This is a genomic window from Mycobacterium sp. NGS18 (assembly GCF_059813185.1).
Map to the genome: position 1 here is coordinate 1 of NZ_JCALEC010000018.1, position 47,450 is coordinate 47,450.

The window sequence follows — 47,450 nt, forward strand, 5'->3', positions numbered from 1 at the left end:
CTATGGCGCCGCGTCCCTCCCCGCAGACCGAACGGGTGGTGCAGCTGTTCGAGAACCTGACCGGTCTCGGGAATGAGGGCATGACGCTGGCCGAGATATCGCGCCAGCTGGGCGTGCACAAGGCCAGCTGCCACTCGATGCTGGCCGAACTGCTGCGGGCCGGCTGGCTGCTGCGCGACCCGGTTCGCAAGTCCTACCACCTCGGTCCGGCCCTGGTCCGGCTCGGCCGAGAAGCAGCGGGCCGCTATCCGGCCCTGGTGCTGGCCCGCTCGGCGATGGCCGAGCTGTCGGCGGCCACCGGCGCGCATTGCGTCGCCTTCTCGGTCAGCGGTGACCACTCCACCGTCGTCGATCAGGTCCGCAGCCCCCTGGGCGGCGGTCACCCGATGCCCATCGGCACTCAGTTCCCGCACCGCCCGCCCTACGGGGCGTCGATCGTCGCCTGGTCCGGGCCGGATGCCCGGGAGCAGTGGCTGGCCGCCCTTCCCGAGGACGCGCGCACCCACTACCGCCAGGCGCTGGCCGCCGCCGAACAACGCGGCTACGCGGTCGGGCTGCACATCCTGCCCGACCTACGCCTGCAGGAACTGGCGCTGATCGTGCGCAGCGCCGAGGTGCGCTCCACCCGCCTGAGCCAGCTGACGCAGCAATTGACCGAGGAACTGATCCGCACCGAGGAGTGGTTCCCGATCAGCCTGGCGCCCGAGCGCACCTACAAGGTCAGCCACATCGACTCCCCCATCCTGGCGCCGGGATCCCGGGTCGCCCTGATGCTGAGCCTGGTTCCCAGCGCCGACCCGCTGAGCGGCGCGGCGGTCACCCGATTGGGGACGCAGTTGCAGGCGGCGACCCGCCGGCTCAGCGCCGCCCTGGCCGACGAACCGCCGGGTTGATGCGGCGGTCCCAGCTTCGGCTCTCCTCCGTCGAGCCTCGCTGGACCGCCGGATTGATGCGGCGGTCCCAGCTTCGGCTCTCCTCCGTCGAGCCTCGCTGGACCGCCGGGTTTATAAGCCGGTACCAGTTAGGTCAGCCCGGAACGGCGGCCTGCATCGACGCCAGCGCGTCGGTGCTCAACCGGGCCAGCTCCTCGGCTTCTCCCGCGGTCAGCGCGCCCGCGAACAGCTCCGCCATGCGCCGGTTGGTCGCCTGTTCGATCTGGTCGTAGCGGTCCTTCTTGCCGGCACCGTCGGCGAACGGCTCGGGCCAGCCGAACATCGCGGCGTACTGCGGCCCCTTGTTGAGCATGTGCGCCTCGATCGGGGAGATACCGGAGATGACGAGCGCATTGAAATGCACGCCGGCCCGCAGCTCCCGCAGGATGAACATCACCTGCAGCGCCCGGCCTGGGGCATCGGCGGCCAGCGGCATCGCCCGCCAGCCGGCGAACAGCGGCAGCCCCGCGATAGGCGTCGCGGCGATGACCTTCTCCCCCAGTTCGGCGATCCGATCCAGACCCTGGGCGCCGGCGAAATACTTGCGCCCGAACTCGGCCGTCTGGGCCCAATACTGTTGGGCCGCACCGGCAGCGCCGCGCACCGCGACACCCTCGTCCCACATCGCGCTCAGTGCAGTCGGTTCGAACACTGCAAACACCGCACCGACGGTGGCGCCGGCGGCCTCGCCCAGCACGCCACCGCGTCCGGCGACATAACCGGCGAGTGGATTCTGATAGCCGGCGGCGATGCTGTCGGCGAAGGTCTCCGGATGCAGCATGAACACCGCGACGGCCTGCTCCATCGCCGCACCGGTGGCAGCGGCCGACGTCTCCATATCGCTCACCTGGCTAGGCTGACACAAAATGAGCACAGTTGTCTTGCATACCGAGCTACCGCTTTCAGCGGAGCATGCCGCTGCGTTGGCACGCAAACCCGAATTGATGCAATTCGTTCTCGCGCCGGTCCTGAAATTGCCCGCACTGGCCGCCCCTGACCTCCTCGAGGTGGGAACCCGCGCGTCGGCGCGGCTGTGGTGGTTCGGTGTGATCCCGGCGTGGACCCACCACCTCGAGATCAAAGAGCTCGACGATCTGATGATCTACACCAACGAGCACGGCGGTCCGGTGCATACCTGGAACCATCGCCTCACCTTCACCCCCGTCGATGAGCATCGCTGCCGCTACACCGATGAGATCGAAACCGATGCCGGCATCAAAGGATTGGCTACTCGCATGTTCATCCGGCTGATGTTCGCCCACCGACATCGCCGCTGGCGCAGCCTTGCTGCCATCCTCGCCTGACCTCCGCCGGCACCGGGTGGGCGCGCTAGGGTGCTCTGGTCGGGTCCAGCAAACAAGCCGACAGAACGGTTGAGCACATCCATGACCGCAGCAGACGCATCGCCGATGGAAGCCCGGGTTGGCCACTACTACCAGATGGACGGCACCTACCTGGTCGGCCGGGAGAAGGTACGCGAGTACGCCCGAGCGGTGCAGGACTACCACCCGTCGCACTGGGACGTCGCCGCGGCGGCGGAGCTGGGCTACTCGGACGTGGTGGCGCCGCTGACTTTCACCTCGACGCCGGGCATGAGCTGCAACCGCGAGATGTTCGAGTCGGTGGTCGTCGGCTACGACACCTACATGCAGACCGAGGAGGTCTTCGAGCAGCACCGGCCGATCGTCGCCGGCGACGAGCTGAAGATCGACGTCGAGCTGACCTCGGTGCGCCGGATCGCCGGCCGCGATCTGATCACCGTCACCAACACCTTCACCGACAGCGCCGGCGAGCGGGTTCACACGCTGCACACCACCGTGGTCGGGGTGACCGCTGAGGACATCGGCCCGGACGTCAAGTCGGCCGTGCACAACGCGATGATGCATGACGTCAACATCCTCGGCATCGGTGAATCCGACGCCGCCTACGAGAAGACGCTGCGGCCCGGGGACGGGGCCCCGCTGTCCGAGGGCGGCGTTTCCCGGACCCCGGCGACGCCGTCCTTCGACGAGGTGAAGGTCGGCGACGTGCTGCCGGTGCGGCACACCCGGCTGTCCCGGGGCGACCTGGTGAACTACGCCGGTGTGGCCGGTGACGCCAACCCGATCCACTGGGACGAGGAGATCGCCAAGCTGGCCGGTCTGCCCGACGTGATCGCCCACGGCATGCTCACCATGGGCCTGGGCGCGGGCTTCGCCTCCGCCTGGACCGGTGACCCGGGGGCGGTCACCCGGTATGCGGTGCGACTGTCGGCGCCGGCGGTGGTGTCGGCCAAAGAGGGCGCCGACATCGAGTTCAGCGGCAAGATCAAGTCGCTGGATCCGGAGACCCGCAGCGGGGTCATCCTGGTCGGCGCGAAAACGGCGGAGAAGAAGATCTTCGGCCTGGCGACGTTGAACGTCCGGTTCCGCTGAGCGCCTGAGCTATCCGATCGGCGTTAACCCGACAGCTGCTGGGACCGGCCGCCTCTCATCGCCGGCGAGCAGCCTGCGGGCGACATCGGCGGCCAACGCCGCGGTATCGGCATCGGGGCCGCCGGCCGCCAAACTGCGACGTACCAAGGCCAACGGCGCGTCGATGACGGCCAACAGCACCCGGTCGCGATCGCCCGCCGGGAACCGGGCCAGGAAGCCGTCGAGCGCTTCGGCCGCGCGCCGGTCCAGCGCGTCGGCGTCTGCCACGACCGCAGCCGAGCAGTCGGCGCTGACGAAATCGGAGCGGCTGTAGCGAGCCAGCAGGGCGGCGGCTTCCCGGTGGTCGGCGCTCCAGCGCAGCACGTGGCGCGCGGCGGCGATGCCGATCCCCACCGGGTCGCCGTCGGCGGCGAGCACCGGCAGGAAGTCGTCCTGGAAGCGGCGCACCGGCGTCAGCCAGGCCTCGGCCAGCAGGTCACGCCGCGTCGGGAACCGGTGATACACCGACCCGCTGGGCGCGCCGACCGCGTGGGCGACCGCGGTCGCAGTGGCCGCCCCCGGCCCGCCCGCCAGGATCAGCCGGATGGCCGCGTCGACGAAGTCGTCCGCGGCGAACTTCTCTGGCATCGGCATGAAGTAGAGAGTACTCTCTAATCAATTAGCGACTCTTCTCTAGATTGGAGTGTGGGATGCGAGTCGACAATGTGCACAGTCGGGTGTTCACCGTCGATAGCCTCGACCGGGTGGGCGCTTTGATAGACAGCCTCGCTGGCGACGACGATCGCCTGTGGCCCCGGGAGAACTGGCCGGCGATACGACTGGACCGGCCCTTGGCGGTCGGTGCGACGGGCGGGCACGGACCGATCCGCTATGACGTCAGCGCATACCAGCCGGCCCAGCGGATTCGGTTCGCCTTCCGCCGGCCCGCCGGGCTGGACGGCTATCACGAGTGGGAAGCCCGGGCGGTGGCCGCCGGCTACGAGCTGCGCCACCGCCTCGTCGCGAACACCGTGGGCTGGACCCGGCTGAGCTGGCCCTTGGTCTGGCGCTGGCTGCATGACGCGCTCGTCGAGGACGCCCTGGACAAGGCGGCGGCGAACCTGGGCTGTCGCGGGCCGCGCCGCTCGTGGTCGGTGTACGTGCGGATGTTGCGACGCACCGCGAGTCTGCGGGGCCGCCCGTGATCTTCGACAACTACACCGACCTCACCGTCGCCGGCGGCCCGGTGCGGTGCTACCGCGGCGGCGATACCGGGTTGCCGCTGCTGCTGCTGCACGGGGCGATGCTCGACACCGCGCAGGGGGTATGGCGCCGGGTCGCGCCGGCGCTGGCGGCCGATTTCCGGGTGCACGTGATCGATCTGCCCCGCCATGGGGCCAGCAGGCCGTGGCACGGTGTGCTCGACGACGCCTTCTTTCGCCGCTTCCTCGCCGAACTGCTCGACACGCTGGAACTGCCGCGGGCGGCGTTCATCGGGCTGTCACTGGGCGCCGGTATCGCCACCGGCTTCGCCCTGGCGCACCCCGAGCGGGTGAGCGCCCTGGTCGCGGTCGGGCCCGGCGGACTCGATGCCAAACGCCCGGCGCAGTTCTTGACCTGGCTGGTCATGCGCACACCCGGCCTACTGCGCGCGGGCTCCTGGTACCTGGCCCGCTCTCCCGCCGCCATCCGCCGGTCCATGATCGCCAATCTGTCTGCGGCAGAGCGCACTCCGGACTTCAACGTCATCGTCGCCGCCGCGGTGGATGAGGCCCGTGCCAAGCACCGGCACGGCGAGAAGGCGCTGGACGACTGGCAGATCCAGGCCTACGGCCCGACCTCGATGCGGCTCAATCTCCTACCCGAGCTGCCGCGTCTGTCGATACCGACGCTGTGGGTCCGCGGCGCCGACGATCCGCTGGTGGGTGCCGCTGAGCTGGCGAAAGCCCATGCTGCCAGCGCTAATTCACAGTTGGCCACCATCGCCGGAGCCGGGCACATCGTCACCTACGATCGGCCCGAAGAGTTCACTCGCCTGGCGCGGGAGTTTCTCGGATCCGTCCTCTGACTCCGTCCACCAACAGGGCGCGGCTCTCGGCGCTGCCATCCAGGCGGCGGGTGATCCGTGTGACGATCTGCCACTGTCCGGTTTCGGCGTCCCGCCGGAAGTGGAAGTAGTTGGCGCCCCCGCGCGCCACCTGGTAGCCGGTGTCGCGTTTGACCAACAGCGTCGAGGCGCACACCGCGACCGCGTCGTCGCCGTGGACGATGACCACGGCCGGGCCCAGGAAATGCACGCAGCCGCGGTTGATCAGATCCTGATGTCCCGACGAGCGCACCATCGCCGCGATGTCGTCGCGGCCCTGCATGAGCCAGTCCTCGACGTCGTACACCCCGTCATCAGCCCACAGGGCGGCGGCGCATTCGGCATCGCCGGTATCGACCAGCGGACCGTAGGAGGCGATCAACCGCTCGATCGCGCGTTCGTCCTCGATCCGCTGTAGCCGGCGCTCCAGGTCGGCCAGCCGTTGCTCATTCATGGGCGCTCCGTTCACGCGAGGTTGGTGAGCTGCGCAAGAGCCGCCAGCTGCTCACGAAAGTGCGCGGGGGATCGTGCGGAGATCACACAGCTGACATCGGTGGCCCCGGCTTCGGCAAGGCGGCCGATCTGCTCGGTGGCCTGCTGCGGGGCGCCGATCGGGTCCAGCAATGGTGTCGCCAGCACGACGGTGAAATCGTCGGGGAGTGCCACGGAGCCAAGCAGTTTCGTGATCTCAGCCGGTGCGAGGCCGAACGGCGTCCAGCCGTCACCCAATTCCACGGCGCGCCGAAGGGACCGGCGCGTGCGTCCCCCCACCCAGATCGGTACTCGTGGTTGCAGCGCGCAGGGTTCCACGATCATCGCGTCATACCGGTAGTAGCGCCCGTCATAGGAGGGCCGAGTGTTCGACAAGGATGCCCGCAGGGCTCGCATCGCGTCGTCGGCGCGGGGGCCCGCGATCCTCCCACTCGCAGCCGAGCAGGTCGAAGTCCTCGCGCAGCGAACCGACCCCCACGCCGAGGGTGAGCCGGCCGCCGCTGATCCGACCCAGGGTCCCGTAGCGCTTGGCGATCTCCAGGGGATGGTGGTAGCCCAGCACCACCACCGACGTCACCAGCCGAATCCGCGATGTTCGCGCGGCCAGAAAAGCCAAGGTGGCCAACGGGTCCCAATAGGTCGCGCCGCGGACGGCGGCCACTTCGACCGGTACGGCGACGTGCTCGGAGCAGGTGAGATGGGCGAACCCCAGTTCATCAGCGGCAGCGGCTATCTCGGCGACGTCCTCGATGCTGCCGCCGGCTTCCCAGTCGGACGCCGTGCCGGGGACCTGGATGACGACCGGTGTGAAGAGGCCGACGCGCATCAACGGGCCCGCGGGGCGTCGTACCGCACTGGTTTCATGCACTTTCCTTGCGCCGCGTGGCTGGGGTAACCTCGGGATAAACTAAAGTGAATTTTAGTTATGGAGGCAGCTGTTGTCCAGCGGTGACCACCCGGACTGGGGGCCGCAGTACGGGCCCTGGGCAGTGATCGCAGGAGGCTCCGAAGGCGTCGGTGCGGAGTTCGCCCTGTTGCTGGCCCGTGCGGGGATCAACCTGGTCCTGATCGCGCGCAAGCCGGCACCGCTGCGCGACACCGCTGATCGCTGCCGGGAGCTCGGCGTGGACGTCCGCGAACTGGCCCTGGATCTGTCGCGGGCCGACAGCGTCGCGCAGATCATTGCGGTCACAGTGGATCTCGAGGTCGGGCTGCTGATCTACAACGCGGGCGCCAACACCCACAGCGCGGAGTTCCTCGACGGCGACCTGGCAGCCTTCCACCAGGTGATCGATCTGAACGTGACGACGCCGCTGGCGCTGATCTATCACTTCGCCGGCTCGATGCGCGCTCGGCGCCGCGGCGGCGTACTGCTGATCGGCTCGCTCACCGGTTATCTGGGCTCGGCGCGGCACACCGTGTACGGCGGCGTGAAAGCGTTCACCCGGATCTATGCCGAGGGCCTGTGGCTGGAACTGCGTCAGTACAACGTGCACGTTCTCGAACTCGTGCTCGGCGTCACCAAGACCCCGGCCATGCAGCGGGTCGGGCTGAACTTCGACATTCCCGGGATGCGGGTGTCCGATCCCGCGGACGTGGCCCGTGAAGGTCTCATGCAGCTCCCCCACGGCCCGGTGCACGTCGTCGCTGCCCACGCCGACAACCCGGCACTACACGCCGGATCGGATCGGGCCGAAGCCGTCCTCACTTCCCACCGGATGATGCAGAAGCTGCTGCGCGGCACGCCGTCTGCGGCGCGAGGCCCCGATGCCCCGGCCCCCGAGTGACCGCGAGCCGGCAACTCCCCGGACAGCCGCGCAGCGGCAGCGCTGCGACCGGATCCTTGCCACCGCTGCCCGGCTCGGTGCCCGCGACGGGCTGGAAGGCGTCCGGATGCAGGACGTGGCGGACCAATCGGCGGTATCGATCACCACGGTCTACCGCTACTACCCGACGAAGCATCATCTGTTCTCGGCACTGCTGCTGCACTACACCCGCGCCGTCAAACCACCCGGGCCGCCCACGAGGTGTCCGGCCGCCGATGTCACCGAACTCATGGCCGGCGTCTGCCGCGGCATGCTGGCCCGGCCGCTGCTGGCCCGGGCGATGATCACCTCGGTCAACGCCCGGCGGGCGGAGTCCGCCGCCAGCGGCGACTTCAACCTGCGCGGCACCATCGTGTCCGTTGCCGGGATCACTGAGCCGACGGCGGAGGACACCCAGCTCGCGCTGCTGGTCGAGCAGTGCGCCTACGGCATCCTGTCGTGGGCGGTGATGGGCGAGACCACACCCGCGCAGGCCGAGGCCGACATGCGCCGCGCCTGCGAGCTGCTGTTGGCGCCCTGGCGGGACGCCCGGCTGCCCGTTACCGGCGCATAGCGCACTGCCACGCCGCGCACAGCGAGTTCTACGCTGACTCAACGGCGCGCCTCTCACAGACAACCCTGCCGTGATGAATGCAGCTGACAGCCAGCGTATTTCGACTGTCACTGCATCGGACCGGCGTCCGCGTCGGCCTCGCGTGACGTTTCTCTGCGAAATGCGCTGACTTCCAGCCGATTTCCGCGTCGCGATCGCGCCGGTGCGACAGGAGCGGCACGCCGGTCGAGTTGACTCCGCCCACCGTTGCTGCCACCATGGCGGCGAACGCACCTCGTTAGGCGAGGCGTCTGTACGGATACAGGCCACTGACCTCCAACGTCGAGAGACGCCCAGGGTCAGGACAGCTCCTCCCGGCTTAAGGGTTGAGCCCAAGTGGCTTCCGGATTCTGGCCGGATACGCCGTGCAGTGCTGAAACTCTGACGAGAGGGGTGCCGCCCGGCTGTTCTGTCGGCCCGGCTCTCCCTGATGTGCACGCCGTGCCGGCATCCCCGTGTGCCCTGGCCGTGAGGAGGTGAGAGCGACATTGAGTCCGAGCGATAGTCCTTATCCGAGTTCGGCGATCACTTCGTTCGAACCCGTTCGCGGCGCCGCTTTCGCTTTCTGAATCGGTTGGCCCCTCCCCCTCCCGCGCTGTCCGCCCACTGGCCTGAGCGCGTCTTCCGCGCGCGAATCTCGCCACGCGGCATTGCAATTCGCGATTCTTAAAGGAGTTTTGATGTCTTTCGTGTCCGCACTTCCCGACGAGCTGACCGCTACAGCGGCCGATCTGCGCGGCATCGGCGACGCCGTGGCCGCGCAGAGCGTGGCTGCCGCCGGCCCGACGACCGGGGTGGTCCCGGCGGCCGCCGACGAGGTCTCTGCCCTGACCGCCGCACAATTCGCCCGACATGCACAGACGTACCAGGCGATCAGCAAGCGTGCCGCAGTGGTGCACGAGATGTTCGTGACCACGCTGCAGCGCAGCGCGCAGTCCTATGCAGCGACCGACGCTGCCAACGTCATCTCGATCTGGTGAAAGGTGTTCTGATGATGGATTACGGAGCAGTTCCCCCGGAAATCAATTCCGCCCGCATGTACGCCGGTCCCGGTGCCGGGCCGCTGCTGTCCGCCGCAGGGGCCTGGAACCTACTGGCTGCGGAATTGCGTTCTGCGGCGATATCTTTCGAATGGGCGGTAGCGAGTCTGGTCAGCCAAGGCTGGTGGGGTCCGTCGGCGTCGGCGATGACTGCGGCCGCCGAGCCCTACATCAGCTGGATGAGCGTCACCGCCGAACAAGCAGAGCAGACCGCGGCACAGGCCTACGCCGCCGCCGACGCCTACGCGTCGGCCTACGCCATGACGGTGCCGCCGCCGGCGATCGCGGACAATCGGGTGATGTTGGCGGCATTGGTCAAGACCAACGCTTTGGGGCAGAACACGCCGGCGATCGCGGCGACCGAAGCCCGCTACGCGCAGATGTGGGCGCAGGACGCCGTCGCGATGTACAGCTACGCCGCCGCTTCAGCCACTGCCACCCAATTGATCCCGTTCGCGGTAGCGCCGGAGACCACCAGTCCGGAAGAGCAGGGCAGTTCGGGCGCCCTGCCCGCCGACACCGGTGCGCACGACCAGGTGCCCGGCGCACTGCGCAGCATGGCGTCGCCGGCCGAGGGCACGAGGCCGACGGACCCGGATTGGCATTGGACGAAGTTCTTCGACGGCCTCTTCGACGGAACCTGGGGCCATGACGACGGCTCGGGCCTGAATATCAACGCGCAGCTGTGGAACACGATCGCCGCAACCGGGATCTTCGACCCGGGCGGGAACCTCGAGGGCTTCGCGGGTCTGGCCACGCTCGGGTTTTTGGCCCGCGGGATGGAGGGCGGCACAGCCGCCCTCACTGGGGGCGGGCTCAGCTCCGCGCCAGGTATGACATTGGCGTCGACCGAGGCCGCCGGCCGCGCTGCCGGAGCTGCGGTCGGCGGCACAGGCTCGACGGTGTCGGCCGGAGTGGGCCGAGCAACCCTGGTCGGATCCTTGTCCGCACCAGCGAACTGGGCGACCGCCGTCCCGGCAGCTGCGCCGACGGCCGGAACGGGCAGTGGCTGGACGGTCGCCCCGGAGAGCAGGGCAATGACCGCCATGCCGCCGCCGATGCCTGGTGGCGGACGTAGCGGCAGCTTCGGGCTCGGCACGCCGCGCTATGGCGTCAAACCCACCGTGATGCCGCGTCCGGTCGTGGTCGGGTAGCTACATCGGAGCGGCTCTGGCGTGCGCAGCGGAGGCGATATGGCCGCCTTGGTCACTATGGCCTGCGTGGCATCGCCAGCGCTGTGCCGAGAATCCAGGCGAACAACAAGCCCGGCATCCCGGTGATCGAAAAACCCTCCAGCGACAGCGGTCCGTCGTCGACGATGAACGCCAGCAGGAGCAGCGGATGCACCACGGCGGCGGCCAGCGCGAGGTGGGCGGTGTACCGCGGCAGCACCCGGTGGGTATACACCGCGACGGCGAATGCCCCCAGCGCCACCACGGTGGGCATTCCCGACATGGCCAGCAGCCCAAAGGCCAGGTCGTAGAGCAGTCCCGCTATCTCCGGGCTGTGGTTCTGCCGATAGAGCAGCAGATCGAACGCGGTGAAGCCGCTCAGCAGCAGCGTCACGCAGCCGACGAAACCGGCGGCGAAGCACAGTGGAAGCATCGAGCGCACCGGAAGGCGGTCACGCAGATACGTCCACACCGCCGCACCGAACACCAGCCAGATCGTCACGCCGACCGTATTGAGCAGCATCGTCACGACCAGTCGATCGTGGTGAACCACGGTCCACTGCGCCACGTCGGTGGCCAGCGTCTGGGTACCCGGGAACGACCAGATCGGATACACCACCAGCGTGAGCGCGGGAACGATGAATCCGACCGTGCCGGACCAGCGCGCCACCCGCGCTACGTCCCAGGGCTTGTCACTCATGATCAGCGAAACCGATCCCACTGGCCGAAGTCGGGTGCCAGGACGTCATCCACGTCGACGTGGATGTCGTCGATCATGAAGCCCGGGTCGGTTGCGGTGACGACTTCTCGCTGGAAGAGCACGGCCGCCGGTTCGCGATCACCGCCCGACCACGCCTTGGTCTGCCATGCCCACCGGTGGCCCGGGCTGGTCGAGTGCCCGATGACACCATCGGCGATCGCCCACCCGAGCTGGCGGGCGCCGCCGTAGATTCCCGTGCGCGCCGCGCCCAACACCGAGTTGATGCCGCGAAACCACTGCACCGCTTGGCCTTTCCATGCCTTGGCGTCGATGTCTTCGTCGACACTGAAGAAGATCGGCGCTGAGTCGGGGCCTCCGGCGGCGTTGTGCAGCCGGAGCGCGGTGCGGGCGTCGGCCACTCCCCCGTCGTAGCCGCCGGTGAAGTCCGACGGGGAGTTCGCCCATCCGGGTTTGCCGTACTGGTAGCAGCTGACGACCTGCAGGCCGGCGGCTCGGAGCCGGTCTGCATAGTCGCGGGTGACCGGCTTGAAATCGAAAGTGGCGCCCGGCCGCAGCTCCGAAACATAGACCAGGGCTCCGGCGAAGCCGGCCGCTTTGATCTGCTCTGGCTGAACCAGCCGGTCGGCGAAGTCGATGAGCTGCACACCTTCGGCCGCCGCTGTCGGGGTGCCGATCATTGCCCCGAGGGAGCCGGGGACGGCCAGTGCCGGCGCGAGCAGCGCGGTGTACCGCAGGACTTCGCGCCGGGAAACCGCTCGCCTCACAGGGGAAGGGTAACCGTCGTCAGCGATCTTGTCCGGCGTGGCCCGAGCGCACCAGGGCGTTGCCGGGACGCAAGAACCCGGGCTGCTGCAATCGGCGGGCCGCCCGCACCACGCCCGAGGGGATCACCCGCTTGAAGAAGACGCCGGCGTCGAAGGTGCCGCGCACCTCGCTGACGTAGGAGCGCGGCAGGCCGAACCTGATCAGGCCCTGGCTCACGTCGACGAGGTCGGCCCGGCGAATCGCCTCGACCAGCGGCGCGTACGGGCGGGAGGAACCGTATCCGGCCAGCCGATGATGCTGGGCGATGATGAGCGCCAACTCGTTCGACCACGCCTGGCGGCCGGTCTTCTGCAGCCAGGCGTCTTGTGCCTCGATTGAGGGCACCAGGTAGTCGATCGTGTCGAATGCGGCCAGGTCGTGAAATGCCGCGGCGATCGCGAGCTTCTCGTCGCGGTCGGGACTCTCCGGTGTCAGCGCGCGGGCGAAATTGAAGATCCGGTAGACGTGGGCTTTGTAGGCGTCCCAACCGATGTCGTCACCGTGGGCCCGGTGGCGGTGTGACTCGAGGATCTCCTCGGCCAGCGGCACATTGCGGATGATCTGCGGCACAGTCACGCTCCCACACTAATGCCGTTGGAACATTTCTTACCGGGCCTTCTTGATCACCGTTTCGCCGAATTGCTCGATCGCCTCGATTGCGCGGGTGAGGCTGTCGCCGGGAACGGCGACCTGTACCCAGGTGACCCCCACATCGGCGAGGCGCCCCAGACCGTCCAGATAGGCGCTCGCGTCGAAGTCGTCGTAGCCGAGGCGGCCCCCGACCAGATTGGAAAAGCAGATGTCGATCGCCGACCAATCCCGGTTCGCCTGATCGCAGCGCCGCCGCAAATCCTCGATCCCCGCGGCCAGGGCGTCGAGGGAATCCATGGCGGCAGTCCGGGCGGTGCCGGCCAGGGCCGCCGGCGCCGCGAACGGCGCCCATCCGTCACCGCGGGTGGCGGCCCGTTGCCGGGCCTTGCCGGTGTTGCCGCCGATCCAGATCGGCGGGCAACTGGTCGGCCGCGGGTGTGCGGTGATTCCTCGGGCAGAGAAGTGCCTGCCCTCAAATGACACGTCGTCCCCGGTCCAGATGGCTCGGATGACGTCCAGGCTCTCTTCGACCAGTGCGGTGCGCTCATCGAAATCCACACCTAACGCCGCGAATTCGCCCTTGAGGTATCCGACACCGACGGCCAGGGTGAACCTGCCGCCGGACAACAGATCCAGCGTGGCCCCGGATTTGGCCACCACGAACGGGTTGCGGTAGGGAAGCACGACGACGTTCGGGATGAATCGCAGCGTTCGGGTGTGTGCCGCCGCGAATCCCATGGCCACGAACGGGTCCAGGCTGTCGTGGCCGCCGGCGTCGAGCCAGCGCTGTGTCGGCGCCGGGTGGTCGGTGAAGCCCATGGCGTCGAAACCGGCGGCTTCAGCGGCCTGCGCCACCGCGGTCACCCCGTGCGGAGATACCAGTTCCGGGTCGCACGGATGAGTGATGATCGGGTAGGTGAAGGCGAACCGCATATCGGTTCCTTTCAGCTTTGGGGCTTCGGCGGCCCGAGGAGGTATTCGCCGGTGTCGGGGTGGTGGTACCAGCCGCCGGCGGCGTGTGTTCCGCCGTCGACGTGCAGCGTCTGGCCGGTCACATACGAACTCAGCTCACCGGCGAGAAACACTGCTGCCCCGGCCATCTCATCAACGTGGCCGGTCCGTCCCATCGGGATCATGTAGCCGGCGTGGGCCAGCATCTCGGGCGAGCCGACCCGCTCGATACCTTCGGTGAGCGTGAGGTCTGGGGCCAGGCAGTTGACTCGGATGCCGTGCGGCGCCAGCTCCAGCGCCGCCGTCTTGGTGAAGTTGACGACGCCCGCTTTCGCCGCCGCGTAAGCCGCGTAACCGGGTGCGGCGCGGGTGCCCTCGATGCTGGCGATGTTGATGATGCTGCCCGGCGCGCCGTGTTGCACCAGGGCCTGCGCGACGCGCTGTGTGCAGAGCAGGACCTGGGTCAGATTGGAGCGGATCAGGGTGTCCCACCCCTTCGGCGCGGTTTCCAGCAACGGCGAGGCGAACACCCCGCCGGCGTTGTTGACCAGAACCGTGGGCAGCCCCATCTCGGCGACGGTTCTGGCCAGCGCCGCATCGACCTGGTCGGCATCGCGGACATCGATCACACAAGCCAGGCCCCCGACCGCGGCGGCCGTGCTCTCGGCGGCCTGCGGGTCACGCTCCCAGATCACCACCCTCGCCCCGAATTCGGCGAAGGACTCGGCGATGCCGCGCCCGATCCCGGCACCGCCTCCGGTGACGACGGCTACCCGACCGTCAAGGGCCGAGGCATCTTTGCGCAGTACCACCAGCCACCTCCGGGCAGTGTCGAGGCGGTCACAGGCTGATGTAGACCGACTTGGTGTTGAAGTAGGCCTCCAGCCCCTTGCGGCCGCGCTCCCCGCCCCAACCGGATTGCTTGTGTCCGCAGATCGGCATGGAAGGGTCGGCGGCCAGCGCGGAGTTCACCCAGATCTGCCCGCCGCGAAGCTGATTCGCGACGCGGTGGGCGCGGCTGAGGTTCTCGGTCCAAATCGCGCCGGCCAGCCCGTACTCGGTGTCGTTGGCGGCGGCGATCGCCTCGTCCTCCTCGTCGAAGGGGATCACCGATCCCACCGGGCCGAAGATCTCCTCGCGGATCAGCCGCATGTCGGGCGTGGTGTTGGTGATGATCGTCGCCTCGTAGAAGTAGCCGCGCCGATCCATCGGCTTGCCGCCGGTGATCACCTGCGCGCCGGCGGCCACCCCGTCGTTGACGATGCCTGCCACGCGTTGGCGCTGCTTCTCACTGATCAGCGGGCCCAGCACCGAGTTGGGGTCGTCGCTGCCGCCCATCGGCAGCATCTGAGCGAAGTTGGCCAGGCCGTCGACGACCTGGTCGTAGATTCCGCGCTGGACGTAGATCCGCGAAGTGCAGGAACAGTTTTGGCCCGAGCCGGCCAGCAGCCCCATGCCGGCCATCATGATGGCCTTGTCGAGATTGGCATCGTCGAACATGATCAGCGGCGACTTGCCGCCGAGTTCCAGGGTGAGGCGCTTGAGGTTGCCGGCCGCCGCCTTGACGATCAGCCGCCCCACCTCGGTGGACCCGGTGAACGAGATCTTGTCGACGTCCGGGTGTGCGGTCAGTGCCGCACCGGTGGTCTCGCCGTATCCGGTCACCACGTTCAGCACGCCGTCGGGCAGGCCGGCCTCGCGGAAGATCTCTTCGAGCTTCAACGCGGTCAGCGGGGTCTCCTCGGCGGGCTTGAGCACACAGCTGCAGCCCGCCGCCAACGCCGGCGCCACCTTGAGCATCGCGACGAAGAACGGCCCGTTCCACGGGATGATCAGACCGACCACACCGACCGGCTCGAGCTGGGTGAAGGTGTGGTACTCCTCGAAGTGGCCGAGCAAGCCGTCAGAGACCAGGTTGGCCGACTCGCCGTGAATCTTGCCGACCCAACCGGCGTAGTAGGTCAGCATCTCCTGGGAGACCTTGATGATCTGGCTGGCCCCCATCGCGGTCATCCCGTTGTCGCGGGACTCGATCTCGGCGAGTTCGGCGGTGCGCTCTTTGATGATTTCGGCGGCGCGGAACATGATCTCGGCGCGGCGCGCGGCGGGCAGCTTGCGCCACACCCCCGATTCGAAGCTTTCCCGTGCCCGGGCCACCGCCGCGTCGACGGCGGCCTGGTCGGAATCAGGGACCTCGGCGATCTGCTCCTCGGTTGACGGGTTGAAGACCGGGATAATGGTGCCAGTCACTGCTTTTCGTCCTTTCGTGTGCCCCGTTCGTCGGGAACGCGGTAGCCGTCGCGGGTGAGGATTCGGATTGGGTCGGTGCCGTCCCAGGTTTCGCAGGTGCGAGCGATCTTGGCGACGTGGGTTCGGAAACTCGGCTTGTCTTCGACGATCTCGGTGAAGAATCCGAAATCGGCGAATGTATTGATGAAGGCCACGCGCTGCCCGACATTGGTCAGCTCACAGCTCAGTTCGTAGCCCTGGTCGAGGTAGTGGGCGAGCTTCGCGTCGTAGTCGCGGGTCAGGCTGGAGACCTGGTGGAAGCCGAACGGGTTGTCGCCGTGTAGCTTCGCCATCTCGGCGAATACCGAATTGCCCCGGGTGAAGTCCTGGATCAGCTCGATCTGTACGGGCCCGGCCTGTACGACGCCGATGTGGACGTCGATGCTGGCGTCGGCGCCACGGTAGCGGCAGGTGCTATGCACGCGCGGCATGATGTGAAACGGGCCGACGCCAAAGACCTGCACCCAGCGGGCCGCGGCACGCATCAGGTCGGGCACCACGAAGCCCAGTTGGAACAACCGGAATTCTCCTTCGGGCCAACGCTCTTCGAACAGCGGATGAGCGGCGGCGGTCACGTCGCGCGCCTGGTGATCGGCCGGACCAGGACTTCTTGAGCGGTGCTGGCCACGTGCCGGCCCGCGGCGTCGACGATGGTGCCGTGCACCAGGGCGCGATGCCCGCCGACGGCGACCGTCTGCTGGGTGTAGGAATGCCACTGGTCGAATTGCACCGGACGGTGCAGCCAAAGGGTGTGGTCGAGGGTCAGCCCCCGGTGGGTGGCGTAGCTGACCGAGTGCGGGTGCGAGCGCAAGGCCATATCCACCAGCAGATAGTCGCTGGCGTAGCCCAGCAACGCCGCATGCTCCTGGTGGCCGCCGGTGACCTTGCGCGGCAGGCGCATCCAGTGGACGCGCTGCCCGGGTGCCTGTGCGCCGCCGAGGAAGATCGGCGCTTCGCCGATGCGCATCTCCAGCGGAGGCGGCGTGTCGATCCAGGTACTTCCTGGGGCGGCCAGCCCTGCGGGGGCACGCTGCGCCCAATGTTGCAGCAACGGCAGCGATTCCGGTGTGGCCGTGGGCTCCACCGCGGTGAGGACATCGGCGCCCTCCGGATTGTCGAAGGACACCGTCGCCGTCACCAGGGCCTGGCCGTCTTGCTCGACAACGACGTGGCGCACCGACATCGAGCGTCCGTCGCGGGTGCGCTCGACGATGATGTCCAGCGGTGCGCTCGAGTCACCGGGCCGCAGGAACGACGCGTGAATCGAATGCGGGCTCAGGTCGGTGACGGTGGCCGCGGCCGCGCACATCGCCTGCGCGACGAGTTGTCCGCCGAAGATCCGGCCGAACCGGGCGGCCTCGCTGAGCGCGCGGAATCGGCCGTCGTCGAGCGCCTCCAGCGTGAGCACCTGTTGCAGCTCGTCGAGGGCGCGCAGGGTGCCCAGTTCCAGCGGGCTACCCGACCCGCGGAGGGGACCGCTGAATTCGGCTTGGGCGGTGGCCTCAGGCGGCGACGACATGGGCCTCCTCGACGGATCGCCGACCCGGGAACCGGCGGCGTCACCTGAGTTAAGTCAACCGCTTGACTTATGTCAAGGGCGGTTCGCCGTTGTCGCCGGAAACAGCCGCGCGACGCTGATCGCCACGACCAGGCCCATCGTGAACCACGCCGTCGCGGAACAGGTCGCATAGATGTCGGACAGCGGAACGACCCTGCCGCCCTGCAGCGTCGCGGTCCCATCACCCACGCGGAGCATCTCGAGGTTGACCTGCAATGCGAGTCCGAACCAGATGACGGCCGGCATCAACAGCGTCGATCGCGTGGAGAAGCGGGGGTCACGGCGCCAGCGTCCTTCCACCAACGAAAACACCTGGAACAGCACCCATCCGGTGAACAACCACCCGAAATAGTTGCTCAGCGGGACGCCGAGGGCACCGCTGGGCGACCCGTAGGAGTACAAGCCGCGAGCGTAGGCCGCGATCGGATCGATCACCAGGTCATATCCGCCGAGGATGAGGGTGGCCACGACGGGCGTCACGAGCACGAACACCCGGCGGTCGCGGTTGTCGCCGACGATCACCCGGGCCAGGACCCACGCCACCCAGGCCAGCACCACCCAGCCGAACACCACCGTGAAGGGCACCCCGAGCGCGCGGGGGCCTTCGAAGTGATGAACGTAGGAGCCGAACGGGAAACCGGTCGCCACACTGCAGGCCTCGAAGCCGAACGCCACGACCGCGGCAAGCGCGAGGTAGCCAAGTGCTCCGGCGGGCCGGTAGAGCATCAGGGTATGCAGCACCACGAACGCTGCCAGCGCGGCACCGTAAACGGCTTCGGCCACAGCCTGTCTCGGTGATCCGATGTTCAATGCCGCTGTTATGGTCGCCGCCAACCAGATCGCGACCAGAGACCAGCCGGCCAGCACCTGCCATCGAGTACGTATCGACACGGGCGCATGGTATCTGCGGAGGATGCCTCGGCGTGGGCAACACCGGTAACAGCAGCCACATTGTTAACATCGGGCGATGCAGAACTACCCGGTGACCCGTCGCGCGTCGCGCCCGGTCTCCCGGCGCGACGCACTGCGGTACGCCTCCGCTGCGGCGCTCGCCGGGGTAGGCGCGGCATCCGCGGTCTCCGGCACGCCGACCGCCTCGGCCGCCGCGCCCACGCTGATCGACTACGCGATGCGCCAGATTCCCGCGCAGGACATCCGCGCCGCCGGCCATGCCGGGGTGATCAACTACGTGTCGACGTCACGTCCTGGATCGAACTTCGGCGCCAAACCCATCACCCGCCCCTACGCCGAGTCCTTGACCGCCGCGGGACTGGTGATCGTCAGCAACTACCAGTACGGCAAGCCCGGTGGGACGGCGCCGTCGGACTTCACCCGCGGCTACGCCGGCGGCGTCGCCGACGCGCAGACCGCCTGGAATCTGCACACCGCGGCCGGCGGCGGGCGCAGCGCGCCGATCTTCTTCAGCGTCGACGACGACATCAATCGCGATACCTGGAACAACGTTGCGCTACAGTGGTTTCGCGGTATCAATTCGGTGATCGGGGTGCAGCGCACCGGCGTCTACGGCGGCGTCAACGTCTGCCAGTGGGCCGCCGCCGACGGGGTGATCGGCAACTCGCGCACCCCCGGACACCGCTGGGCCTGGCAGACCCGATCCTGGTCTCGCGGGCAGATATTTCCCGGCGCGGTTCTTTTCCAGCGCATCGTGAGCACCGCGTCGACGCCTGGCCCGATCGTCGGCGGGATCGAGGTCGACGTCAACGACGTGTTGGCCCAGGACTGCGGACAGTGGAACCTGCATCCGTGAGGTAGTGGCCGCACAGAGCTACGACGCGGCGCTGCGATCGCGACGGGTGGCGCCCCACAGCCCCACCCCGATGCCGACAACCGCTCCACCGAGGCCGATGATCTGCTGTCCGCGCTTGAGATCGCCATGCACGCTCATCCCGCCCAGCAGGTCGGCCGCATCGGCGCCACCGGATGCCAAAAACCAACCCCGGGTGTTTCGGCCCCGCAACGCCGCTGTCAGCAGCAGCCCTCCGATCAGGGCGTCGCGGTAACCCATGGAACGAAGCAACAGTCGCGCGGACGGGCCCGGGTCATCCGGCTCCCCCCACCACCGGTTCGCCCGAAGCGGGTCGGCGAGGAAGGACAGACCCGAGGCCAGCCGTATGGCGCCGGCAGCAAGCGCAGCGCGGTCTTTGATCATGCACCGCAGCCTAGGTCCGGTCGCCGGCGCCCGGACCTACTTCCAGGCGAACACCGGCTGTTCCAACTCGTCGACCCGGTCGGATCGGCCCTCCAGGCACAGCCACCGCAACTGCAGCAGCACGGCCCCGGTCGGCGCGTGGATCAGGTCATTGCCCAACGGAATCTGCACGACCGGGCGTGAGCTCTCCGGAATGTCGATGAACCGCGGCGAATCGTCGCGCTGCAGTTGGTGCAGTCCCACTCGGTAGGCCGCCACCACCTCGTCGGGCGCGGGCCGAGGCTCCAGGCGTCCACCGCCCCAGATCACCACCGGCGTGATGACGTATCCCGACCGTGTCGGGTAGTCGTCGAGCAGGCCCAGCACGGCCGAGTCGGGCAAACTGATGCCGAGCTCCTCGTCCAGCTCGCGCAGCGCGGCATCGACCGCGGTCTCGTCAGGATCGAGCCGGCCACCGGGCAGCGCCCACTGAGCGGCGTGCGAATTGAGGCGAGACGCCCTGCGGCACAGGAAGAAAGCCGCACCGCCGGAGACATCGATCATGCGGCCGTCGAGGCCGGCCTCCGGCAGAGGCCGACCGGCGATCCAGTCGTCCACCGGCGCGGGATCAACCCGGTCCTCGCCGATGTCGGAGTCCACGATCACCACCGCGACGGCCGCGTGCCGCTTGGTCGGGTCGGTCACGGTTCGGCGGTGGTGCCCACCCAGATGGGTCCGGATCTGCTCCTGCAGCGCCTGGTCGTAGCTGATTGTCACCGCTTGACCATAGGACTACGCACTTTCCAGGGCGCGCCCGATCACCTGGGCAGGCGATTCTCGACCCGGATCGCAACAGCTCACCGCGGCACCGATCAGGGCCGCATCGATCGAGGAGATGACCATGAGCCTGGACAACGCCTTACGCCCCGGGACGCGCACCCCGGAGTTGGTGCCGTCGCGCTACGCCGTACAGGTCGGCGAGATCGAGGTGCTGGTCATCAGTGACGGGGTACTGCCCATCACCGCGGCGACGATGGCCACCAACGTCGACGCCGCGGACCTGACGCGCTGGCTGGACGACATGTTCCTGCCGCCGGAGGTGATCAACTGGCCGCTCAACGTGGTCGTGGTGCGCACCGGCGACCGAACCATCCTCGTCGACGCCGGTCTGGGCGTGGAGTTTCCGGACTTCCCGCGGGCGGGGCAGACCGTCCAGCGGCTAGAGGCCGCCGGCATCGATCCCTCGGCGGTGACCGATGTGGTGCTGACCCACCTGCACATGGACCACGTGGGTGGATTGCTCACCGACGGGCTGAAGGCGCGCCTGCGCCCGGATCTGCGGATTCATCTAGCCGCCGCCGAGGCGGAGTTCTGGGAGGCGCCGGACTTCTCCGGTACCCAGATGCCGGCGCCGGTGCCCGTTGCGCTCCGGTCGATCGCCACGCGGTTCTTGGACGAATACCGCGACCGGCTGCGTCCGTTCGAGACGGAGTACGAGGTCGCGCCGGGAGTGCTGGTCTGCCGCACCGGCGGCCACACACCCGGGCACAGCGTGGTCCGCCTGGCCTCGGGAGGCGACCGCCTCACGTTTGCCGGGGACGCCATCTTCCAGGTCGGGTTCGAGAATCCCGGATGGCACAACGGGTTCGAACACGACCCCGAGGAAGCGGCTCGGGTCCGGGTTCGTCTTCTGCAGGAGCTGGCGTCGACCCGCGAGTCGCTGGTGGCCACCCACCTGCCGTTCCCATCGGTGTGCCGGGTGGCCGTCGCCGGCAACGCCTTCCGCTGCGTACCAGCCGTCTGGGATTACTGAGCGGTGGACGGCTCGATCAGGCGCCGATCGACAAGAAGAATGCAAGGGTGAGCAGCACGACGCACGCGATGCACACCGAGACTCCCAGGGTCGCTGACGCCATAGCTCGGTTCCAATCTGTGATGAGTTCCTGGTCGACGGCCGATCTGCGCAGTTCGCGCAGGTGACGGCCTGCCGGATCGTCACCAAGCTAGCCGTACGGCTTGGTGGACGTCAACAAAGGTCGTCGCCGGTGAACGCGCTCAGCCCGCTGTCGAATCGCGGATGTCGCTCGCCGGAGCTTCTCAGTCGACGAACCGGTATGGCACATCGAGTACGCGATAGGTGCGCTCTGCCCGACGGTCACGAGTAAGCAGCACGCGCTGGTTGGTCGATGCCGCCTGACCGACGAGCGCGTCGTACACGGATCCGCCGACGATCTCGAGGTCGGCGAGCCGCTCAAAGAGCTCGCTGGTGGCAGCTGCGTCGAGCCAGCACTTGGCCGGGAATGCCTGCGCCAGTACCGAGGCCGCTTGAGTTGCGTTCAGGCGTAGCGGGAGAGGGAGACGAGTAAGGACCGAATACGTCTCGAATCTCGCGTGGCCTGCGAGCGCGGCGCGACGTTGAACGAGGGCTCGGCGGCAGACCTTGTGGGCTTCGTGGGTCGAATCAAGCGCGGCGACGGCAACACTGGTGTCGCAGGCCCACAGGTCATCGCTGGATGTCATCGCGAAGTCGGCGCACATCGTCATCGGTCAGTACCGCACCCTCCACCGGGCCGAGCACTGGAAGACCGTCACGCGTTTCGATCGGGCGGGGACGCCGCTGGACGGGCTCAATCCGCAGACCAGATCCGTCCGGAATCAGTTCGAGCTCCGTGTCGGGGGTGATGCCGAGCGCCACCCGCAGCGCTTTGGGAATGACCAGCCGGCCCAGGCGGTCCACTGTCACGTTCATGGCACCAAATTACCAGTGGATTGGCAAAATGGTCGCGGCGATGCGTTTCCCGGCCGGTAAGCGGGTATAGGGCTACGGCACGGCACCTGCAGTGGGCCGGCGGACGGAGGAATCACTGCTGTGGTCAGAATGACGCCCTTGCGGCGCCGACGTTCCGGGCTTCGCCAGATCACCCAAGGCCTCGGCGAGCTCGATGCCGAGGTGTTCAGGGCGATCGCACACTCGCCCAGCCGACTGCTCGACACCACCATGCCGCCGCTGACCCGCGCCGCCGACCACTCCAAACTGTGGCTGGCCCTCGCGGCGGTGATGGCCGCGACCGGCCGCTCGTCCGCCCAGCGCGCCGCCGCCCGCGGGGTGGTCAGCCTGGCTCTCACCAGCCTGGTTACCAACCAGGTGGTCAAGCGGATACGGCCCCGGGCACGCCCGGACATCCTGCAGGTCCCCTTGCTGCGCCGCGCGCGCCGGCTGCCGCTGTCGAACTCGTTGCCGTCGGGGCACTCCGCCAGTGCCGCGGCGTTCGCCACCGGGGTGGGGTTGGAGAGCCCACTGCTGGGTCTTCCGATCGCCGGGCTGGCCGGCCTGGTGGGCTTGTCCCGGATCGCCACCGGTGCCCACTACCCCGGCGATGTGCTCGCCGGACTGGGCATCGGTGCATCCATGGCGGTGGCCGGGGCGAAACTGGTGCCGCCGATCCCGTCACTGCCCCCGCAACACGTCGATACCCTGCGGGTCGCCTGCCCGCCGCGCCCCGACGGCGCCGGCGTGACCCTGGTGGTCAACCCCCGCTCCGGCGGCGGGCGCGCCGGCGAGGTCGCCGAGGAGGTGCGCACAGCACTACCGGCCGTCTCCGTCGTCGAACTCGGTCCCGACGACGACGTGGCCGAAGCGTTACGCCTGGCGGCCGATTCCGCCGAGGTGCTGGCGATCGCCGGCGGCGACGGGTCGGTGGCCGCCGCCGCCGGCGTCGCGGTGGAGCGCGATCTGCCACTGGCGGTGTTTCCCGGCGGTACTTTGAACCACTTCGCCAAGGACATCGGCTGCGATACCACCGCGAAAACCGTCCGGGCCATCGCCGAGGGCAGCTTGTCGCGGGTGGACGTGGTCCAGTTCAACGACGAGACGACCGTGGTCAACACCGCCAGCGTCGGCGCCTACCCGGCCTTCGTGCGCCGTCGTGAACGACTGCAGCACAAGGTGGGCAAGCCGGTGGCCAGCGCCTACGCGATGCTGATGACGCTGCGGCGCGAACAACCGGTCCGCATCACCTACGACGACAAGACGCTGCAGACGTCGCTGTTCTTCCTCGGCAACTCCGCCTATCTGCCGGTCGGCTTCGCTCCGGCCGTCCGGAACCGGATGGACGACGGGTTGCTGGACGTGCGGATCCTGGAAACCGGGCGGCCGTGGTCCACGCTGCGAATGCTGGTCGCCCTGCTGACCGGACGGCTGCAGCGCAGTCGGCTCTACCACGAGCTGCAGGTTCCGCAGTTCCGGTTCACCGCACCCGACGGCCCGGTGCCCCTCGCCCGCGACGGAGAGGTCGACAGCCCTTGCGCGGAGGCCGAATTCACCGTGCGCTATCGCGCGTTGCAGGTCTTTCGACCGACGGCGCCGGGGCGGCGGTGACGACCGTCGACGTCGGCGTGGTCGGCGGCGGGATCGTCGGCCTGAGCACCGCGTACGCCCTGGCCGAGCTGGGTGCCACGGTGCGCGTGTATGAACGCGGCGTGCCGGGCGACGGCCAGTCCGGTGGCGAATCCCGGATCTTTCGGCACGCCCACGACGACGCGCGGCTGGTCGCACTGGCGCGGGCCAGTCGAGCGATCTGGGCGGAGTGGGCCGAATGCGCCGGCACCGAACTGGTCTCGTCCGACGGCGCGGTCGCGATCGGCCCCGCGGTGAGCAAGCGGCTGGCGACCCTTGACGAGGCGGGCGGGGTGCCGGTCCGCCGCATCGACGGCGCGGAGTTGCGCGCCCTGCTGCCACCGCTGGCCGACTACGACGGGCCGGCGATGCTCGATGAGGCCGGCGGGTCGATCCGCACCCGGGCGGCGATCGGCGCACTCACCGGGTGGCTGGGTGAGCGGCTGGTCGCCGACGAGGTGCTGGCGGTGCGCCCGACCCGCAGCGGCACGGCCGAGGTGCTGACCGGTGGCGCCCGCACCGAGCATTCCGCGGTGGTGGTGTGCGCCGGACGTGGCACCGCCGGGCTGGCGCGCGGCGTCGGGTTGGCGCTGCCGGTGCGGTTGTCCGCGCACGTCCGGCTGACCTTCGGCGTCACTGAGTCCGCCGAGTCTCTGGCCTGTCTGCAGGACAGCAGTGGCGCATTCGGCGAGACCGGCACCTATGCCGCCGCGCTGCCCGGCAACCGCCACTACGCCGTCGGGCTCAGTGAGAGCGTCGGTGTGGATCCCGACGGCGGCTTCCCCGACCCCGCGGAGCTGACCGCCTTGGCCGATCGGGCGGTGGCCTACGTGCGCCGCGCACTGCCGGGACTGGATCCGGCTCCGGTGGGGTACCGCCACTGCTGGGTCACCCGGGTGCCCTGGAGCGACGACGGTTTCGCGGCCTGGCAGCGCGACGGCTTGGTATTCGTCGCCGGCCACAATCTGTTCAAGCAGGCCCCAGCGATCGGGCGGGCGGTGGCGCGACTGGCACTGGGTGAGCAGCCCGAGGTGGATTTGCGACCCGAGTGCCGGCTGGGCGCGGGTTCGTGATTACCTTGGAGGCCGCAACAGCTTCATGGCGGCCCGCAGCACCGGTGCGGGGATGCGGTCCTGCATCGCCAGTGCGCCGGCGGCGGCGCGGGTGCGCAGTGGTGCGCCGCGCCCGAACATCCGGTTCAACGGTCCACCGGATGGCTCGATCTCGACGTGCAGCGGCGGAGTGCCGACCGCGGCACCGAGCGCTTGGGCGATCACCATCCGCTGAATCTCACTGGTGCCTTCGAAGATGGTGTACAGCTTGGCATCTCGGTACCACTTCTCCACCGGATGCTCGGTGATGTAGCCCCAGCCGCCCAGTGTCTGGATGGCGCGCTCGGTGACGCGCACGGCCGTTTCGCTGGCGGCCAGCTTAGCCATCGATCCCTCGCCGCGGCCGAAGCTGATCCCGTTGGCCGCCATCCAGGACGCCCGCCAGGTCAGCAGCCGCGCCGCATCGATCGCAGTGGCCAACTCGGCCAGCGGGAACGCGATGCCCTGGTTGTCGATAATGGGGCCGCCGAAGGCCTCGCGTCGAGTGGCGTAGTCGGTCGCGTATTCCAGTGCGGCGCGGGCGATGCCGATCGCCTGAGCGGCGACCATCGGCCGGGTCTGCTCGAAGGTGCCCAGGGTGGCCGATCCGGATGGCGGTGCGCCGGAGAGTATTTCGCGGGCTTTGGCCAGTTTGTGGTCGAGTTTGTCCTGGCCGCCGAGCAGGTTCTCCGCCGGGATGCGGACACCGTCGAAGCGCAGTTCGGCGGTGTGGGACGCTCGGCAGCCCAGCTTGTCGAGTTTGCGCACCATCTCTAGTCCGGGGGTGCCGCCGGGCACAATGAACAGCGCCTGGCCGCGGTGGCCCAGCTCCGGGTCGACGACGGCGTTGACCACGTGCACGTTGGCGATGCCGCCGTTGCCGATCCACATCTTGTGGCCGTCGATGATCCAATCGTCACCGTCGCGGCGGGCGGTAGTGCGAAGGTTACGGACGTCGCTGCCGCCTTCGGGCTCGGAGATCGCCAGGGCCGCGAGTTTGAGATCGCCTGGCGTGCCGAAGCATTCCGGCGCCCACTGCAGCATCTGTTCGCCGGTGGCGGCCTGTCCGATCGCCGAGAGCGCGAGTGCGGGCATCACGATCGCCAAACCGATTCCGGCACAGCCCCAGAACAACTCTTCCATGAACATCGGCAACGACAAGCCCGTCGAGTCGCCGATCAGGTCGCGGTAGAACAGCGGGCTGTAAAAACCCTGCGCGGCGGCCTCCTCGAGTACCGGCCACGGGAATTCCTGGCGCTGGTCGTAATCGAGTGCGACCGGCCGGATGACCGATTCGGCGAATTGGTGGGTGCGGCGGGCAAGGTCGTGCTGCGCCGCCGTCGGCGTGAGGTCGAAGCCCATGGACCGGTCCCCTGCCGTGATCGCGGCCGGCGTCGGGGTCGCCGGCCCGAACACCTGGGATTGCCGGTTCTCCGCCGGGTCAAACGCCTTGCAGGCGAGAGCTCGGCCCGGATCGCCTAGGCCTCCGGGAACCAGTAGTCGAGCGTCGCCTCGACCCCGCCCCAGTCGATGCCCATCCATTCGGTGAAGAAGCCCTCGATGTTGCCGAAGGCGTTGTAAACGAAGGCCACAATCGAATTGAACAGGGCGTCTATCCCGGCGCTGTCGAGCAACCCACTACCGAACGCGTTGAGCCAGGCGCTGAACTGGTCGATGTCACCGGAGATGTCGATGTTGGTGAGCATGCCGTCGGTGGTTGTGGTGTGGTCGGCTACCTGTTCGGGGGTGAGCCCCAGGTACATGACGTGCTCGTAGAAGAGGCCGAGTATCGAGTTGGAACTGGCGTCGGCGACGGGATCACCCGGGAAGGTGTAGATGGTCGCCGGGAAGGCTTCGTTGGGGGTCTGGTTGCCGTTGAGTATCGGCATGTCGAAGAGCCGGTCCCAGAGCGTGTCGCTGGTGTTGTGCGGCCAGGTGCCGTTCGCATCGGAGGGATCGCCGATGAACACGAAGTGCAGCAACCGCGGGTCGACACCGTCGTGGGCCAGCTGCGCCATCGCGATCGAGGCGGCCGTGGCGCCCTGCGAGTAGCCGAACACCCACAGCGGATTGTCGGCATCGAAGCCGCCTGGGTTGGCGTCGAGTTGGGCCTGCACCGCCCGCACGATCTCGGCCGCCCCGACGAAACTGCTGTGCCCCTGCAGGATCAGCTGCGGGGTGGTCAGCACCTGCAGCGGGGAATCGCAGATGCCGGCACCGATCACGCAGACCGTCGGATCGTCGCCGGCGTCGAAGCCCAGCGGGTTGAGGAACAGGTCGGCCGCGGTTTGGGCGAACGCCGCCGAGGGCGTCGGCAACATCGTCCCGCCGACGAAGATCGCGGTGTCCGCCAACAGGGCCACTTCGGCGAGCGTCGTCTGGATGACCGGAGTTCCAGCGACGCCGGCGGCGATGACGCCCGCGACGGCGACCGGAGCGAAAACTTTGGTTACGTTCATTGCGACACACCTTGAACTTATGTAAGAGCTCGGCCGACGGGACAGGAGACGCGCTGATAATGGCATTCTCGCGCGACGAGAGTCAATGGACGCGCGGACTATGCCTGGCCAGCCGCGATCCATGACCCTGGGCGTCGTTGACTTCGGCCAAGCGGCCCTGCCATGATCGCCCTCAGGCAATCTTTAGCTTCTGCGGTGAAGGGACGTGCCCGTGATGCTCACCAAGGTCTTTGCGCCGATCGCGATTGCCGGCACCGTGGCAGGCGGTGTGCTTGCCGCCGCGCCGGTCCACGCCACCTACGCCGCCGTCAACCTGCTCGCTGACACCGCGTTCTTCGTCGGCCCGACGATCTTGTCCACTCCGTCGCCGACCTTCGCCCAGACCGCGGCCGACCTGTTCCTCCACCCGCTGGGTTTCGACGTCGGCGACGATCCGGCCGCGTGCGTGGTCGGTGTCGGCGACTGTGATGCGCCGCTGCGGATCCTGTCCACCCCGGCGCTGGTCCAGCAGGGCCACAGCAGTTTCGTCGGGGCGGCCGAGATCGTGCGGGCGGTGCACGCCGAACTCAACGCCAACCCCGACGCCTACGATGCCGACAACCCGCTGTGGGTGTTCGGCTGGTCGCAAGGCGCCACGGCCGGCTCCATCGCGATGGCCCAGCTGGCCCACGACGGCGTCGACCGGCAGTTGCTGCATTTCGTGTTCATCGGCAATCCGGTCGGCGCCGACACCGCGTCGGAGGGTTTGGGCGGGGGTTCCTCCTCCGACTTCTTCGACACTGCTCTGCTGTCGGGTGTCCAGACCCCGAACAACTGGTTCGCGGTAACCGATTACACGATCCCCGGGGACCCGGTCACCGACCCCGCGTCCACCTCCGAGTTGGGTTTGTTCTACGAGCACATGATGTATCTGGGGCTCACGCCAGATCAGGTCGCCAACCAGTTGGCCACCACCGACGGCGCGATCACCGACATCGACATCTCCGGCGACTTCGACCAGTTCGGCGCCTGGATCAACGCCTGGAGCCATGGGCTGGTCGACAGCGGCTGGTGGGAAGGCCTGTTCTACTCAGTTGTGGCGTTCTTCTACAGCGCCTTCGGCGACATCAAGGACTTCTTCGGCGACTGGATGGGCATCGACTGGAGCGGCGTCGAAGACACCCTGGACTTCTGGTTCCCGCCGGAGGCGTAGCGGCGGGGAACTCGTCGCCCACCGCGTTACCAGCTTCCCCGCCTTCCAGTAGCCGATCGCGCCCAGCCAGGTAACGGCGAACAGCGCGACGATCGCCAGCCCGGCGTTATTGAGGCTGATTTCGCTGATCCAGGTGCTCACCGGACCCTCCCAATGCAGGTCGTCGTGCAGGACGGTCACCAGCTCGATCGTGCCGATCAGCAGTGCCACCGCGACGGACAGGCCGGTGACGGTGAAGTTGTAATAGAGCTTGCGGGCGGGCTGCATGAAGGCCCAGTCGTAGGCGGCGGTCATCAGCAGCCCGTCGGCGGTGTCGGTCAGCGCCATCCCGGCCGCGAACAGCAAGGGCAGCACCAGGACCGCATACCACGGCAGACCGGCCGCCGCGCCGCTGCCGGCCAGCACCAGGATCGCGACCTCGGTGGCGGTGTCGAAGCCGATCCCGAACAACAGGCCGACCGGGAACATCTGCCATGGACGCCTGATCCGGTGCATGATCGGGCGCAGCAGCCGAGCCAGCAAGCCCCGGTCGCCCAACACCGCCTCGAGGTCGTCCTCGGAATACGAGCCGCGTCGCAATCGGGTGAACGCGCGGAATATGCCCACCATCGCGACGATGTTCATGATCGCGATCAGGTAGAGAAACAGCCCCGAAGCCGTGATGCCGGCGATGCCCAGCACGCGCTGGGTCGGTGAGGTGTCGTCGGCCAGCGTCCCCGCCACGCGAGCGCCCGCAATAACCAAGACGGCCATCAACAGCACCAGGCTGGAGTGGCCCATCGCGAACCAGAAACCGACGGACTTGGGCTTCTGCCCGTCACTGATCAGTTTGCGGGTGGTGTTGTCGATGGCCGCGATGTGGTCGGCATCGAATCCGTGCCGCAGGCCGAGCAGGTAGGCGGTCACGCCCAGCCCGATGCCGAACGCCTCGGTGCCCGCGTAGTAGCCGCGTGGTGCGATCAGGGCCAGGGTGCCGAATCCGACCAGGTGCATGGCCGCGATCACGCCCGCCAGCACGGCGATGTCGATACGGTCGCGGTGATCGAAGATCGGCACGATGGCCGGCTAATGCGCGTAGGCAGGGGTTTTCGTGTCGCTGACGCGATCGGAATCGCCGGCCAGGACGCTGGCAGATGGTTGCTCCACGCGCCAGCGCGGCAAAGCCGCGGGGTGCGTGCGCTGCAACCAGTCGACCATGCCCTCACGAACAACGCATCTGAGGTCGAACAACGCACCGGAATCGGCTGCGCTCACCGTGATCCGCACCCGAAGGTAGCCGTCGACGGCGTCGGTGACGACCAGCCCGCTGGATCGACCGTCCCACAAGTCGCTCGCTGAGAGCAGGCGGTCCAGCTCGGCGCGCATCGCATCAACCGGTGCAGCGAAGTCGACGTCGAGCTGCACGGTGCCGAGCAACTCGGTCGTTCGCCGGGTCCAGTTCTCGAAGGGAGTCTTCGTAAAGTAGGTGGTCGGAAGGATCATTCGTCGCTGATCCCAGATTTGGACTACGACATATGTCAGCGTGATCTCTTCGATGCGTCCCCACTCGCCTTCGAGCACGACGACGTCGCCGACCCGGACGGCGTCGGAAAACGAGATCTGCATGCCGGCGAACACCGAGCCCAGTGAGGTTTGCGCGGCCAGGCCAGCGACCACCGAAAGTATCCCGGCCGAGGCGAACATCGTGGTGCCGATCTGGGTGAAGGACGGAAAGGTCATCAGCGCCGCGGCCGTGCCGAGGACGACGACGACGGCGATCGCGAGCCGCCGCAGCGTGGTGATCTGCGTTTTGACCCGCCGCTGGAGCCGGTCAGCATCGCTTACCTGCAACTGGCCGCCCGCGAAGCGGGCGATGGCGCGTCGCTCTGCCAGCAGTGTCAACGCGGCAAACAACCACGTCACGGCGGCGATCATCAAGATGTGGAACAGTTGATCGACTCCGCCCCGGCCGGGCGTCGAGGCTGGGACGGTTGCACCGACCGCGATGCGCGCGGCAATCACCATCAGGATCACCCGGACCGGCATTCGGGTCAAAGCCGCGAAGTCGTTGACCAGTCCGCTACGCCGGCTGACGCGTTGCAGCAGCCAATACAGCGCCCAACCCAGCAGCCAGGCGCCGGCTACCGCGCCCGCCAGCCATGCCGTGGTGACGGCAAGGTGGATTGCGGACCCTCGATCGAGTTCTTCTGGCATAGCCATATCACCTCTTTCGGTCGGATTCGGATCGCCCGCGAGTGTAGGGGAGATCGCCGCCGCTCCGCCGATGCTGCGTGAGCGGTCGGGTTCTCCGGCGCCGCTGAGAAAATGCCCGCAGGGCAGTACCCTCGTAGCGGCTTTTTTAAACCGTTGCGGGACCGATGAATTCGACGCCCGCGCGAATCGCGGGGCGGTGCCGCAAGATTCGGAAATGCGCCAGCCGGCCGAGCCCTGCCGTCGTCATCAAGCGTGCGCCCGGCCATGCGGCGACGACCTTTTCGCTCGTCGCATACGGAGTGTCGGGGTCATCGGGGTCGTGGATGAGCAGCAGCGGCGGATAGTCGGTTCGTTCGGCAATCCGGACCATGTTGGTGTCCTCGAGCGGCATGGCGATCCGGCGTTCAAGGCGTCGATGCAGGCCGGCGCGTATCCGTCGGCCGAAGTTGTGGCGCGCGGCGAACAGATCCAGGTAGATCGGGAACTCGCCCATCGGCGCGAGGAACACCAACCGTCCGACCGTGGCGCCCCACGACGCCGCGAACGCGGTCGCATTGGCCCCCAGGGAGTGGGCGACCACCGCGCGGGCCGGCCCGTGTGTGCGGATCATGGCTGCCACCGCTTCGGCGCACTCGATGGCGGTGGTGCGACCCGGCGCGAGTACGCCCGGCTCGGACTCGTTATGGCTGGGCAGGTCGAACGCGATGACCCGATGCCCGGATTCGACCAGGGGTTTGATGAACATCCCCAGGTGTGGGCGACGCCCACCCCAGCCGTGCACCAGATAGACCGGCGGCCCTTCGCCCCAGGACTCGCCCACAATCCGATGTCCGTCCCCCCAGTGCGCTTCCAGCGGCTGGCCGGGCGGGACGCCGGGGGGCATCCGCAGGCTGGAATCCATGACCGGCGGGGTGCACCACAGTTCGATCGCCCACCGCGACCCGATGGCGGGCGCGATCCGCTCCAGTAGCCAGAACGCCCGACGCACCCGAGGGGTGACCGGCGGTTGGACACCGGAGCCCTCCACATCGAGAACGATGGGGCTTGCATCGCTCGAAGCACTGGGTTTCACTTCCGGTTCCCGGCGCAGACGTCGAGCGGGCGGCGGGTTCGTTAGGTCCGGCACATATCGAGGGTAGCGAGATGATGCGGTCTGGAGCCATCACCACGTTGCCCGCCCCAACCGGTGACGCGGGCTGGACGACTGGGGGCGATCCGTCGATGCTGTGACGGTGTCGAGATCGCGCATCACCCGGGCCTGCGCCGTGGGAAGCGTCGCGCTCGTGCTGGCGTTGGTTCCGTCATGCGGCGACCCGCAGCACCCGCCACCGCCGGCCAGCACCGCGTCCACCACAGTGCCCCTCATACCTCGTGAGGATGCGCCCTACCGACCTCGCGCGGAGCTGATCGCTCCGGTCGCTGCGCTGATGAACGACGCGATCGCGGTTCCCCGGCTGCCCGGAGCGGTGGTCCGGATCGGGCACGCCGGCGCGATCGTGTTCAGCCAGGCCTTCGGCGCGCGCAAGCTCGCGGACGAACCGTGGCTCGACGGCTCGCCTGCCCCCGCCGAGCCGATGACCGAGGACACGATCTTCGACATCGCGTCGTTGACGAAGTGCCTCGCGACGGCCGTCGCGGTCCTGCAACTGTACGAACAGGGCCGGGTCCAGATCGACGAACCCGTCCAGACCTACCTGCCGGAGTTCAACGAGGCAGGCGACCCCCGGCGCGCCCAGGTGACGTTGCGCATGCTGCTCACCCACACCTCGGGCATCGGTGGCGATTTGAGCCACCAGGGTCCGTGGGGCCTGACCGAGCCCGACAAGGCCGGTGGTGCTCATCGGGCACTGACTGCACCGCTGGAGTTCGGCCCCGGCGAGATCTTCCACTACTCGGACATCGGCTTCATCATCCTGGGCACATTGGTCGAGACGATGACCGGCCAACCGTTGGACACCTATGTGCAGGACAACGTCTTTGCGCCGCTGGGCATGACCGACACCCGTTACCTGCCTGCCGCCAGAGCGTGTGGCCCGCATCAGATCCGCGGTACCGCTATCGCATTGGACGCGAGCGCATCCCCGGACGGCCAGTGCCCGGCAGGTGGCTGGAGAACCGACCTGTTGGCCCGCATCGCGCCGACAGCGCATGACGAAGACACCCCCGGAATCAACCCCGACTACGACCAACTGCTGCGCGGCACGGTGAACGACCCGACGGCACGCCGCATGGGAGGGGTGGCCGGCAGCGCCGGGGTGTTCTCGACCGCCAGTGACATCGGCAGGTACGCCCAGGCCCTACTCGATCGGCTTGCCGGGCGCCCGAGCCCGTTTCCACTGCGGCGAGCGACCCTGGAATTGATGACGACACCCCAGCAGCCCGGGCATGACCCAGCGCAGCTGGTAGCCGCGAACGCCGCTGCGCAGCAGGCGAATGCAACGTCGCCCAATAGAGCCGATCCCCTGCTCGCTGCGCACTATCCGGCGATCAGCGGACAGGATCTCCGCGGTTTCGGCTGGGACATCGATACGCCGCACTCCCGGCCGCGCGGGATGATCTTTCCGATCGGTAGCTTCGGGCACACCGGGTTCACCGGAGTGACGCTGTGGGTCGACCCGGGGTCGGACACCTACGTGGTCGTGCTGGCGAACGTGATCCATCAGCGTGGCGGTCCGCCCATCGCGGGGCTCAGCGGCGACGTGGCCACCGTGACCGGGCGGGCGCTGCATCTGTACGGCAACTGAAGGGCCGGCTTCTACCCCGTGTGGGCGCTGTCGATAATGGCCGGGTGGCCGATCGCAACATGCCCGCTATCCCGGTCATCGCGCTGACGGGGTACCTCGGGGCGGGCAAGACCACGCTGCTCAACCATGTGCTGCGGGCTCCGGGAGCGCGAATCGGGGTCGTTATCAACGACTTCGGTGAACTGAACGTCGACGCCGGACTGGTCACCGGACAGGTCGACGAGCCGATGTCCATCGCCGGCGGATGCATCTGCCATCTGCCCGATGACGGCGCGCTTGACCAGGCGCTGGAGAAGCTTACCGACCCGAAGCTCGCCCTCGACGCGATCATCATCGAGGCCAGCGGGGTGGCGGAGCCGGCGGCGGTATCGCGAGTCATTCGGTTCAGCGGGGTGGAGCGGATACGCCACGGCGGTGTCGTCGACGTCATCGACGCAGCCGAGCACTTCGACACCGTCGACACCGGGTCCGCCCCGCCGCCGCGCTACGGCGTGGCCTCCCTGGTCGTGGTGAACAAGCTGGACCGGATCGCCGAGGACGCCCGCGAAGATACCCTTGGCCGGGTCGAAGCCCGTGTGCGCGAACTGAATCCCGACGCTCACGTGGTGGGTGCGGTGGCAGGACGGGTGGATCCCCGGTTGCTCTACGACGTCAGCGACGGCGGCGAGACCGGCCAGATGTCGCTTCGGGAGCTGCTTATCGACGAGGCCGCCGGCGCTCACGACGAGCACCACGGCCACGTGCACGCGACGTCGGTGACCGTCGTCGGCGGTGGCGCCGTTGACCCGGGACCGCTGATCGACCTGCTCGAGCAGCCGCCGCCGGGCGTCTACCGGATGAAGGGCACGGTCGCGATCGGCAAGCGCCACTACCTCTTTAATGTCGTCGGCACGTCGGTGCACGTGGTGACCGCGCCTGCGGGCGCTGGGGCCAGTCACCTCGTCGCGATTGGCACGCACCTCGACACCGCGGACGTTCAGGCGCGGCTCGAAGAGGCACTTCGGCCCACTGGCGAGAAGGTGGCCGCCGCCGGGATGCGGCGGCTGCAGCGGCTGAGGCGCTACAGCATTTAGTCGCGGCCTACTGATTGGCGGCGGTTCACGCCTTGAGGGTCGGTGTGATCGCCGCATCGATGATCTTGGTATCGCGGGTGGCGATGGTCAGATTGCGGCGTAGCGCCTGGGCGACGATGATGCGGTCGAACGGGTCGCGGTGTTCCCAGGGAAGTCGCCCGGCGAGGATCGCATCAGCGGAGTCGATGGCCAGTTCCGTGCTGCTCATGGCGGCAATAACGTCCGTCCAGGTCGACAACAAGGCTCCGCCGTCGAGGCGGCCTAGCCGAGTCTTGGTCGAGATTTCCCATGCCGAGGCAGCGGTGATCCAGACAGCGGTTCCCGGATCGGCCAGGATTGCGAGCGTATCGGCGTCGACATTCGAGGGGTTACTGACCAGCCACAGCAACGTATGGGTATCGAGCAGGACGTTCACGCCTCGGCGTCTTCCCAGGCCGCTAGTTCTGCTGCCGGCAGTGCGTCGTCGAAGTCGCTCGGTACGACAAGGCTTGGCAGCTGGCCGAACCTGCGCGGTACGGCACTGATCGGTACGAGCTGCGCGACGGGCTGACCGTGGCTCGTGATGGTGAACGACGCGCCGGCCTTGACGTCGTTCAAAAGCCGGTTGAGCTGGTTTTTGGCGTCCGTGCTGCTGATCGTATCCACGGTTGGATCGTATCCGCATTGCGCTGGTCGCGCTAGCGTCACTAGCGCGACTGGTGAGTTGCAGCGCTGGCTCAGGGCTTGCGGCGAACAGCGATACCGTTGAGCAGGCTTTCCAGGGCCGCCAGCGAATCTCTGCTCGCGCGTTTGGGGTCCGGTGAGCGGGCAACTGTCATCGCGGCTTCGCACATCGCGCCATGTACGAGGTGCGCCAGGGGCTCCACGCGCTGGCGTTCGAGGTGGCCGTCAGCGATCGCTTGAGAAAGACCCTGCCGCAGCAGCGACGTGACATGCTCGTCCTCGAGCTTGCGCATCATCTCCCAGCCGAGGACAGCGGGCGCGTCGATCAGCGTGATGCGCTGCACGCCCGGATCCAGCACAGCGTCGAAGAAAGCGCGGCAGCCGGCCAGGAAATTCTGCCAGCTGCTGTCGCCGCCTCGGGCAGCGCGCAGGACAGCCTGGCCGATCGCATGCTGCTCGGCTTCATAAACGGCGGCGAACAACGCGCGTTTGCCCGCGAAGTGGTGGTAGAGGGCGCCTTTGGTCATGCCGGCACGCTCGACGATGCCATCGACGGAGGTGGCGTCGAAGCCGTCGTCGGCGAATGCGCGGCGCGCCACCGAGACGATCTGCTCGATGGTGACGCGCGTGCGTTCTGCCTGGGTACGCGGGCCGGTCACGGTCGTCAGCATAACGTACTTGCGGTACATACTTGTGGTACATACCGACGGTATGTTTATACTGACGGTATGGAAGTTCGACGGCATGTCTGTTCGCTCTGTGAGGCCGGTTGCGGTTTGGAGAGCAGCGTGGATGTCGGTGAGGTCGTCTCCATTCGCGGCAATCGCGACCATGTTCTGAGTCGCGGACATGTGTGCCCGAAAGCCTTCGGACTCAAAGAGCTTCATGTCGATCCCGACCGTGTACGCACACCGCATCTCCGCGGCGCCGACGGGCGGCTCGAGCCCACGTCCTGGGAGGAGGCGTTCGCGGTCATCGATGAACGACTCACCGCGATCATCGACCGGCACGGCGCGGATGCCGTGGCCTTGTACCTCGGCAACCCCGTGGCACATGATTTCGCCACGACGCTGTACGCCAGTGCCGCGATGCGGGCCCTCGGCTCACGCAACATATACACCGCGAACACCGTCGACGCGATGCCGAAATTCGTTGCCTGCCAACTCATGTTCGGCGGGATGTACACCGTGCCGCTGCCCGACATCGACCGCTGCTCCTATCTGTTGATCTTGGGCGCCAACCCGATGGTGTCCAACGGGAGCCTGCTCACCGCTCCGGGTATGCGGGCACGGCTAGGCGCACTGCGGCGCCGCGGGGGACGGTTGATCGTGGTCGACCCCAACCGCACGCGAACCGCCCAAGGAGCCGACGAGCACTACCCGATCCGGCCGGGCACCGATGCGCTACTACTGGCGTCATTGGTGCAGGTGCTGTTCAGTGAGGGCCTGATCGATCTTGGCCGACTGGGTCCGCACGTTCGCGGCGTCGAGGATGTTGAAGAGGTCACGCGTGAGTTTTCGCCGGAAACTGTTGCGCCGCACTGCGAAATCCCGGCCGAGGGGATCCGCCGCATCGCGCGTGATCTCGCCACCGCGCCTGCTGCGGCCGTCTACGGCCGCACCGGCACCTGCACTCAGCGATTCGGCACCGTGTCGAGCTGGCTGATTGACGTCCTCAATGTGCTGACCGGCAACCTCGATCGGCCCGGCGGTGCCATGTTCGCCCGCCCGGCGGCCGATCTGCGACTGGTGACGGCGGGGCGGACGGGCGCCGCGATCGGGCGATGGCGCAGCCGCGTGCGTGGCGCCCCCGAAACCCTCGGCGAGCTGCCGCTGGCGTGCCTTGCCGAGGAGATCGACACACCGGGAGCCGGGCAGGTGAAGGCGCTGATCACCGTCGCCGGAAATCCGGCGCGCTCAGCTCCGAACAGCTCTCGCCTCGCGGCGGCATTCGAGCAGCTCGATCTCATGGTCAGCCTGGATCTGTACCGCAATGAAACGACACGGCACGCGCACGTGCTGTTGCCGGCGCTCTCGCCGCTGACCAAGCCCCACTACGACTTGTTCTTCGGCCACTTCGCGATCCGCAACACCGCCACCTACTCACCGCCAGTGCTCCCCGCGCAGCCCGGCGACCAGGCGGACTGGCAGATCTTACTGCGCTTGATCGGAATCCTGGCACGACAAGGCGCCGCGGCCGACCTGAAAGCCATCGACGATATGGTCGCCGAAACGCTGAACCGTACCGTCAACGGCGACAGGCACGCCGGCGGCACTTCGACTGCCGAGCCCGGCGGTCCCGAACGTCTGCTCGACTTGCTGTTGCGTGCCGGGCCCTACCGCGACGGCGGCCACCCGCTGACCCTCGCCCGGGTGCGTGAGTATCCCGACGGGATGGATTTCGGGCCACTGACCCCGCAACTGCCCGGGATACTCACCACACCGTCGGGGCAGATCGAGCTCGCTCCGGCCCCGCTGGTGGACGATGTTGCCCAGCTGCGCACCAGCTTGCTGCGGCCCCGCAAACACAGCATGGTGCTGGTCGGGCGGCGTCACCTGCGGTCGAACAACTCCTGGATGCACAACCTGCCCACGCTGGCCAAAGGACCAGACCGGTGCACGTTGCAGATTCACCCCGCCGACGTCGCACGTCTGCAGCTCGGCAAGCATGCCCGGGTGAGATCGCGCGCCGGCGTGATCGACGTTCCGGTGGAGGTGACCGACGCGGTGGGCCCCGGCGTGGTCTCACTGCCGCATGGGTGGGGACATGACGAGCCCGGAACCGCTGCCGCTGTCGCGGCACAACGGCCGGGAGTCAACAGCAACGTTTTGGCGGATGGCATAGAACTCGATCCGCTGTCGGGCACCGCGGTGCTGAATGGCATCCCGGTTGAGATCACGGCAACCCCCGCACCGGCGATCGGCGCCGTCCGGTGACCGCTGAGACTGTGCTGCGCGACGCACTGCGCAACTACGCCGAGGCGAAGAACCGACACGACGTCGACGCGATCGTGGCCGCCTACGCACCCGACGGCAGCTATCAAGACTCCGGTGTTCGTCACCCGGTCACCGGCCGCGCGCAGTTGCGTAAGTTCTACGCGGCCTTCTTCGAGTCGGTGCCCGATTACCGGGGCCACTTCGATGGGACGGCATTCGGCGACGAGACGGCCGTGGTGTGGGGGCGCATGACCGGGACGGTGGGCGCCAACCTCCTTGGCCTGGCTACTCATCCCGGCAGCCGCATCGATGTGCCGGTCGCGTTCGTGTGCACCTTCCGCGACGGGCAGCTCGCCAGCGACTGTGGCTACTTCGACACCAGGGTCCTTCATCGCCAGGTTGGTCTCGCCTGGACAGCCAAACCATAACTGAGGAGGCGGCTTTCGTGCGCGCAATTATCCAACATGAGTGGGGCGGCCCCGCCTCCGTACGGTTAGCGGAGGCCCCTGAACCGCAGCCCGCTCCGACCGAGGTGAAAGTCCGGGTTCACGCCGCAGGTGTTAACCCGGTGGACTCCTACACCAGTCACGGTCGGGCATACAACCGGGTACTCGATCTGCCGTTCATTCACGGTTGGGACGTGGCAGGAGTCATCGAGGAGATCGGCTACGGCGTCACCCGGTTCCAAGTCGGCGATCGGGTTTTCGGAATGCCGTGGTTCCCGCGGCAAGCCGGCGGATACGCCGAGTTCGTCACCGGGCCGTCACGGCACTTCGCGGCCATGCCCGCCGGGGTGGATTTCACCGAAGCAGCCGCCCTGCCGCTCGCGGGGCTGACCGCATGGCAGATGCTCGTCGACGTCGCCCACGTTGGGCCCGGTCAGCGCGTGCTGATATCCGGCGCCGCCGGGGGCGTCGGGCATTTGGCGGTCCAGATCGCCAAGGCGCGCGGCGCGTACGTCATCGGCACCGCCCGCGCCGCCAAGCACCGTTTGCTTGCCGAGCTGGGTGTTGACCAAGCGGTGGATTACACGGTCACGCCGGTCCACGAGGCAGTCCGTGATGTAGACGTGGTGATCCAGATGTTCGGCGGTGCTGCCGGCATCGAGGCATTGGAATGTCTTCGTCCCGGTGGGATTCTGGTCAGCGCGCAAGCCGCCTGGACACCAGGGCTCTACGAGCGTGCGAAAGAGCTCGGGGTGCACGCCTACGGCTACCTGGTCGAGCCAGACGCGGCTGGTCTCCGGAGCCTCGCGCAGCTCGTCGATAGCGGAGCGTTGCGGGTGCACATCGCCGAGCGGCTCCCGCTATCGAACGCGGCGCGTGCCCTGACCCTCAGCAGCCAGGGCCGCACCAGCGGCAAGATCATTCTCACCGTGGTGTGAACGAACATGACTTCTTCTGATTTGCATGTCGGGGTCGTGGCGTTGCTTGCCGCCGACCAATGGCCGGGTACCGAACCTGGCCAACTCGTCCGTATGGTGCGGACCGTCGAAGATCTCGGCTTCGACTCGCTCTGGGCTAACGACTCATTGATCGGCCCACGCATCGAAGCACTGACATTTCTTGCGGCCGCTGCTGCGGTGGCTGAGCGGGTCACCCTTGGCACCGCTGCGCTTCTTCCTGCGTTGCGCAGACCGGTGCAAGCCGCGCAAGCGCTGGCCTCCCTCGATCGATTGGCACAGGGTCGACTCGTCGTCGCCGTCGGTGCCGGCTTTCCGGGGATATCGGAGACCGAATACGCGGTGTCGGAAGTGCCATGGCGGCGGCGCTCCAGGCGGCTCGACGAGACTGTTGCGCTCTGGCGGCAGCTCTGGGCCGGAGCAGGTCCGAGCTCGTTTCACGGCGACACGCTCATCCTGACTGACATTCCCGCTGGCATAACGCCGTTCAATCCTGGTGGGCCGCCGGTCTGGCTTGCCGGCGATACGCCGCGCGCCCGCGCTCGCGCGGGGTCGGCCTATGACGGTTGGCTGCCCTACCCGCCGACGCCGTCGGGTTTCGGGGCGGGTCTCGGTGACGTTCGCGCCGCGGCCGAGCTGGCCGGGCGGCCGACTGACGCCGTCACCCCAGCCCTTTTTGTGACGGTCCTGGTCACGGACTCGCCCGATGGCGGTCGAGCCGAACTGGATCGATTCACCACCGCAACGTATGGATTTCCGCTTGCGGCCGTCGAGAGTCTGCAGGCCTTCGCCGCCGGGACCCCTGAGGCGGTCGCGGCCAAGCTGGCGAGCTACATCGATGCCGGCGTGCGCCATTTGGTCTGCCGTATCGGGGTGCTCACCCAGGACGCATTCCAGGTGCAGCTGAGGCGACTTCGAGATGTGAAGGAACGCTTGAAGGAGTCGTCTCATGCTTACCCGTGAGCGCACGACGACCGGCTTGCTCCGCGAGTACCGGAGCTTCGCGGATCTGCTGGCCACGCTTGATATGTCGATGTGGGCCCGAGCCACCCGCTGCGCCGGTTGGCAGGTGCGCGACGTCGCCGCCCATGTTGTGGGGCAGGCGATCGACACCGTCACGGGCGCAAGCGGTACCCGAAGCGCCGAGGAGCAGGCGGCGTCGCTGCGCGCCGAGTCGCCCTTGAGCCTCGCCGCCCAGATGCGGGAGATCATTCAGTCGGCGGCAAGGCTGGTGGCCGCCTTCGACGACGACATCTGGGCTAGGCCCAGCCCGTTGCCGCGTTTGACTGTGGGCCGGGCGATACATGCGTTGCTGATGGACGCGTACGTGCACGCCGACGACATCCGCGACGCCGTCAACCAGTTAACGGACCTGGGCGAGGGGCTTTGGGACAGCCTTGATTTCGTCCTCGGCGTCCTGAGCCGCGACCCGGTCGCTGCAGCCGACTCGTACTTGGTCCACCTGCTTGCGATACCGGCCGCGGCTTTCGCGTCGGACGGCGGAATCGATGGCCACGAGTTCCTTCTCGCTGCTACCGGACGCCGCGACCCGCGCATGCTTGGTCTTCCCGAAACGGTCAATATCTTTCGGGCGTGACTGGAGGTTGCCCGCATGTCAGTAACCGGCTCTTCCGGAGGCGGGTGCAGCCCTGGGCGAGTCTGACTCAATCTGGCGGCTATGCAATCTCTTCCGCTTCCCCAACAGTTCTCTTCAACGGGATTATTTCGCCCCAGTCGAGGACCATCGTGACGGGAATCTCGGCCTCTTGCCACAGACCCACGATCTCCGGGTCGTCATCGATTGCCGCGGGGATGTCGTACTTGAGCGATAGGCGGCTGTGGATTTCCCCCTTGACTTCGATGTTGGATCGGAAGTCCCCCTCGCTGCGCATGTACACGCCAGCGTGTACCACTGGGAGGTGTGCTCCGACAGCATCGGGCGGTCAGCTCGTGCGCCCAGCGGTCACGACCCGGGGCGATCAGGATCTCGTGTCCCTGCCCGTGGTGGTCAACGCACCAGTCGACCACTGCCCGGTGCGGTGGGCACTGGACGCAAGCTTGGTGAAAGCCGTTGAAGCCATCGGGCTCAGCCTGGAGGTGGACGACGGTGCCTATGTTTGCAAAGGGTGCCGTCCATGTCGACGCGTACGGCGGGTTGGCGACTCATTGGTTTCTACACGGGCTTTCGTTCATTGCGCGGAACGCCGGGTTTGTATGGTGGTTAACGAGGCCTCAACACTCGTTCATGGCGCCGTCGGCAACGCGGGATTTACTGGGCCAGTACTAGGTCCCGAGTTTCCGACTCCCGAATGCTGGGAAAGCGTGGTTATCTCACCCCTGATCGCCCAGTGGACATCGCCCGGTTTCGGCTCAACGGCGAGCAACTCGCCGGCCACGCATAGGTGGTCCGAGGGATCCCACTTCACGCCCGACCCGTAGGGCGAGACCAGGCGAGGCACTCCGCCCAGCACGGCCCGACGCTGATCCAGCAAGTGCCTCTGGATCTCTTCAGGTTCCGCCCGAAGTTTTTCTGCGAGTCGTTCCAGGACCTCCGGCGGGACCGCTGTCTCGGTGTGGGCTTGGAAGGCGCAGATCACCCCATCGAATATCCCCTTCACTAGTCCGCCCCACACCGGCTGCCGGGGATAGGGTGGCCGGACCTCGACCCGCACCGCGAACGGCGTACCGGCAGCAGCCGGCTCGTACACGTGAGCCTCGCCGCGAGACAGCGCTAGCCAGACCGGTTCCAGCTTCTTCTCGCCAGCGAACGCGCCGAGGTCGGTCCAGCCGAACGAAGCCAACAGTTGCGCTGAGCGCCAATGGACGAACGCTGCCGATCGCGAAGCCAACGCGTAGGAATACCCGAACCGATATTCGGCGATGTCGGGTGCTACCGGCGGCGTTCCTCCGTGTTCAAAGCGAATCCCATTGCGGCCCGCCACCTTAAACGAGTCGATGTTGTAGAGTACAAGGTTCTCGACATCGGCATTGGGACGCTTGGCGCCAAAGAACGTAGCGTGCAAGACCTGCTCCGGCGACGGTTCCAGTCTTCGGCAACGTTGACGGATCTCAGCGCGCAGATGCTGTTGCCAGACGGGCAGGCGCTCGAAACGGATGTAGTCATCTGCCCAGGCTTGGACTGCGTCACTACTCGGGCCAGGCCCAGCTATGTCGTGGCGAACCTCTGACATCTCATCCACCGCCGAGTCGGTATTCTTGGTCGAACGGGGCCGCGAGGCGGCGCTGGCTTTGAAACAAGGCGGCGCTGGCTTTGAAACAAGTTCCGCATCGCAGAACCGGCTCCCCGACGTGATTCTCCGACCACCGCTCGAGCTCGGCCTCAGATTCGGCGCACTCCTTCACGTATGCCTCAGTCCACTTGCCCCCGCCTGGATTCTGATCGTTGATCGTTCGGCAACTGGCGTGGTGCAACCGTGCCGCGCTCGGATTGTGGCTTCGCAAGATGTTGATCACGTAGCCGTCGGGGTGGGCGGCGAGCCAAGCCAGATAGCCAGCGTCGTCATCGCGGAACTCGCGCACGCCGTCTTGCCCTGCCATCTATCCCCCTTAGCGGATTCCACCTGAACCCGACCACAAAGCTGACCAATAGTGTAAGTGCGCACTCCGACAAATTCGGGCGGCCAATTCTTTCCGGACCTCAGGGCCACTCGGCTCTGTCATCGATATCTGCCGCGTGTGGGAGGGCAGAGATGGCCCCCGCATCTTCCGGACAGCCATCACGGCAATAGCGATCCGGCGAAACCACCAATTTGCCACCCTGTCACGTACGGCACCGAAGTTCGGGGTCCCCCACGAGTACCCCTCCGACCACCACCGGATGGTCACCTCGGAACACCCAGCTGAGGGCGTCACGGCGGCCGATGCTCGCAATGCTGACAACCTTGTCCCAATAGACGTCCTTGGTCGCGAGATCGTGAAGCAGCGGGCTCGCCAACACATTCGACAGGCGATGTGCGTATCAATTCAGGCATTGGAATTTCCGAACCGTTGTCTGCCCGACGAACGCCAGCGTGCGATGCCTCGGGCACTACGCCTTGCGCACGCACTGTGGTCCGTTCGTCGCTATCTGCCGACATGCCAACAACTTATCGACGCCGACCGATATCAAACCAACGACCAATGCGCGGGTAGTACGGGAACGGTGTAGGGTCTCACCCTCCGTGTCAGACGGCGTCGTTCTGGCCTGCGGCTATGCCAGTTGTCTCACGAAATGTCATCTGGGTTTGTCTCAAATTCGTGTCATTTCCTCGACCAGGCTCACGATCCCCAGTTGGGGTAGAGATATCGCAGCAATCAGCAGGCCTGGCACTTCTTCCTTTCGTCACGTGATCCCACTCCCGATCGACCACCGCGAGCCCGGCTAGCAAGCCTGATGCGTTGCGCGTCTTGGATCATGCCGGCGTGGCCGGTCCTTCATAACCGCCCCCGAAACGTCGGTCACCCGTCTTCTCCGAACTCGCTTTGTCGAGGTGCGATGAAATCCCGCTCCATGTGCTCAATCTCCGGTTCGGTGCGCCCATGCACGTCCACCAAATGTTCGGCCCGCCACGTTCCCTCAGGTAGCGGCCCGACATCAAGGCCGGCAAGCATGTCCCGGCGCGCCGCACCTCAGCTCATCAACGAGCGTTCCTAGTATCGCCATCATGATTGATGCGCAGTCCCCTGGCTCAGAAAACGGCCTCACGGACGAGGCCAGAGAACGGATACGCGCCGCTGCGAAGCAGTACAACGAATCTCGTAAGAATCCAAGACCCGACCATTTCGGCCTATTCCACCCTGTCTATAGGATGCTCAACGCAATTCGTTGGTCACCAGTTGTTAGAAGGCTTCCGCTACGGATCACCAAGCCGCTGTCTTATATCTTACACGTCATCGTTACCCATCATACCTATCGACGAATGCTCAAAGACGACCATCCTTTTGCCGATCCTTTTATCGTTCGGCCTGGCCAGCGTGTGAGTATGCCAGCAATATTCCTCGTCGATATCTTCCCGCCGAGCGAGATCGACAACCTCAAGCGATCACTAGCGAGAAACAAATGGAACTCCACCCAAATCAAGCAATATATCGAGCTGGGGCCAACTCTCGAAGGAGCTAGGTCCGGACATGGGCTTCATTGGTGGCATTTGGGCGCTGTCGCTCGTCGAAGATCGGCACGCTACTACCCTGACGCCTCCATCCGGAGATTGCCCAGATACTTCGACGGCGTCGATCTGAAAGCGGTCCAAATAGGACAAGGTTTGACAGCCGTGATGGCGCGAATCGACCTGACAGAACGGGGTGCTGTCAAACTAAATGAATCCTGGCATCGACTATTCTTTCCTCGGATCGACTGGGGTAGGTGGGGTGGTGCCTGGCCACAAGCCCAAGGAGCAAAGTGGACTGCATTTCAGAAGACCCAGGAGGCACGCGGAGCGCTGCACAAGCAAGCGCGACGGTGGCTCCGCAGCCAATGCCCCGGTGCATTCGCTTCGAATCGCTATCCGCAACCGTTGTTAGACATCCTCCTCTTCGATGGACTTGATGCGCGGTTCGAAAAGCGGACCGACAAGAACACTAGTGACGTACTACGTGCGCTTGGGCTTTCCAGTTCTACATTGATCGAACGTTCAGATCAATTGCCAGCAATGGTCATCGAGAAGGCGGACATACGCGCAGACTCCTGCATGGAGGAACGAGGGACGTGGTCTTTATGGGGAGGCCGCGACGCTGTCTACGAGGCTTTTGCAAATGTCTTTAATTCCTATGGCCTCCAGGCACAAGATAGTTCGGTCGCATACTGGGTGGGACAGGCGGCAGAATCGTACTTCATTAGGCTCGCTATATCGGAACTATTGACTCTTTGCCAGATACGGTATGCCGCCATGCGAGATACCGCGCGGAAAAATCACGCACGATACCGTATGAAGCACCTAAAACAACTTCGGTCAAATTTGTTGACGCAAAGCCACGACCTGAGCACTATCGACCGCGACGTTCGGCAGCACAACAAGCCGGGGTGGCGCATCGACCACGCAAAATTCGTGCTCGAAGACACTCCCTGGTCGGCCGCAAATTTAGCGGAATTGGGATATAAAGCACAAAAGCCGATCAATCTGAACAAGCATCTGATAAAGCGTCAGGCCCGGATGCTTCGAGCCCTCGCGGTCGCTGACGGCGACTATCGAGAAATCCTAACCGCAGCAGCTTCACTCACTTCATCCATGCGGTCGCTACGCTCCGGAACCATCGCACTGTGCGTCGCGCTCGCATCGCTGGTGGTTGCAGGGATGACGCTGCTACTTACCGACGCGCCCGATCATAGCCAGCTTGACGTCATCTTCGAATGGGTAACTGCCCGTACCGACGCGATCAGCCGATAGTTCTCTTAATCTCGAGCACCGCGGGCGAAGTGAGGTTAGTCGATGTTGCACAAAGGTCACGACTCCGGCGAGTAATTGGGACTCGCGAAGGTACGACTACGAGTCGGTGCGCTTTGCACTTGGGGCGACGTCATCGGTTGGTACAAGCGCAGTTTCGGTTTCGTCGGTCGACGCCACGACTCCGTCCCGACAGATCTTGTCTACTTCCCCAATATGCCAAACTATGCCGAGGTCGGAATCATTTTTATTATTTAAGTTCAAACGCCCCGTGTATACACCGATAAGCCGCGTCCGCGGCTTGGCATTCTTGGAAGCGGGCTGATGGAAGGGGTGATTCATCAGCAACACGGGCGACCCCGACTGACCGGACCGGGCACGAACATCCAGCAGGAAAAATGGGTATTCGTGATCCTTATACGGGAAGTACAAAGCGGGCTCCGACGCGACCGTACCTCGAGTCCAGATCGGCCACATGAATCCGGTAACGATTCCGAACGGATACCCAACGACGTAGGCATCCTGCGTGATCCAAAAGCGCGCATTTCGCGGGTTCAGCTGCGGCGGCTCCAACGGAAGGATGTGCAGTCCCTCGTTGGGTTGACTGAAACGCAAAACCGCCAAGTCGATCTGGTTGCCAAGCGCACTGCCGCCCCACTTCGGATTGTGGTCGGCGTCAACCAGGGGAAAAACGTAGTCTTCGATTCCGAGCCCGTCAGAGGCATCGAAGATTTCCTGTTGCGGAGGCTTAACGCGAAAGGTAACTTTCACATGGGTCGGCGCAACCGAATGACTACTTAGAAACTCACCTGTCTCCCAATGGCGACCCGAGAAATTGTGCCGGGCGGTTACTATGTACGTGTTGTGTTCGTAAGCATAGAAGAACCCCGTTCCGACCGCGTATTCCGGGGCGTTCTTAATATCCTCGATCGAAGCATCCCCGCCATCCGGTAGCCAATACATCGTTAGCAGAACGGTATGGAAGTACTCGTTAGGCACTTGTAGTTCGTTGGGGGGCGCTGCATGAGATTGTGGTGCCCTACTTTGGGGTGGCCGGCTAGTCCGACTCCGAGCGCGACTCCGTTTTTTAGCCACACATGCAGGATAGAGCCAACGTCGGCTCCGAGCTTCAGCAGATCGAGTGCTCCGCAGAGACTCTCGCGTCGGTGCGTTGTGCAACGCTTCTTGCTCAGGACTTCTTGAATTGCTGGGAGCGGGGGTTGGATGATCGCACTCACGACCGATGGTTCCTAGCGTGATTTGGAGTGCCGACACCATTGTCCAGGTGGCGGACGGCTCGATCTGACGGCAGGACGAGTACCACC

49 protein-coding genes, 3 pseudogenes and 1 riboswitch are annotated in these 47,450 nt (G+C 66.7%); of the genes and pseudogenes, 22 read left to right on the forward strand and 30 right to left on the reverse strand.

What is annotated here, in order from left to right:
* The first annotated feature begins 2 nt into the window (after window positions 1-2).
* Window positions 3-893 (forward strand): IclR family transcriptional regulator, encoded by an 891-nt coding sequence (locus tag AC5Y31_RS20835; RefSeq protein WP_499982693.1) that lies wholly within the window; start codon window positions 3-5, stop codon window positions 891-893.
* Window positions 894-1,026: 133 nt separating this feature from the next.
* Here AC5Y31_RS20835 and AC5Y31_RS20840 read toward each other — a convergent pair whose 3' ends face one another.
* Window positions 1,027-1,770, reverse strand: coding sequence for an SCO6745 family protein (locus AC5Y31_RS20840; protein WP_499982761.1), 744 nt, complete (start codon window positions 1,768-1,770; stop codon window positions 1,027-1,029).
* A 28-nt stretch (window positions 1,771-1,798) separates the two neighbouring features.
* Here AC5Y31_RS20840 and AC5Y31_RS20845 point away from each other — a divergent pair, with 28 nt between their 5' ends.
* The gene (locus AC5Y31_RS20845) at window positions 1,799-2,236 is read left to right on the forward strand and encodes an Rv1443c family protein (protein WP_499982695.1); all 438 of its coding nucleotides are present in this window, start codon (window positions 1,799-1,801) and stop codon (window positions 2,234-2,236) included.
* A gap of 81 nt (window positions 2,237-2,317) precedes the next feature.
* Window positions 2,318-3,346: a fused (3R)-hydroxyacyl-ACP dehydratase subunits HadA/HadB gene (locus AC5Y31_RS20850; protein ID WP_499982697.1), complete on the forward strand. Its 1,029-nt coding sequence runs from the start codon at window positions 2,318-2,320 to the stop codon at window positions 3,344-3,346.
* Window positions 3,347-3,355: 9 nt separating this feature from the next.
* On the opposite strand, the gene AC5Y31_RS20855 is transcribed toward AC5Y31_RS20850, so the two are convergent.
* Window positions 3,356-3,979 carry a TetR family transcriptional regulator gene (locus tag AC5Y31_RS20855; RefSeq protein ID WP_499982698.1) on the reverse strand — a complete coding sequence of 208 codons (624 nt, stop codon included), beginning with the start codon at window positions 3,977-3,979 and terminating at the stop codon, window positions 3,356-3,358.
* A gap of 56 nt (window positions 3,980-4,035) precedes the next feature.
* Between AC5Y31_RS20855 and AC5Y31_RS20860 the strand changes: the two genes are divergently transcribed.
* Window positions 4,036-4,530, forward strand: coding sequence for an SRPBCC family protein (locus AC5Y31_RS20860; RefSeq protein WP_499982700.1), 495 nt, complete (start codon window positions 4,036-4,038; stop codon window positions 4,528-4,530).
* Window positions 4,527-5,393 carry an alpha/beta fold hydrolase gene (locus tag AC5Y31_RS20865; RefSeq protein ID WP_499982703.1) on the forward strand — a complete coding sequence of 289 codons (867 nt, stop codon included), beginning with the start codon at window positions 4,527-4,529 and terminating at the stop codon, window positions 5,391-5,393. The genes AC5Y31_RS20860 and AC5Y31_RS20865 overlap by 4 nt, the downstream gene beginning before the upstream one ends.
* Here the strand turns inward: AC5Y31_RS20865 and AC5Y31_RS20870 are convergent.
* Together AC5Y31_RS20870 and AC5Y31_RS20875 are read right to left on the reverse strand one after the other, a co-directional pair.
* Window positions 5,353-5,865 carry a nuclear transport factor 2 family protein gene (locus AC5Y31_RS20870; protein WP_499982704.1) on the reverse strand — a complete coding sequence of 171 codons (513 nt, stop codon included), beginning with the start codon at window positions 5,863-5,865 and terminating at the stop codon, window positions 5,353-5,355. The genes AC5Y31_RS20865 and AC5Y31_RS20870 overlap by 41 nt on opposite strands.
* Window positions 5,866-5,876: 11 nt before the next feature.
* A pseudogene (locus AC5Y31_RS20875) lies at window positions 5,877-6,729 on the reverse strand (LLM class F420-dependent oxidoreductase).
* A gap of 112 nt (window positions 6,730-6,841) precedes the next feature.
* On the opposite strand from AC5Y31_RS20875, the gene AC5Y31_RS20880 reads away from it, so the two are divergent.
* The 4 genes from AC5Y31_RS20880 to AC5Y31_RS20895 all read left to right on the forward strand — a co-directional run bounded on the left by AC5Y31_RS20880 (window position 6,842) and on the right by AC5Y31_RS20895 (window position 10,515).
* Complete coding sequence (locus AC5Y31_RS20880; RefSeq protein WP_499982705.1) at window positions 6,842-7,690, forward strand: SDR family NAD(P)-dependent oxidoreductase; 849 nt, start codon at window positions 6,842-6,844, stop codon at window positions 7,688-7,690.
* Window positions 7,671-8,282, forward strand: a complete 612-nt coding sequence (locus tag AC5Y31_RS20885; RefSeq protein WP_499982707.1) for a TetR/AcrR family transcriptional regulator — start codon at window positions 7,671-7,673, stop codon at window positions 8,280-8,282. The genes AC5Y31_RS20880 and AC5Y31_RS20885 overlap by 20 nt, the downstream gene beginning before the upstream one ends.
* A 266-nt stretch (window positions 8,283-8,548) precedes the next feature.
* Window positions 8,549-8,721, forward strand: a riboswitch (M-box (ykoK) riboswitch).
* Window positions 8,722-9,001: 280 nt separating this feature from the next.
* Window positions 9,002-9,301: a PE family protein gene (locus AC5Y31_RS20890; protein ID WP_499982709.1), complete on the forward strand. Its 300-nt coding sequence runs from the start codon at window positions 9,002-9,004 to the stop codon at window positions 9,299-9,301.
* Between the two features lie 14 nt (window positions 9,302-9,315).
* On the forward strand, window positions 9,316-10,515 hold the full coding sequence (locus tag AC5Y31_RS20895) for a PPE family protein (protein WP_499982763.1): 1,200 nt from the start codon (window positions 9,316-9,318) through the stop codon (window positions 10,513-10,515).
* 55 nt (window positions 10,516-10,570) lie between these two features.
* Here the strand turns inward: AC5Y31_RS20895 and AC5Y31_RS20900 are convergent, their stop codons facing one another.
* From AC5Y31_RS20900 to AC5Y31_RS20940, 9 genes are all read right to left on the reverse strand, one after another.
* Entirely contained in the window at window positions 10,571-11,233 is a 663-nt protein-coding gene (locus tag AC5Y31_RS20900) for a hypothetical protein (RefSeq protein ID WP_499982711.1), read from the reverse strand.
* A 2-nt stretch (window positions 11,234-11,235) separates the two neighbouring features.
* Window positions 11,236-11,973, reverse strand: a complete 738-nt coding sequence (locus AC5Y31_RS20905; RefSeq protein ID WP_499982765.1) for a DUF1906 domain-containing protein — start codon at window positions 11,971-11,973, stop codon at window positions 11,236-11,238.
* 64 nt (window positions 11,974-12,037) lie between these two features.
* Window positions 12,038-12,634, reverse strand: coding sequence for an HD family phosphohydrolase (locus AC5Y31_RS20910; protein WP_499982712.1), 597 nt, complete (start codon window positions 12,632-12,634; stop codon window positions 12,038-12,040).
* A 30-nt stretch (window positions 12,635-12,664) separates the two neighbouring features.
* A complete protein-coding gene (locus AC5Y31_RS20915) occupies window positions 12,665-13,582 on the reverse strand; it encodes an LLM class F420-dependent oxidoreductase (RefSeq protein WP_499982714.1) in 918 nt (305 codons plus the stop codon).
* Between the two features lie 11 nt (window positions 13,583-13,593).
* The gene (locus AC5Y31_RS20920; RefSeq protein ID WP_499982716.1) at window positions 13,594-14,412 is read right to left on the reverse strand and encodes an SDR family NAD(P)-dependent oxidoreductase; all 819 of its coding nucleotides are present in this window, start codon (window positions 14,410-14,412) and stop codon (window positions 13,594-13,596) included.
* A gap of 28 nt (window positions 14,413-14,440) precedes the next feature.
* Entirely contained in the window at window positions 14,441-15,850 is a 1,410-nt protein-coding gene (locus tag AC5Y31_RS20925; protein ID WP_499982717.1) for an aldehyde dehydrogenase family protein, read from the reverse strand.
* On the reverse strand, window positions 15,847-16,464 hold the full coding sequence (locus AC5Y31_RS20930) for a VOC family protein (protein WP_499982719.1): 618 nt from the start codon (window positions 16,462-16,464) through the stop codon (window positions 15,847-15,849). The genes AC5Y31_RS20925 and AC5Y31_RS20930 overlap by 4 nt, the downstream gene beginning before the upstream one ends.
* Window positions 16,461-17,408: an acyl-CoA thioesterase gene (locus tag AC5Y31_RS20935; protein ID WP_499982720.1), complete on the reverse strand. Its 948-nt coding sequence runs from the start codon at window positions 17,406-17,408 to the stop codon at window positions 16,461-16,463. Before AC5Y31_RS20935 ends, AC5Y31_RS20930 begins: the two co-directional genes overlap by 4 nt.
* 72 nt (window positions 17,409-17,480) lie before the next feature.
* A complete protein-coding gene (locus AC5Y31_RS20940) occupies window positions 17,481-18,338 on the reverse strand; it encodes a carotenoid biosynthesis protein (RefSeq protein ID WP_234787409.1) in 858 nt (285 codons plus the stop codon).
* A 76-nt stretch (window positions 18,339-18,414) separates the two neighbouring features.
* Between AC5Y31_RS20940 and AC5Y31_RS20945 the strand changes: the two genes are divergently transcribed.
* Window positions 18,415-19,215, forward strand: a complete 801-nt coding sequence (locus tag AC5Y31_RS20945; RefSeq protein ID WP_065024835.1) for a DUF1906 domain-containing protein — start codon at window positions 18,415-18,417, stop codon at window positions 19,213-19,215.
* Between the two features lie 18 nt (window positions 19,216-19,233).
* Here AC5Y31_RS20945 and AC5Y31_RS20950 read toward each other — a convergent pair whose 3' ends face one another.
* A complete protein-coding gene (locus AC5Y31_RS20950) occupies window positions 19,234-19,617 on the reverse strand; it encodes a DUF4267 domain-containing protein (RefSeq protein ID WP_499982721.1) in 384 nt (127 codons plus the stop codon).
* A 36-nt stretch (window positions 19,618-19,653) separates the two neighbouring features.
* On the reverse strand, window positions 19,654-20,373 hold the full coding sequence (locus tag AC5Y31_RS20955; RefSeq protein WP_499982723.1) for an NUDIX hydrolase: 720 nt from the start codon (window positions 20,371-20,373) through the stop codon (window positions 19,654-19,656).
* 124 nt (window positions 20,374-20,497) lie between these two features.
* Here AC5Y31_RS20955 and AC5Y31_RS20960 point away from each other — a divergent pair, with 124 nt between their 5' ends.
* The gene (locus AC5Y31_RS20960; RefSeq protein WP_499982725.1) at window positions 20,498-21,409 is read left to right on the forward strand and encodes an MBL fold metallo-hydrolase; all 912 of its coding nucleotides are present in this window, start codon (window positions 20,498-20,500) and stop codon (window positions 21,407-21,409) included.
* Window positions 21,410-21,693: 284 nt separating this feature from the next.
* On the opposite strand, the gene AC5Y31_RS20965 is transcribed toward AC5Y31_RS20960, so the two are convergent.
* Window positions 21,694-22,140, reverse strand: coding sequence for a type II toxin-antitoxin system VapC family toxin (locus tag AC5Y31_RS20965; protein WP_499982727.1), 447 nt, complete (start codon window positions 22,138-22,140; stop codon window positions 21,694-21,696).
* Window positions 22,100-22,345 carry an AbrB/MazE/SpoVT family DNA-binding domain-containing protein gene (locus tag AC5Y31_RS20970; protein ID WP_065024839.1) on the reverse strand — a complete coding sequence of 82 codons (246 nt, stop codon included), beginning with the start codon at window positions 22,343-22,345 and terminating at the stop codon, window positions 22,100-22,102. The genes AC5Y31_RS20965 and AC5Y31_RS20970 overlap by 41 nt, the downstream gene beginning before the upstream one ends.
* Window positions 22,346-22,474: 129 nt before the next feature.
* Here AC5Y31_RS20970 and AC5Y31_RS20975 point away from each other — a divergent pair, with 129 nt between their 5' ends.
* Both AC5Y31_RS20975 and AC5Y31_RS20980 read left to right on the forward strand, forming a co-directional pair.
* Complete coding sequence (locus AC5Y31_RS20975) at window positions 22,475-23,974, forward strand: bifunctional phosphatase PAP2/diacylglycerol kinase family protein (protein WP_499982729.1); 1,500 nt, start codon at window positions 22,475-22,477, stop codon at window positions 23,972-23,974.
* Window positions 23,971-25,065 (forward strand): NAD(P)/FAD-dependent oxidoreductase, encoded by a 1,095-nt coding sequence (locus AC5Y31_RS20980; protein WP_499982731.1) that lies wholly within the window; start codon window positions 23,971-23,973, stop codon window positions 25,063-25,065. The genes AC5Y31_RS20975 and AC5Y31_RS20980 overlap by 4 nt, the downstream gene beginning before the upstream one ends.
* Here AC5Y31_RS20980 and AC5Y31_RS20985 read toward each other — a convergent pair whose 3' ends face one another.
* Window positions 25,066-26,445 (reverse strand): acyl-CoA dehydrogenase family protein, encoded by a 1,380-nt coding sequence (locus AC5Y31_RS20985; protein ID WP_499982734.1) that lies wholly within the window; start codon window positions 26,443-26,445, stop codon window positions 25,066-25,068.
* Between the two features lie 116 nt (window positions 26,446-26,561).
* Window positions 26,562-27,542 (reverse strand): PE-PPE domain-containing protein, encoded by a 981-nt coding sequence (locus tag AC5Y31_RS20990; protein ID WP_499982737.1) that lies wholly within the window; start codon window positions 27,540-27,542, stop codon window positions 26,562-26,564.
* Window positions 27,543-27,756: 214 nt separating this feature from the next.
* Here AC5Y31_RS20990 and AC5Y31_RS20995 point away from each other — a divergent pair, with 214 nt between their 5' ends.
* Window positions 27,757-28,734, forward strand: coding sequence for a PE-PPE domain-containing protein (locus AC5Y31_RS20995; protein ID WP_499982766.1), 978 nt, complete (start codon window positions 27,757-27,759; stop codon window positions 28,732-28,734).
* 45 nt (window positions 28,735-28,779) lie between these two features.
* Here the strand turns inward: AC5Y31_RS20995 and nicT are convergent.
* From nicT to AC5Y31_RS21010, 3 genes and pseudogenes are all read right to left on the reverse strand, one after another.
* A pseudogene (nicT, locus tag AC5Y31_RS21000) lies at window positions 28,780-29,790 on the reverse strand (Nickel transporter NicT); the annotation flags it as partial.
* A gap of 9 nt (window positions 29,791-29,799) precedes the next feature.
* Complete coding sequence (locus AC5Y31_RS21005) at window positions 29,800-30,927, reverse strand: mechanosensitive ion channel family protein (protein ID WP_499982739.1); 1,128 nt, start codon at window positions 30,925-30,927, stop codon at window positions 29,800-29,802.
* A gap of 145 nt (window positions 30,928-31,072) precedes the next feature.
* The gene (locus tag AC5Y31_RS21010) at window positions 31,073-32,017 is read right to left on the reverse strand and encodes an alpha/beta fold hydrolase (protein WP_499982767.1); all 945 of its coding nucleotides are present in this window, start codon (window positions 32,015-32,017) and stop codon (window positions 31,073-31,075) included.
* Between the two features lie 136 nt (window positions 32,018-32,153).
* Between AC5Y31_RS21010 and AC5Y31_RS21015 the strand changes: the two genes are divergently transcribed.
* Together AC5Y31_RS21015 and AC5Y31_RS21020 are read left to right on the forward strand one after the other, a co-directional pair.
* Window positions 32,154-33,671 carry a serine hydrolase domain-containing protein gene (locus AC5Y31_RS21015; protein WP_499982740.1) on the forward strand — a complete coding sequence of 506 codons (1,518 nt, stop codon included), beginning with the start codon at window positions 32,154-32,156 and terminating at the stop codon, window positions 33,669-33,671.
* A 59-nt stretch (window positions 33,672-33,730) separates the two neighbouring features.
* On the forward strand, window positions 33,731-34,744 hold the full coding sequence (locus tag AC5Y31_RS21020) for a CobW family GTP-binding protein (RefSeq protein WP_499982769.1): 1,014 nt from the start codon (window positions 33,731-33,733) through the stop codon (window positions 34,742-34,744).
* A gap of 25 nt (window positions 34,745-34,769) precedes the next feature.
* Here the strand turns inward: AC5Y31_RS21020 and AC5Y31_RS21025 are convergent, their stop codons facing one another.
* The 4 genes and pseudogenes from AC5Y31_RS21025 to AC5Y31_RS21040 all read right to left on the reverse strand — a co-directional run.
* Complete coding sequence (locus tag AC5Y31_RS21025) at window positions 34,770-35,159, reverse strand: type II toxin-antitoxin system VapC family toxin (RefSeq protein WP_499982741.1); 390 nt, start codon at window positions 35,157-35,159, stop codon at window positions 34,770-34,772.
* Window positions 35,156-35,389: a type II toxin-antitoxin system Phd/YefM family antitoxin gene (locus AC5Y31_RS21030; protein ID WP_499982742.1), complete on the reverse strand. Its 234-nt coding sequence runs from the start codon at window positions 35,387-35,389 to the stop codon at window positions 35,156-35,158. Before AC5Y31_RS21030 ends, AC5Y31_RS21025 begins: the two co-directional genes overlap by 4 nt.
* A 71-nt stretch (window positions 35,390-35,460) precedes the next feature.
* Window positions 35,461-35,934: a TetR/AcrR family transcriptional regulator gene (locus AC5Y31_RS21035; protein ID WP_234782902.1), complete on the reverse strand. Its 474-nt coding sequence runs from the start codon at window positions 35,932-35,934 to the stop codon at window positions 35,461-35,463.
* Window positions 35,935-36,240: pseudogene (locus AC5Y31_RS21040) on the reverse strand (TetR family transcriptional regulator); the annotation flags it as partial. It lies immediately after the preceding gene.
* Between AC5Y31_RS21040 and AC5Y31_RS21045 the strand changes: the two are divergent.
* Genes AC5Y31_RS21045 through AC5Y31_RS21065 form a run of 5 tightly spaced genes read left to right on the forward strand, consistent with a single transcriptional unit; the run spans window position 36,136 to window position 41,342 of the window.
* Window positions 36,136-38,343, forward strand: coding sequence for a molybdopterin-dependent oxidoreductase (locus tag AC5Y31_RS21045; protein WP_499982744.1), 2,208 nt, complete (start codon window positions 36,136-36,138; stop codon window positions 38,341-38,343). The pseudogene AC5Y31_RS21040 and the gene AC5Y31_RS21045 overlap by 105 nt on opposite strands.
* Entirely contained in the window at window positions 38,340-38,771 is a 432-nt protein-coding gene (locus tag AC5Y31_RS21050) for a nuclear transport factor 2 family protein (RefSeq protein ID WP_499982746.1), read from the forward strand. The genes AC5Y31_RS21045 and AC5Y31_RS21050 overlap by 4 nt, the downstream gene beginning before the upstream one ends.
* 17 nt (window positions 38,772-38,788) lie before the next feature.
* Window positions 38,789-39,727 (forward strand): NADP-dependent oxidoreductase, encoded by a 939-nt coding sequence (locus AC5Y31_RS21055; RefSeq protein ID WP_499982748.1) that lies wholly within the window; start codon window positions 38,789-38,791, stop codon window positions 39,725-39,727.
* A gap of 6 nt (window positions 39,728-39,733) precedes the next feature.
* Entirely contained in the window at window positions 39,734-40,708 is a 975-nt protein-coding gene (locus AC5Y31_RS21060) for an LLM class flavin-dependent oxidoreductase (protein ID WP_499982750.1), read from the forward strand.
* Window positions 40,695-41,342: a maleylpyruvate isomerase family mycothiol-dependent enzyme gene (locus tag AC5Y31_RS21065; protein WP_499982752.1), complete on the forward strand. Its 648-nt coding sequence runs from the start codon at window positions 40,695-40,697 to the stop codon at window positions 41,340-41,342. The genes AC5Y31_RS21060 and AC5Y31_RS21065 overlap by 14 nt, the downstream gene beginning before the upstream one ends.
* Window positions 41,343-41,421: 79 nt before the next feature.
* Here the strand turns inward: AC5Y31_RS21065 and AC5Y31_RS21070 are convergent, their stop codons facing one another.
* From AC5Y31_RS21070 to AC5Y31_RS21080, 3 genes are all read right to left on the reverse strand, one after another.
* On the reverse strand, window positions 41,422-41,658 hold the full coding sequence (locus AC5Y31_RS21070; protein WP_499982754.1) for a phosphatase domain-containing protein: 237 nt from the start codon (window positions 41,656-41,658) through the stop codon (window positions 41,422-41,424).
* 330 nt (window positions 41,659-41,988) lie between these two features.
* The gene (locus AC5Y31_RS21075; protein ID WP_499982756.1) at window positions 41,989-42,945 is read right to left on the reverse strand and encodes a hypothetical protein; all 957 of its coding nucleotides are present in this window, start codon (window positions 42,943-42,945) and stop codon (window positions 41,989-41,991) included.
* Entirely contained in the window at window positions 42,938-43,303 is a 366-nt protein-coding gene (locus tag AC5Y31_RS21080) for a hypothetical protein (RefSeq protein WP_499982757.1), read from the reverse strand. The genes AC5Y31_RS21075 and AC5Y31_RS21080 overlap by 8 nt, the downstream gene beginning before the upstream one ends.
* A 1,106-nt stretch (window positions 43,304-44,409) precedes the next feature.
* Between AC5Y31_RS21080 and AC5Y31_RS21085 the strand changes: the two genes are divergently transcribed.
* A complete protein-coding gene (locus AC5Y31_RS21085; protein ID WP_499982758.1) occupies window positions 44,410-46,128 on the forward strand; it encodes a hypothetical protein in 1,719 nt (572 codons plus the stop codon).
* A gap of 96 nt (window positions 46,129-46,224) precedes the next feature.
* On the opposite strand, the gene AC5Y31_RS21090 is transcribed toward AC5Y31_RS21085, so the two are convergent.
* Window positions 46,225-47,088, reverse strand: coding sequence for a S1 family peptidase (locus AC5Y31_RS21090; protein WP_499982759.1), 864 nt, complete (start codon window positions 47,086-47,088; stop codon window positions 46,225-46,227).
* Window positions 47,089-47,450: the final 362 nt, after the last annotated feature.

Excerpts from the sequence above, each read along its gene's own strand:
- AC5Y31_RS20835 (WP_499982693.1), top strand. The coding sequence starts at position 3 with ATGGCGCCGCGTCCCTCCCCGCAGACCGAACGGGTGGTGCAGCTGTTC.
- AC5Y31_RS20840 (WP_499982761.1), bottom strand. The coding sequence starts at position 1,770 with ATGGAGACGTCGGCCGCTGCCACCGGTGCGGCGATGGAGCAGGCCGTC.
- AC5Y31_RS20845 (WP_499982695.1), top strand. The coding sequence starts at position 1,799 with ATGAGCACAGTTGTCTTGCATACCGAGCTACCGCTTTCAGCGGAGCAT.
- AC5Y31_RS20850 (WP_499982697.1), top strand. The coding sequence starts at position 2,318 with ATGACCGCAGCAGACGCATCGCCGATGGAAGCCCGGGTTGGCCACTAC.
- AC5Y31_RS20855 (WP_499982698.1), bottom strand. The coding sequence starts at position 3,979 with ATGCCGATGCCAGAGAAGTTCGCCGCGGACGACTTCGTCGACGCGGCC.
- AC5Y31_RS20860 (WP_499982700.1), top strand. The coding sequence starts at position 4,036 with ATGCGAGTCGACAATGTGCACAGTCGGGTGTTCACCGTCGATAGCCTC.
- AC5Y31_RS20870 (WP_499982704.1), bottom strand. The coding sequence starts at position 5,865 with ATGAATGAGCAACGGCTGGCCGACCTGGAGCGCCGGCTACAGCGGATC.
- AC5Y31_RS20885 (WP_499982707.1), top strand. The coding sequence starts at position 7,671 with ATGCCCCGGCCCCCGAGTGACCGCGAGCCGGCAACTCCCCGGACAGCC.
- AC5Y31_RS20890 (WP_499982709.1), top strand. The coding sequence starts at position 9,002 with ATGTCTTTCGTGTCCGCACTTCCCGACGAGCTGACCGCTACAGCGGCC.
- AC5Y31_RS20895 (WP_499982763.1), top strand. The coding sequence starts at position 9,316 with ATGGATTACGGAGCAGTTCCCCCGGAAATCAATTCCGCCCGCATGTAC.
- AC5Y31_RS20900 (WP_499982711.1), bottom strand. The coding sequence starts at position 11,233 with ATGAGTGACAAGCCCTGGGACGTAGCGCGGGTGGCGCGCTGGTCCGGC.
- AC5Y31_RS20915 (WP_499982714.1), bottom strand. The coding sequence starts at position 13,582 with ATGCGGTTCGCCTTCACCTACCCGATCATCACTCATCCGTGCGACCCG.
- AC5Y31_RS20935 (WP_499982720.1), bottom strand. The coding sequence starts at position 17,408 with ATGTCGTCGCCGCCTGAGGCCACCGCCCAAGCCGAATTCAGCGGTCCC.
- AC5Y31_RS20945 (WP_065024835.1), top strand. The coding sequence starts at position 18,415 with ATGCAGAACTACCCGGTGACCCGTCGCGCGTCGCGCCCGGTCTCCCGG.
- AC5Y31_RS20950 (WP_499982721.1), bottom strand. The coding sequence starts at position 19,617 with ATGATCAAAGACCGCGCTGCGCTTGCTGCCGGCGCCATACGGCTGGCC.
- AC5Y31_RS20960 (WP_499982725.1), top strand. The coding sequence starts at position 20,498 with ATGAGCCTGGACAACGCCTTACGCCCCGGGACGCGCACCCCGGAGTTG.
- AC5Y31_RS20965 (WP_499982727.1), bottom strand. The coding sequence starts at position 22,140 with ATGACGATGTGCGCCGACTTCGCGATGACATCCAGCGATGACCTGTGG.
- AC5Y31_RS20970 (WP_065024839.1), bottom strand. The coding sequence starts at position 22,345 with ATGAACGTGACAGTGGACCGCCTGGGCCGGCTGGTCATTCCCAAAGCG.
- AC5Y31_RS20975 (WP_499982729.1), top strand. The coding sequence starts at position 22,475 with ATGACGCCCTTGCGGCGCCGACGTTCCGGGCTTCGCCAGATCACCCAA.
- AC5Y31_RS20985 (WP_499982734.1), bottom strand. The coding sequence starts at position 26,445 with ATGGGCTTCGACCTCACGCCGACGGCGGCGCAGCACGACCTTGCCCGC.
- AC5Y31_RS20990 (WP_499982737.1), bottom strand. The coding sequence starts at position 27,542 with ATGAACGTAACCAAAGTTTTCGCTCCGGTCGCCGTCGCGGGCGTCATC.
- AC5Y31_RS20995 (WP_499982766.1), top strand. The coding sequence starts at position 27,757 with ATGCTCACCAAGGTCTTTGCGCCGATCGCGATTGCCGGCACCGTGGCA.
- AC5Y31_RS21005 (WP_499982739.1), bottom strand. The coding sequence starts at position 30,927 with ATGCCAGAAGAACTCGATCGAGGGTCCGCAATCCACCTTGCCGTCACC.
- AC5Y31_RS21020 (WP_499982769.1), top strand. The coding sequence starts at position 33,731 with ATGCCCGCTATCCCGGTCATCGCGCTGACGGGGTACCTCGGGGCGGGC.
- AC5Y31_RS21035 (WP_234782902.1), bottom strand. The coding sequence starts at position 35,934 with ATGACCAAAGGCGCCCTCTACCACCACTTCGCGGGCAAACGCGCGTTG.
- AC5Y31_RS21045 (WP_499982744.1), top strand. The coding sequence starts at position 36,136 with ATGGAAGTTCGACGGCATGTCTGTTCGCTCTGTGAGGCCGGTTGCGGT.
- AC5Y31_RS21060 (WP_499982750.1), top strand. The coding sequence starts at position 39,734 with ATGACTTCTTCTGATTTGCATGTCGGGGTCGTGGCGTTGCTTGCCGCC.
- AC5Y31_RS21065 (WP_499982752.1), top strand. The coding sequence starts at position 40,695 with ATGCTTACCCGTGAGCGCACGACGACCGGCTTGCTCCGCGAGTACCGG.
- AC5Y31_RS21080 (WP_499982757.1), bottom strand. The coding sequence starts at position 43,303 with ATGGCAGGGCAAGACGGCGTGCGCGAGTTCCGCGATGACGACGCTGGC.
- AC5Y31_RS21085 (WP_499982758.1), top strand. The coding sequence starts at position 44,410 with ATGATTGATGCGCAGTCCCCTGGCTCAGAAAACGGCCTCACGGACGAG.
- AC5Y31_RS21090 (WP_499982759.1), bottom strand. The coding sequence starts at position 47,088 with ATGTATTGGCTACCGGATGGCGGGGATGCTTCGATCGAGGATATTAAG.